This is a genomic window from Paenirhodobacter hankyongi, assembly GCF_003664585.1.
In the GTDB taxonomy this organism is placed as follows: domain Bacteria; phylum Pseudomonadota; class Alphaproteobacteria; order Rhodobacterales; family Rhodobacteraceae; genus Rhodobacter; species Rhodobacter hankyongi.
Map to the genome: position 1 here is coordinate 1 of NZ_RCHI01000002.1, position 53,937 is coordinate 53,937.

The 53,937-nt window shown below is 68.0% G+C and carries 55 protein-coding genes and 1 tRNA gene (1 of these 56 only partly in view); 26 read left to right on the forward strand and 30 right to left on the reverse strand.

The features are described from left to right. Positions 1–421: 421 nt before the first annotated feature. The 3 genes from DYS74_RS01920 to DYS74_RS01930 form a co-directional block, all read right to left on the reverse strand. Positions 422–1,024, reverse strand: coding sequence for a protein-methionine-sulfoxide reductase heme-binding subunit MsrQ (locus DYS74_RS01920; RefSeq protein WP_121530479.1), 603 nt, complete (start codon positions 1,022–1,024; stop codon positions 422–424). Next, entirely contained in the window at positions 1,024–1,944 is a 921-nt protein-coding gene (msrP, locus tag DYS74_RS01925; protein ID WP_121530480.1) for a protein-methionine-sulfoxide reductase catalytic subunit MsrP, read from the reverse strand. Before msrP ends, DYS74_RS01920 begins: the two co-directional genes overlap by 1 nt. An 87-nt stretch (positions 1,945–2,031) precedes the next feature. Next, positions 2,032–2,478, reverse strand: coding sequence for an ion channel (locus DYS74_RS01930; RefSeq protein WP_121530481.1), 447 nt, complete (start codon positions 2,476–2,478; stop codon positions 2,032–2,034). A gap of 105 nt (positions 2,479–2,583) precedes the next feature. Here DYS74_RS01930 and smpB point away from each other — a divergent pair, with 105 nt between their 5' ends. From smpB to DYS74_RS01960, 6 genes are all read left to right on the forward strand, one after another. Further along, positions 2,584–3,057 carry an SsrA-binding protein SmpB gene (gene smpB, locus DYS74_RS01935; protein ID WP_121530482.1) on the forward strand — a complete coding sequence of 158 codons (474 nt, stop codon included), beginning with the start codon at positions 2,584–2,586 and terminating at the stop codon, positions 3,055–3,057. Positions 3,058–3,157: 100 nt separating this feature from the next. Next, positions 3,158–4,015, forward strand: coding sequence for a 3-mercaptopyruvate sulfurtransferase (gene sseA / locus DYS74_RS01940; RefSeq protein WP_121530483.1), 858 nt, complete (start codon positions 3,158–3,160; stop codon positions 4,013–4,015). After that, entirely contained in the window at positions 4,015–5,196 is a 1,182-nt protein-coding gene (locus DYS74_RS01945; RefSeq protein ID WP_121530484.1) for an amino acid aminotransferase, read from the forward strand. The genes sseA and DYS74_RS01945 overlap by 1 nt, the downstream gene beginning before the upstream one ends. Positions 5,197–5,322: 126 nt before the next feature. Further along, positions 5,323–5,781 (forward strand): MarR family winged helix-turn-helix transcriptional regulator, encoded by a 459-nt coding sequence (locus DYS74_RS01950; protein ID WP_121530485.1) that lies wholly within the window; start codon positions 5,323–5,325, stop codon positions 5,779–5,781. Beyond that, a complete protein-coding gene (locus DYS74_RS01955) occupies positions 5,771–6,835 on the forward strand; it encodes an HlyD family secretion protein (protein ID WP_121530486.1) in 1,065 nt (354 codons plus the stop codon). Before DYS74_RS01950 ends, DYS74_RS01955 begins: the two co-directional genes overlap by 11 nt. Before the next feature lie 3 nt (positions 6,836–6,838). Continuing rightward, positions 6,839–8,407, forward strand: a complete 1,569-nt coding sequence (locus DYS74_RS01960; protein WP_121530487.1) for a DHA2 family efflux MFS transporter permease subunit — start codon at positions 6,839–6,841, stop codon at positions 8,405–8,407. 93 nt (positions 8,408–8,500) lie between these two features. On the opposite strand, the gene DYS74_RS01965 is transcribed toward DYS74_RS01960, so the two are convergent. Both DYS74_RS01965 and DYS74_RS01970 read right to left on the reverse strand, forming a co-directional pair. Then, positions 8,501–9,832: an ammonium transporter gene (locus DYS74_RS01965; protein ID WP_121530488.1), complete on the reverse strand. Its 1,332-nt coding sequence runs from the start codon at positions 9,830–9,832 to the stop codon at positions 8,501–8,503. A 24-nt stretch (positions 9,833–9,856) separates the two neighbouring features. Then, positions 9,857–10,195 carry a P-II family nitrogen regulator gene (locus tag DYS74_RS01970; RefSeq protein ID WP_113898648.1) on the reverse strand — a complete coding sequence of 113 codons (339 nt, stop codon included), beginning with the start codon at positions 10,193–10,195 and terminating at the stop codon, positions 9,857–9,859. Positions 10,196–10,457: 262 nt separating this feature from the next. Here DYS74_RS01970 and DYS74_RS01975 point away from each other — a divergent pair, with 262 nt between their 5' ends. After that, positions 10,458–12,686, forward strand: coding sequence for a transglycosylase domain-containing protein (locus DYS74_RS01975; RefSeq protein WP_121530489.1), 2,229 nt, complete (start codon positions 10,458–10,460; stop codon positions 12,684–12,686). Positions 12,687–12,765: 79 nt separating this feature from the next. Here DYS74_RS01975 and DYS74_RS01980 read toward each other — a convergent pair whose 3' ends face one another. Both DYS74_RS01980 and DYS74_RS01985 read right to left on the reverse strand, forming a co-directional pair. Next, the gene (locus DYS74_RS01980; protein WP_121530490.1) at positions 12,766–13,410 is read right to left on the reverse strand and encodes an MlaC/ttg2D family ABC transporter substrate-binding protein; all 645 of its coding nucleotides are present in this window, start codon (positions 13,408–13,410) and stop codon (positions 12,766–12,768) included. Continuing rightward, on the reverse strand, positions 13,382–14,128 hold the full coding sequence (locus DYS74_RS01985) for an MlaA family lipoprotein (protein WP_121530491.1): 747 nt from the start codon (positions 14,126–14,128) through the stop codon (positions 13,382–13,384). The genes DYS74_RS01980 and DYS74_RS01985 overlap by 29 nt, the downstream gene beginning before the upstream one ends. A gap of 230 nt (positions 14,129–14,358) precedes the next feature. On the opposite strand from DYS74_RS01985, the gene DYS74_RS01990 reads away from it, so the two are divergent. Beyond that, positions 14,359–16,095 (forward strand): type I secretion system permease/ATPase, encoded by a 1,737-nt coding sequence (locus tag DYS74_RS01990; protein ID WP_121530492.1) that lies wholly within the window; start codon positions 14,359–14,361, stop codon positions 16,093–16,095. After that, positions 16,092–17,528 carry an HlyD family type I secretion periplasmic adaptor subunit gene (locus DYS74_RS01995; protein ID WP_245965166.1) on the forward strand — a complete coding sequence of 479 codons (1,437 nt, stop codon included), beginning with the start codon at positions 16,092–16,094 and terminating at the stop codon, positions 17,526–17,528. Before DYS74_RS01990 ends, DYS74_RS01995 begins: the two co-directional genes overlap by 4 nt. Here the strand turns inward: DYS74_RS01995 and DYS74_RS02000 are convergent. Further along, entirely contained in the window at positions 17,525–18,694 is a 1,170-nt protein-coding gene (locus DYS74_RS02000; RefSeq protein WP_121530493.1) for a lytic murein transglycosylase, read from the reverse strand. The two genes, DYS74_RS01995 and DYS74_RS02000, sit on opposite strands and share 4 nt — an antisense overlap. A gap of 172 nt (positions 18,695–18,866) precedes the next feature. On the opposite strand from DYS74_RS02000, the gene DYS74_RS02005 reads away from it, so the two are divergent. Then, entirely contained in the window at positions 18,867–19,211 is a 345-nt protein-coding gene (locus tag DYS74_RS02005) for a hypothetical protein (RefSeq protein ID WP_121530494.1), read from the forward strand. Between the two features lie 5 nt (positions 19,212–19,216). On the opposite strand, the gene DYS74_RS02010 is transcribed toward DYS74_RS02005, so the two are convergent. Together DYS74_RS02010 and DYS74_RS02015 are read right to left on the reverse strand one after the other, a co-directional pair. Then, positions 19,217–19,750, reverse strand: coding sequence for a L,D-transpeptidase family protein (locus tag DYS74_RS02010; protein ID WP_121530495.1), 534 nt, complete (start codon positions 19,748–19,750; stop codon positions 19,217–19,219). A 3-nt stretch (positions 19,751–19,753) separates the two neighbouring features. Next, positions 19,754–20,929 (reverse strand): MalY/PatB family protein, encoded by a 1,176-nt coding sequence (locus tag DYS74_RS02015; RefSeq protein ID WP_121530496.1) that lies wholly within the window; start codon positions 20,927–20,929, stop codon positions 19,754–19,756. Positions 20,930–21,102: 173 nt separating this feature from the next. Here DYS74_RS02015 and def (DYS74_RS02020) point away from each other — a divergent pair, with 173 nt between their 5' ends. From def (DYS74_RS02020) to fmt, 3 genes are read left to right on the forward strand one after another with little or no spacing between them, the layout of a single operon-like run. Next, positions 21,103–21,645, forward strand: coding sequence for a peptide deformylase (gene def, locus DYS74_RS02020; RefSeq protein ID WP_121530497.1), 543 nt, complete (start codon positions 21,103–21,105; stop codon positions 21,643–21,645). Next, entirely contained in the window at positions 21,645–22,145 is a 501-nt protein-coding gene (gene def / locus DYS74_RS02025) for a peptide deformylase (protein WP_121530498.1), read from the forward strand. Before def (DYS74_RS02020) ends, def (DYS74_RS02025) begins: the two co-directional genes overlap by 1 nt. 4 nt (positions 22,146–22,149) lie before the next feature. Next, on the forward strand, positions 22,150–23,046 hold the full coding sequence (fmt, locus tag DYS74_RS02030) for a methionyl-tRNA formyltransferase (RefSeq protein ID WP_121530499.1): 897 nt from the start codon (positions 22,150–22,152) through the stop codon (positions 23,044–23,046). A gap of 87 nt (positions 23,047–23,133) precedes the next feature. Here fmt and DYS74_RS02035 read toward each other — a convergent pair whose 3' ends face one another. From DYS74_RS02035 to DYS74_RS02070, 8 genes are all read right to left on the reverse strand, one after another. Then, entirely contained in the window at positions 23,134–23,928 is a 795-nt protein-coding gene (locus tag DYS74_RS02035) for a creatininase family protein (RefSeq protein WP_121530500.1), read from the reverse strand. Next, a complete protein-coding gene (locus DYS74_RS02040; protein WP_121530501.1) occupies positions 23,925–24,551 on the reverse strand; it encodes an NAD(P)H-dependent oxidoreductase in 627 nt (208 codons plus the stop codon). The genes DYS74_RS02035 and DYS74_RS02040 overlap by 4 nt, the downstream gene beginning before the upstream one ends. After that, on the reverse strand, positions 24,551–25,132 hold the full coding sequence (locus DYS74_RS02045; protein WP_121530502.1) for an NAD(P)H-dependent oxidoreductase: 582 nt from the start codon (positions 25,130–25,132) through the stop codon (positions 24,551–24,553). The genes DYS74_RS02040 and DYS74_RS02045 overlap by 1 nt, the downstream gene beginning before the upstream one ends. 127 nt (positions 25,133–25,259) lie before the next feature. Continuing rightward, positions 25,260–26,654, reverse strand: coding sequence for an FAD-binding oxidoreductase (locus DYS74_RS02050; protein WP_121530503.1), 1,395 nt, complete (start codon positions 26,652–26,654; stop codon positions 25,260–25,262). Next, positions 26,651–27,919, reverse strand: coding sequence for a cytosine deaminase (locus tag DYS74_RS02055; protein WP_121530504.1), 1,269 nt, complete (start codon positions 27,917–27,919; stop codon positions 26,651–26,653). The genes DYS74_RS02050 and DYS74_RS02055 overlap by 4 nt, the downstream gene beginning before the upstream one ends. Further along, the gene (locus DYS74_RS02060; protein ID WP_121530505.1) at positions 27,919–28,782 is read right to left on the reverse strand and encodes an ABC transporter permease; all 864 of its coding nucleotides are present in this window, start codon (positions 28,780–28,782) and stop codon (positions 27,919–27,921) included. The genes DYS74_RS02055 and DYS74_RS02060 overlap by 1 nt, the downstream gene beginning before the upstream one ends. After that, positions 28,779–29,567: an ABC transporter ATP-binding protein gene (locus tag DYS74_RS02065; protein WP_245965167.1), complete on the reverse strand. Its 789-nt coding sequence runs from the start codon at positions 29,565–29,567 to the stop codon at positions 28,779–28,781. The genes DYS74_RS02060 and DYS74_RS02065 overlap by 4 nt, the downstream gene beginning before the upstream one ends. Positions 29,568–29,623: 56 nt before the next feature. Continuing rightward, positions 29,624–30,607, reverse strand: coding sequence for an ABC transporter substrate-binding protein (locus tag DYS74_RS02070; protein WP_121530506.1), 984 nt, complete (start codon positions 30,605–30,607; stop codon positions 29,624–29,626). A 237-nt stretch (positions 30,608–30,844) separates the two neighbouring features. Here DYS74_RS02070 and DYS74_RS02075 point away from each other — a divergent pair, with 237 nt between their 5' ends. From DYS74_RS02075 to DYS74_RS02085, 3 genes are read left to right on the forward strand one after another with little or no spacing between them, the layout of a single operon-like run. Next, a complete protein-coding gene (locus DYS74_RS02075) occupies positions 30,845–31,234 on the forward strand; it encodes a RidA family protein (protein ID WP_121530507.1) in 390 nt (129 codons plus the stop codon). A gap of 38 nt (positions 31,235–31,272) precedes the next feature. After that, a complete protein-coding gene (locus DYS74_RS02080; RefSeq protein WP_220668812.1) occupies positions 31,273–31,899 on the forward strand; it encodes a LysE family translocator in 627 nt (208 codons plus the stop codon). Between the two features lie 37 nt (positions 31,900–31,936). Beyond that, positions 31,937–32,590, forward strand: coding sequence for a pseudouridine synthase (locus DYS74_RS02085; RefSeq protein WP_113898684.1), 654 nt, complete (start codon positions 31,937–31,939; stop codon positions 32,588–32,590). Between the two features lie 170 nt (positions 32,591–32,760). On the opposite strand, the gene DYS74_RS02090 is transcribed toward DYS74_RS02085, so the two are convergent. The 4 genes from DYS74_RS02090 to DYS74_RS02105 all read right to left on the reverse strand — a co-directional run bounded on the left by DYS74_RS02090 (position 32,761) and on the right by DYS74_RS02105 (position 36,829). Beyond that, the gene (locus tag DYS74_RS02090; RefSeq protein WP_121530508.1) at positions 32,761–33,903 is read right to left on the reverse strand and encodes a saccharopine dehydrogenase C-terminal domain-containing protein; all 1,143 of its coding nucleotides are present in this window, start codon (positions 33,901–33,903) and stop codon (positions 32,761–32,763) included. An 11-nt stretch (positions 33,904–33,914) separates the two neighbouring features. Continuing rightward, a complete protein-coding gene (locus tag DYS74_RS02095; RefSeq protein ID WP_121530509.1) occupies positions 33,915–34,154 on the reverse strand; it encodes a WGR domain-containing protein in 240 nt (79 codons plus the stop codon). Positions 34,155–34,220: 66 nt separating this feature from the next. Beyond that, positions 34,221–34,925, reverse strand: coding sequence for a response regulator transcription factor (locus DYS74_RS02100; protein ID WP_121530510.1), 705 nt, complete (start codon positions 34,923–34,925; stop codon positions 34,221–34,223). Beyond that, positions 34,922–36,829 (reverse strand): PAS-domain containing protein, encoded by a 1,908-nt coding sequence (locus DYS74_RS02105; RefSeq protein WP_121530511.1) that lies wholly within the window; start codon positions 36,827–36,829, stop codon positions 34,922–34,924. Before DYS74_RS02105 ends, DYS74_RS02100 begins: the two co-directional genes overlap by 4 nt. Before the next feature lie 195 nt (positions 36,830–37,024). Here DYS74_RS02105 and DYS74_RS02110 point away from each other — a divergent pair, with 195 nt between their 5' ends. The 8 genes from DYS74_RS02110 (at position 37,025) to DYS74_RS02145 (ending at position 45,820) form a co-directional block, all read left to right on the forward strand. After that, on the forward strand, positions 37,025–38,998 hold the full coding sequence (locus tag DYS74_RS02110) for a long-chain fatty acid--CoA ligase (RefSeq protein WP_121530512.1): 1,974 nt from the start codon (positions 37,025–37,027) through the stop codon (positions 38,996–38,998). After that, positions 38,995–39,813 (forward strand): ABC transporter ATP-binding protein, encoded by an 819-nt coding sequence (locus DYS74_RS02115; protein WP_121530513.1) that lies wholly within the window; start codon positions 38,995–38,997, stop codon positions 39,811–39,813. The genes DYS74_RS02110 and DYS74_RS02115 overlap by 4 nt, the downstream gene beginning before the upstream one ends. Before the next feature lie 35 nt (positions 39,814–39,848). Then, positions 39,849–40,835: a branched-chain amino acid ABC transporter permease gene (locus DYS74_RS02120; protein WP_121530514.1), complete on the forward strand. Its 987-nt coding sequence runs from the start codon at positions 39,849–39,851 to the stop codon at positions 40,833–40,835. 162 nt (positions 40,836–40,997) lie between these two features. Then, positions 40,998–41,177 carry a hypothetical protein gene (locus DYS74_RS02125; RefSeq protein WP_113898621.1) on the forward strand — a complete coding sequence of 60 codons (180 nt, stop codon included), beginning with the start codon at positions 40,998–41,000 and terminating at the stop codon, positions 41,175–41,177. A gap of 49 nt (positions 41,178–41,226) precedes the next feature. Next, positions 41,227–42,303 carry a branched-chain amino acid ABC transporter permease gene (locus DYS74_RS02130; protein WP_121530515.1) on the forward strand — a complete coding sequence of 359 codons (1,077 nt, stop codon included), beginning with the start codon at positions 41,227–41,229 and terminating at the stop codon, positions 42,301–42,303. Between the two features lie 55 nt (positions 42,304–42,358). Next, positions 42,359–43,645 (forward strand): ABC transporter substrate-binding protein, encoded by a 1,287-nt coding sequence (locus DYS74_RS02135; RefSeq protein WP_121530516.1) that lies wholly within the window; start codon positions 42,359–42,361, stop codon positions 43,643–43,645. Positions 43,646–43,695: 50 nt separating this feature from the next. Beyond that, entirely contained in the window at positions 43,696–44,517 is an 822-nt protein-coding gene (locus DYS74_RS02140) for an ABC transporter ATP-binding protein (RefSeq protein WP_121530517.1), read from the forward strand. An 82-nt stretch (positions 44,518–44,599) separates the two neighbouring features. Beyond that, a complete protein-coding gene (locus DYS74_RS02145) occupies positions 44,600–45,820 on the forward strand; it encodes a phenylacetate--CoA ligase family protein (RefSeq protein WP_121530518.1) in 1,221 nt (406 codons plus the stop codon). A gap of 244 nt (positions 45,821–46,064) precedes the next feature. Here DYS74_RS02145 and ykgO read toward each other — a convergent pair whose 3' ends face one another. Beyond that, positions 46,065–46,190 (reverse strand): type B 50S ribosomal protein L36, encoded by a 126-nt coding sequence (ykgO, locus tag DYS74_RS02150; RefSeq protein ID WP_013069105.1) that lies wholly within the window; start codon positions 46,188–46,190, stop codon positions 46,065–46,067. A 64-nt stretch (positions 46,191–46,254) separates the two neighbouring features. Further along, positions 46,255–46,329, reverse strand: a tRNA-Val gene (locus DYS74_RS02155). A gap of 215 nt (positions 46,330–46,544) precedes the next feature. Between DYS74_RS02155 and DYS74_RS02160 the strand changes: the two genes are divergently transcribed. Continuing rightward, positions 46,545–47,369 carry an N-formylglutamate amidohydrolase gene (locus tag DYS74_RS02160; RefSeq protein WP_245965168.1) on the forward strand — a complete coding sequence of 275 codons (825 nt, stop codon included), beginning with the start codon at positions 46,545–46,547 and terminating at the stop codon, positions 47,367–47,369. A gap of 3 nt (positions 47,370–47,372) precedes the next feature. Here the strand turns inward: DYS74_RS02160 and DYS74_RS02165 are convergent, their stop codons facing one another. Both DYS74_RS02165 and clpB read right to left on the reverse strand, forming a co-directional pair. Next, positions 47,373–48,653, reverse strand: a complete 1,281-nt coding sequence (locus DYS74_RS02165; RefSeq protein ID WP_121530974.1) for a DNA polymerase IV — start codon at positions 48,651–48,653, stop codon at positions 47,373–47,375. An 81-nt stretch (positions 48,654–48,734) separates the two neighbouring features. Then, a complete protein-coding gene (gene clpB / locus DYS74_RS02170) occupies positions 48,735–51,350 on the reverse strand; it encodes an ATP-dependent chaperone ClpB (protein WP_121530520.1) in 2,616 nt (871 codons plus the stop codon). Between the two features lie 280 nt (positions 51,351–51,630). On the opposite strand from clpB, the gene pyrF reads away from it, so the two are divergent. After that, positions 51,631–52,338 (forward strand): orotidine-5'-phosphate decarboxylase, encoded by a 708-nt coding sequence (pyrF, locus tag DYS74_RS02175; RefSeq protein ID WP_121530521.1) that lies wholly within the window; start codon positions 51,631–51,633, stop codon positions 52,336–52,338. 58 nt (positions 52,339–52,396) lie between these two features. Here pyrF and DYS74_RS18565 read toward each other — a convergent pair whose 3' ends face one another. The 4 genes from DYS74_RS18565 to DYS74_RS18570 form a co-directional block, all read right to left on the reverse strand. Beyond that, entirely contained in the window at positions 52,397–52,555 is a 159-nt protein-coding gene (locus tag DYS74_RS18565; RefSeq protein WP_183077430.1) for a hypothetical protein, read from the reverse strand. Between the two features lie 77 nt (positions 52,556–52,632). Beyond that, complete coding sequence (locus DYS74_RS02180; protein WP_121530522.1) at positions 52,633–52,902, reverse strand: NfeD family protein; 270 nt, start codon at positions 52,900–52,902, stop codon at positions 52,633–52,635. Continuing rightward, positions 52,902–53,783 (reverse strand): SPFH domain-containing protein, encoded by an 882-nt coding sequence (locus DYS74_RS02185; RefSeq protein WP_121530523.1) that lies wholly within the window; start codon positions 53,781–53,783, stop codon positions 52,902–52,904. The genes DYS74_RS02180 and DYS74_RS02185 overlap by 1 nt, the downstream gene beginning before the upstream one ends. Before the next feature lie 44 nt (positions 53,784–53,827). Continuing rightward, positions 53,828–53,937, reverse strand: the 3' portion of a protein-coding gene (locus DYS74_RS18570; protein WP_183077431.1) for a hypothetical protein. 46 nt of this gene lie beyond the right edge of the window; the window shows 110 of its 156 coding nt (coding positions 47–156); its start codon lies beyond the right edge, outside the window; its stop codon occupies positions 53,828–53,830.

Below are 53,937 nucleotides of genomic sequence, written 5' to 3' on the forward strand. Positions count from 1 at the left end.
CCCTAGTGAGCGATATGCTACGGTCCGCGTCGCTTGCGACCAAACCGCCCGCATATCTCTTCAGATATCCGTCAATGTCAAAGAGCACGGAAACAAAATCAACCAGTTGCGCACCATCTCGTTGCGCCGCTAGCCAACCCGTTCCCAAATTTTCGCTTGCTTTCCAGTGCCTTGCGGCGCCTTCCGGCGACCGGCGCGGTGTGTTCCGCTTCGGTGAGGGGCTATTTACGGATCACCTCACGACTCCGCAAGAGACTTTTTCACTTTTCCCGACGATTTCTCGCCCAGGAGCCAAAATCCCCTGCTTTCATTGACCCCAGACAGAACGGCGCCCGGAACCGAAATCCGGGCAAACCGCCCGCAGGAAAGATCGTTGCGCGAACAGGCCGTCAAACGAAAGAAATCCAGCAGCCCCGACCGCTCACCCCCGACTCGACCACCGAAAACCCGGGAATCGAACCGCCAGAAGAACACCAAAAGCACCACACCACGCCCAGCCCTCGAGGGAGATCACCTTCATCTGCCACAGGTAATGCGCCACCCCGAGCAGAACCGCCGGATAGACGAGCCGGTGCAGCCGCCGCCAGGCCCCACGCAACCGCCGCACCGACGCGTCGTTCGAGGTCAGCGCCAGCGGGATCAGCAACGCGAAGGCCGAGATGCCGAGGAAGAGGTAGGGCCGCTTCAGCAGATCCGTCGCCGCCTGCCGCCACAACAGCCCCATGTCGAGCCAGACCCAGGCAACCAGATGCAGCGCGATATAGAAGAAGGCCAGCAGCCCCACCGCGCGCCGATAGCGGATCAGGTTCAGCCGCGTCAGCCGCAGCGCCGGCGTGATCGCCAGCCCGCCCACCAGGAACCACAGCCCGACCTTGCCCAGCCGGTGCTCGATCCCCTTCACCGGGTCGACACCGATGCCGCCCGACAGCGTCAGCCAGACGATCCAGCCAAGCGGCAGAAGGCCGAGCAGATAGACCGCCCCCGGCGGCAGGCGGCGCAGCAGCGCGTTCAGCCGGGCAATCATCAATAGTTCGCCCGCAGGTCCATGCCGGAATAAAGCGAGGCCACCTGATCGCCATAGCCGTTGAAGGGCAGGGTCTGCTGGCGCGCCGCGAACAGCCCCGCGCCGATCCTGCGCTCGGTCGCCTGGCTCCAGCGCGGATGGTCGACCGCCGGGTTCACATTGGCATAGAAGCCGTATTCGCGCGGCTGCAGGTCCCTCCAGGTGGTGCGCGGCTCGCGATCGGTCAGGGTGATCTTGACGATGCTCTTGATCGACTTGAAGCCGTATTTCCACGGCACCACCAGCCGCAGCGGCGCGCCGTTCTGCTTCGGCAGCTCCTCGCCGTAAAGGCCCGAGGCCAGGATCGTCAGCGGGTGCATCGCCTCGTCGAGGCGCAGCCCCTCGACATAGGGCCAGTCGATGCCGGGGCCGCGCTGACCAGGCATCTCGGACGGGCGCAGGAGCGTCTCGAAGGCCACGTATTTCGCCCCGGGCTGCACCCCGGCCCGGTTCAACAGCGCGGCAAGCGGGAAACCGATCCAGGGAATCACCATCGCCCAGGCCTCGACACAGCGGAAGCGATAGATCCGTTCCTCGGGGGGGGCGGTCTTCAGCACGTCGGCGAGATCATAGTTGCCGGGCTTCTCGACCAGACCGCCGATCTCGACCGACCAGGGGTCGGTGGTCAGCGCGCCGGCATGGGCCTTGGGGTCGCCCTTGTCCCAGCCGAATTCGTAGAAATTGTTGTAGGAGGTGATCTCCTCGAGCGTGTTCGGCGCCGCATCCGTCGAATAGGGCGAGGGCGCGGCGGCGATGCGCGCGGCGGCGGGCCCGGCGACGGTGGCGGCGAGCGCCCCCGCGATGATCTCGCGGCGGTTCAGGAACAGGGCCTTCGGCGTGACCTCGGCCCAGCCCGGCTGCGTGTCGCGGTTTCGGCGCATCGTCACCTCCTCTGTTTCTCCCATGCTACGCGCAAATGGCGCGCGGACGGATGACAACCAGCGAGGCTGACGCACATGTGACCGCGATTAGAGATCGCGCGCGCGATGTGCCTGCAGCTGGCTCAGCCGGACATGGCGCAGCGCCTCGACCAGAAGCGCGGTGAGCAGGCCGATGTTCAGCAGCCCGTTCGCCGCCGCCATGCCGCCGAGGATGCGCCACTCGTGGGTCAGCAGGATGTCGCCGTAGCCGAGCGTGGTATAGGAGACGAGGGCGAAATAGACCGCGGCCTCCATCGTCACGAAGATGCCGAGCGCCCGGAAGCACAGCGCCCAGAGCCACACCCCCACGGTGACCATGGCGAGCGCCCAGAAGGCGGCAATCACCACCACCAGCATCAGCTTGGGCCGGTGCGGCTCCCGCAGCAGCCAGAAATGCGACCGGGCAAAGGCCCATTCCATGCCCCAGGCGCTGAAGGCGGCAATCACCACCGTCAGAAGCATCATCATCGAGCCGATGAAAAGCTGTATGAACATCGCCGTCCTCCCCCGGTCTCGCGCTACATCCGCACCCCCGCTTCGGTCAAGCGGCACGCCGCCGCACTGGACAGATGCCCTCCCCTCGCCTATTTCGGTGCGATCATGGCGCAGAAATCCGACCCCAACTCCAAGCTGATCGCCGAGAACCGGCAGGCCCGTTACCATTATGCTGTCGAGGACACGCTCGAGGCCGGCATCATGCTGACCGGCTCCGAGGTGAAGTCGCTGCGCACCGGGCAGTCGAACATCGCCGAAAGCTATGCCTCGGTCGAGGGGGGCGAGCTGTGGCTGATCAACGGCTACATCGCCGCCTACAAGGAGGCGGGCGTCTTCGGCCACGAGGAACGGCGCCGCCGCAAGCTTCTGGTCTCGAAGCGCGAGCTCGCCCGGCTGTGGCAGGCGATCGGGCGCGAGGGCATGACCATCGTGCCGCTGAAGATGTATTTCAACGAGAAGGGCCGGGTGAAGCTGCTGCTCGGCATCGCCAAGGGCAAGAAGGTCGCCGACAAGCGCGAGACCGAAGCCAAGCGCGACTGGAACCGGCAAAAGCAGCGCCTGCTGAAACAGAACAGCTGAGCCCGCTTTCCGGGCGCCGGAGGACGCCGATCGCCCCTTGAGCCTTGCGTCCTTGCCCCCCTTGAGTCTAAGCACAAGACCGAGAAAACGGAGGGGCGCGATGGCCATGGACGATCCGAAGACGCTTGTTTCCACCGAGTGGCTGGCAGCCCACCTGCAGGACCCCGACCTGCGCATCCTCGACGCGAGCTGGTTCATGCCCGACGACGGCCGCGACGCCCGCAAGGGCTATGACGCCGCCCATATCCCCGGCGCGCGGTTCTTCGACATCGACGAGATCTCGGACACCCGCTCGCCGCTGCCGCACATGGCACCGCCGGTCGAGAAGTTCATCTCGCGGATGCGCGCCATGGGCGTGGGCGACGGCCATCAGGTGGTGGTCTATGACCAGGCCGGCGTGTTCTCGGCGCCGCGGGTGTGGTGGCTGTTCCGCCTGATGGGCAAGAGCGACATCGCGGTGCTGGATGGCGGGCTGCCGAAATGGATCGCCGAGGGCCGCGAGATCGAGGATCTGCCGCCGCTGATGCGTGACCGCCACATCACGGTGCAGCGTCAGGCGAGCCTGGTGAAGGACGTCACCCAGGTCGCCCATGCCGCCAAGCTCGGCGATCAGGAGATCGTCGACGCCCGCGCCCATGACCGCTTCACCGGCGCCACGCCCGAACCGCGGCCGGGTCTGCGCTCGGGCCATATCCCGGGCTCGAAGAACCTGCCCTGGCAGACGGTGGTCACCGCCGACGGCCGGCTGAAATCCCCCGACGAGCTGCGCGCGCTCTTCGCCGAGGCGAAGGTCGACACCACGAAGCCGGTGATCTGCACCTGCGGCTCGGGCGTCTCGGCCTCGATCCTGGCGCTTGCGCTCGAACGCATCGGCCACCGCGACTGGTCCGTCTATGACGGCTCGTGGTCGGAATGGGGCATGTACAACGACCTCAAGGTCGCAACCGGAGAAGCATGATGTTCAACGCATTGAAGCCGCAGGCGCAGGACAAGATCCTGGCCCTCATGGGCATGTTCCGCGCCGACCCCCGGCCCACCAAGGTCGACCTCGGCGTGGGCGTCTACAAGGACGCGGACGGCCGCACCCCGGTGATGCGCGCGATCAAGGCCGCCGAAAAGCAGCTCTGGGACGCCGAGACCACCAAGACCTATACCGCGCTCGCGGGCGAGCCCGCCTTCCACGCCGCGATGGCGGGGCTGGTGCTGGGCGCCGACTATCCCAAGGACCGGCTCTCGGCGCTGCAGACCGTGGGCGGCACCGGCGCCGTGCGCATGGCCTTCGAGCTCGCGCGGATGGCCAACCCAGACTGCACCGTCTGGGCCTCGGACCCGACCTGGCCGAACCACCTGTCGATCCTCGACTTCATGCACATGCCGCGCAAGAGCTATCGCTATTTCGACGCCGAGACCCGCGCCGTCGACTTCGACGCGATGATGGCCGACCTTGCCGCGCTGAAGGCGGGCGACGTGGTGCTTCTGCACGGCTGCTGCCACAACCCGACCGGCGCCAACCTGACGATCGAGCAATGGGCGGCGGTCGCCGACCTGCTCGAGCAGACCGGCGCGATCCCGATGGTCGACATCGCCTATCAGGGCTTCGGCGACGGGCTCGAGGCCGATGCCGCCGGCACCCGGCTGATCGCGTCGCGCCTGCCCGAGGTGATGATCGCCGCCTCCTGCTCGAAGAACTTCGGCATCTACCGCGAGCGCACCGGCTGCCTGATGGTGCTGTCGGACGCCGCGGCGAAGGAAACGACGCAGGGCACGCTCGCCTATCTGAACCGGCAGACCTATTCCTTCGCGCCCGACCACGGCGCGCGTCTGGTGACGATGGTACTGACCGATCCGGCGCTGCGCGCCGAATGGGAAGCCGAGCTGGAAGAGGTGCGCAACGGCATGCTGGGCCTGCGCGAGCAGCTTGCGGCCGAACTGCGCCAGCTGTCGAACTCGGACCGCTTCGACTTCCTCGCCCGGCACCGCGGCATGTTCTCGCGCCTTGGCGCGACGGCCGAACAGGTCGAGACCATGCGCGCCGAGAACGGCATCTACATGGTCAGCGACTCGCGCTTCAACGTCGCCGGGCTGAACGAGAAATCGGTGCCGGTTCTGGCCCGCGCGATCATCGCCGCCGGCGTCTGAGCCGCGCATTTCCGCACATCCCCTGCGCGGTGGCAGCCCTGCCACCGCGCTTTTCTTTTGCGCATTTCGCTTGATTTAGTAAGCAGGCTTATAATATCTCTGCTCACCTTCCAGAAGGCGAGTCGCATGTCCTGTTCCCCCGTCCCCGATGAAAGCCTCGGCTTCCTGCTGACCGATGCCACCCGCGCAATCCGCCGCCGGTTCGAGCAGCGCGCCGCCGAGCTTGGCCTCAGCTCCGCGCAATGGCGCGTCCTCGTGCATTTGCTGCGGCGCGGGCCGCTGTCGCAGGCGCGGCTGGCCGAGTTCCTCGAAATCGAGCCGATCTCGGTCTCGCGCCTCGTCGACCGGATGCAGGAAGCGGGCTGGGTCGAACGCGAACCCGACCCGAACGACCGCCGGGTGAAACGCGTTGTCGCGAAGCGCAAGGCCTATGCCGCCTTCGAGAATGCCAAGCAGATCGCCGATGACCTTTACGAACAGGCGCTGGCCGGCTTGCCGCCCGGCGCACTTGAAACCCTGACCGACGCGCTGCGCCGGATCATCCTCAACCTTTCCGACAGCCCCGAGGCGCAAGATGACCGCTGAGAACGTTCAGAAGAAACCGAAGAAATGGCTGATGGCCGCGCTGCCGCTGGCGCTGGTCATCGGCGGCACCTGGATCTGGCTCGATGCCGGGCGCTACGAGACCACCGAGAACGCCGCGGTCCGGCAGGCGCGGATCTCGGTTGCCTCGGACCTGTCGGGCCGCGTGACCGAGGTCTTCGTGAGCGACAGCACCCAGGTGAAGGCCGGGCAGGACCTGTTCCGCGTCGATCCCGAGCCCTACAAGCTCGCCCTCGCGCAAGCCGAGGCCGCGCTGTCGCAGGCCCGGCTTGGCATCGAACAGCTGCGCGCCGCCTATCGCGTCTCTCTCGCTCAGGCCAAGGTCGCCCAGGACAACCTCGACTATCTCGAATCCGAACTGAAGCGGCAGCAGGCGATCACCGGTCGCGGGGCGGGCACGGAATCGGCGCTCGACGCGGCGCGGCACAATGCGAAATCCGCCCGCGAGACGCTCGCCGCCGCGCAACAGGGCGTCGAAGCGGCTCTCGCCGCGCTCGGCAGCGACCCGGAAATCGCCACCGACGATCATCCGGCCGTGCAGGCGGCGATCGTGGCGCGCGACAAGGCCGCCTACAACCTGTCGCTGACCACGGTGAAGGCGCCCGCCGATGGGGTGATCTACAAGGCCGACAGCTTCAAGCCCGGCCAGTTCGTCACCGCGGGCGCCACGCTCTTCTCGCTGGTCGAGACCGGCGACACCTGGATCGAGGCGAACTTCAAGGAAACCCAGATCGGCGGCATGCGCCCGGGCCAGACCGCCGACATCGAGTTCGACACCTTCCCGGGGCGCGACTACACCGCCACGGTCGAATCCGTGGGGGCGGGCACCGGCGCCGAATTCTCGATCCTGCCGGCGCAGAACGCCACCGGCAACTGGGTGAAGGTCACGCAGCGCGTGCCGGTGCGGCTGCGTCTGGCGGAGGGCTCGGACCTGAGCGGGCTGCGCTCGGGCCTCTCCGCCTCGGTCACCGTCGACACCAAGGCCGAGACCCGTCTCGGCGCGATCTTCGCGCATGGCGCGACGGTGGAGAAGTAAGTCATGTCGGCCGCCGCCGTCTCCGCCCCGGGCGAGGTCAAGCACCACGGGCTGATCACCCTCTCGCTGATGCTCGCGACGATCATGCAGGTGCTCGACACCACCATCGCGAACGTCGCCCTGCCCTCGATGCGCGCCGACCTCGGCGCGTCCTCGGACACGATCAACTGGGTGCTGACCTCCTACATCGTCGCCGCGGCGATCGTCACGCCGCTGTCGGGCTGGATGTCGGAGCGCTTCGGCCGCAAGGAGATCTTCGTCGCCTCGGTCGCGGGCTTCATCCTGACCTCGATGCTGTGCGGCATCGCCTGGAGCCTCGAGACGATGGTGCTGTTCCGCATGGCGCAGGGCGTCTTCGGCGCCGCGATCGTGCCGCTCAGCCAGACCTTCCTGCTCGACATCAACCCGAAGGAAAAGCACGGCTCGGCGATGGCGATGTGGGGCGCGGGGATCATGGTCGGCCCGATCATCGGCCCCACCCTCGGCGGCTATCTGACCGACACCTTCAACTGGCGGTGGGTGTTCTACATCAACGTTCCGCTTGGCGCCGTGGCGCTGGCGGGCTGCATGGCCTACCTGCCCGAGATGGGCCGCCGGCTGCGGCAGTTCGACTTCTTCGGCTTTGCCGCGCTTGGCATCGGGGTGGGCGCATTGCAGCTGATGCTCGACCGCGGCGGCGAGGTCGACTGGTTCAACGCGGCCGAGATCTGGATCGAGTTCGCCATCGCGATCTCGGGGTTCTGGGTCTTCGTGGTCTGGATCATCGGCGCCGAGCACCCGTTCCTCGACCCGCGGATGTTCCTTGACCGCAACTTCGCCACCGGGCTCGTGTTCATCTTCATCGTCGGCATCATCCTGCTCGCCTCGCTGGCGCTGCTGCCGCCGATGCTGTCGGGGATCTTCGGCTATCCGGTCATCACCGTCGGCATGGTGATGGCGCCGCGCGGCGTCGGCACGATGATCATGATGATGGCGGCGGGCAAGCTGCTGCGCTTCATCGACGCGCGCCTCCTGGTGGTGACGGGGCTTTTGCTGACCGCGCTCTCGCTCGACATCATGACCGGCTTCGGCCCGCAGATGGACGCGCGGCTGGTGGTGATCTCGGGCCTCGTGCAGGGCTTCGGGCTCGGCCTTGTCTTCGTGCCGCTCTCGACCGTCTCCTTCGCCACGATCGAGGCGCGCTTCCGCGGCGACGCGACGGCGCTTTACAGTCTGGTGCGCAACATCGGCTCGTCGATCGGGATCTCGGTGGTGACGCTGCTGCTGACCCGCAACACGCAGATCAACCACACCGAACTGGTGCAGAAGGTCTCGGCGCTCGACCCCGATTTCACCCAGCTGACGAACGGGCCGCTGGCCGGCGCGCTGAAGATGCTGACGCTGAAATACGGTGACGGCGCGGTCTGGACGATCGTCAACCAGCTCGTCACCCAGCAGGCGGCGATGGTGGGCTATGTCGACGACTTCAAGGCGATGATGTGGGTGACCCTTGCCGCGGTGCCGCTGGTGCTGGTGCTGCGCCGCCCGGGGCTGAGCGAGGCGGGCGAGGCGGCGACGATCCACGCCGACTGAGCGCCCGCATCCGCGCAAGGGAAAAGGCCCGGGGGAACCCCCCCGGGCCTTTCCAGTTTCCGTCGTCCCTCCCGCTCGCGCGGGACATCGCTCTTACGAGTGATAGGCGCTTTCGCCGTGGGTGGTGAGGTCGAGGCCCTGACGCTCATCGTCGACCGAGACACGCAGACCGGTGATCGCCTTGACGATGTAGAGCAGGATCAGCGAGCCGATACCCGACCACAGCAGGGTGATGATGACGGCCTTGATCTGGGTGAGCACCTGGGCGCCCATCGCGAAGTCGTCGCCGCCCGTGCCGCCAAGGCCCGGAGCCATCAGGATGCCGGTGGCGATGGCACCGATGATGCCGCCGACGCCGTGCACGCCGAAGACGTCGAGGCTGTCGTCATAGCCGAACTTCGACTTCACCGTGGTGACGAAGAAGTAGCAGATCGGCGAGACGGCGAGGCCGAGGACGATCGCGCCGACCGGGCCGGTGGTGCCGCAGGCCGGGGTGATGGCGACGAGGCCGGCAACCATGCCCGACGCGGCGCCGAGGCCCGAGGCCTTGCCGCGGGTCAGGGTCTCGACGAGGCCCCAGCTGACGATCGCAGCGGCGGTGCACACGAAGGTGTTCAGCATCGCAAGCGTCGCGCCGGCGGTCGCTTCGAGGTTCGAACCGGCGTTGAAGCCGAACCAGCCAACCCACAGCATCGCGGCGCCGGTCATGGTCAGCGTCATCGAGTGCGGCGCCATCATGTCCTTGCCCAGGCCGATGCGCGGGCCGATGACGAGCGCGGCGACGAGCGCGGTGATCCCGGCGTTGATGTGGACCACGGTGCCGCCGGCGAAGTCAACGGCGCCCATGTTGAAGATCAGGCCCGAGGCGTCCCACACCATGTGGGCGATCGGGAAGTAGATGAAGGTGACCCAGAGGATCGAGAACAGGATCACCGCCGAGAACTTGATGCGCTCGGCGAAGGCGCCGATGAACAGCGCCGGGGTGATCGCGGCAAAGGTCATCTGGAACGCGATGAAGACGTATTCCGGCAGCACGACGCCGTCGGTGAAGGTCGCGGCGGTCGACTCCATCGTCACGCCCGACAGGAAGAGCTTGCCGAGGCCGCCCCAGAACGGCGAGGTGCCGCCGCCGAAGGCGAAGGAGTAGCCGTAGAGAATCCAGATGATCATCACGACGGCGGTGATCATGGTGCACTGCATCAGCACCGAGAGCATGTTCTTGGTGCGCACGAGGCCGCCGTAGAACAGCGCGAGGCCCGGGATCGTCATGAACAGAACGAGCGCCGAGGAGATCATCATCCAGGCGACGTCGCCCTTGTCGATGACCGGCGCCGCTTCCGCCGCCGCGTCCTGCGCGAAGGCCGGCAGGGCGGCTGCGGCAGCGAGCGCCGCGGCGAGACCCGCAATCTTGGTAAGGTTTTTCATTGTTTCACTTCCCCTGAGCGTTTCTTACAGCGCGTCGTCGCCAGCTTCGCCGGTGCGCACGCGAACCGCCTGGTTCACGTCGAGGACGAAGATCTTGCCGTCACCGATCTTGTCGGTCTTCGCCGACTTGAGGATCGTATCCACGACCTCGTCGGCGAGGCTGTCGGGGACCACGATCTCGAGCTTCACCTTGGGCACGAAGTTCACCGCATATTCCGCACCGCGATAGATCTCGGTGTGGCCGGACTGAGCGCCGAAACCCTTGATTTCCGTAACCATCATGCCGCGCACGCCGATGGCGGTGAGCGCCTCACGCACCTCCTCGAGCTTGAACGGCTTGACTGCTGCAATGATCAGTTTCACTGGATTTCCCTTCCTATGGTCCGCAGCCCCGATGCCAGCACGGGCACCGCACGCCAGCAGAAGGCCTTTTCCCCCTCTTTCACACAAGCGGAGCGCGTATGGGCCGCCGCGTCTCTCCCGCCCTTTATGCAGGAAAGTCACAGAAAACAGGCAGACTGCTCAAAATTTCACCTTCACAAAAACCGAATCGTGAAAGCTTGTTGCTCCACAAGCCGAAAGCATCCATGTAACCTGCTCAAAAAGGCAGGCAGCGGAAGAAACGATGGCAGAAACAGGCGGGCGGCAAGGGCCGCTGGTGGCAGACAGGCGTTATCCGACCGGGGCAAAGGCCCCCCGGAAGGCGGCGCAGACCCCTGCCCCCTCGCAGAAATCTCCGGGGTCTTCCTCGCCCCGGCCGCCGCGCCGGCGCGGGCCGATCCGCACTGCGCTCTACGGTTTTGCGCATTTCATCTGGCGTGTGGTCTGGGGCACCGCCTGGCGGGTCGGCGCGGTGATCGCGCTGATCGTCGGGCTTGCGACCTTCTATTTCTACTCGCAGCTGCCCGAGTACACGGCGCTGCTCGACGGCCGCAATCGCGGCTCGGTCACGCTGCTCGACCGCGGCGGCGAGGTCTTCGCCTGGCGCGGCGAGACCTTCGGCGGTCAGATCACCGCCGAGAATGTCTCGCCCAATCTGCGCAACGCCATCATCGCCACCGAGGACCGGCGCTTCTACAAGCATTTCGGCGTCTCGCCGCGCGGCATCGCCTCGGCGGTCGCGATCAACCTGCGCGAGGGGCGCGGCCCGCTCGAGGGCAACGGCGGCTCGACGATCACCCAGCAGGTGGCGAAGCTGCTCTGCCTCGGCGTCGCCTATGACCCGCAGCGCTGGAAGAGCGAGGCCGCCTATGAGGACGACTGCCGTTCGGGCGGGGTCAAGCGCAAGATCAAGGAGATCCCCTTCGCCCTGGCGATGGAGTTCAAGTACACCAAGAACCAGATCCTGACGATCTACCTCAACCGCGCCTATCTCGGCGCCGGCGCACGCGGCTTCGAGGCCGCAGCGCAGCGCTACTTCGGCACCTCGGCCGCGAACGTGACCCCGCAGCAGGCGGCGATGCTGGCCGGGCTGCTGAAAGCACCCTCCTACTATGCGCCCACCTCGAACCTGAAACGCTCGCAGGAGCGGGCGGGGATGGTGCTGGCGCTGATGCACGAGCAGGGCTTCCTGAATGATCAGGACTGGGCACAGGCGCGCGACAACCCCGCCACGCTCTCCGAGGCGGCGCAGGCGCGCGCCGGCGGCTATTTCGCCGACTGGGTGATGGACACGATCCCCGACTTCCTGTCGAAGGACACCACCGAGGACGTGGTGATCCGCACCACGCTCGACCAGAGCCTGCAGCGCAAGGCCGAGGAGGCCCTCGCCGCGGTCTTCGACACCAAGGTCAAGGACGGCTCCTCGGCCGAGGCAGCGATCGTCGTGATGTCCTCGGACGGCGCGGTGCGGGCGATGGTGGGCGGGCGCCAGACCAAGGTCTCGGGCGCCTTCAACCGCGCCACCCAGGCGAAGCGGCAGACCGGCTCCACCTTCAAGCCCTTCGTCTATGCCGCGGCGCTCGACATGGGCTGGACGCCCGACACGCCCATTCTCGACGGCCCGCTGACGATCAACGTCAAGGGCTCGGGCCCGTGGTCGCCGAAGAATTACACCAACAAGTATCTGGGCGAGATCCCGCTGTGGAAGGCGCTCGCCGAATCGATCAACACCGCAACCGTGCGCGTGGGTCAGGCGGTGGGCTTCGATGCGGTGCGCAAGGTTGCGACCGACTTCGGCTTTGCCTCGGACCTCGCGGCGGGGCCGGCGGTGGTGCTCGGCGTGTCGGAATCGACGCTGCTCGAGATGACCGGCTCCTATGCCGGGATCCTGAACGGCGGCTCCTCGGTGAAACCCTATGGCCTGACCGAGCTGCGACTGAAGGGCGACGCCGACCCGCTTTTCGGCGCCGACGGCGGCATGGGCGAGCGGGTGATCTCGGAGCGCGCCGCGCGCGAACTGATGTGGATGATGTTCCAGGGCGTCGAACAGGGCACCAGCCGGCGCGCGCGCCTTGACGGGCACGAGGTCGCGGGCAAGACCGGCACCACGCAATCGGCACGCGACGCCTGGTTCATCGGCTTCACCGCCGATTACGTCACCGGCGTCTGGATGGGCTACGATGACAACCGCCCGCTCTCGGGCGTCACCGGCGGCGGCCTTCCGGCCGAGATCTGGCACGAGGTGATGGCCCGGATCGAGGCCGACGTGCCCTCGACACCGCTGCCCAAGGCCGACCCGTCCGAATGGCGCAACCAGCCCATGGCGCAGGGAACCCCCGCGCCCTGGACCGAGGGGGGCCCGATCCCGGAGGGCGGCGTGCCGGTGGTGGATGGCGAGCTTGTCCGCCCCGAGTCGCAAAAGAAGGAAACCCTCGGCGACAAGATCGAATCGCTGCTGCACTCGCTTTACTGAGTGCGGCAGCCCCGAAAGGGAAAGGCGCGGCCCCCGACGGGACCGCGCCTTTTTCAATGCCGTGCCGGCCGGTCCCGGATCAGCCGGCGGTCTTCAGATCGGCAATCAGCGCGTCGAGGTCGCCGCGCCGCGCATCGAGCATCGCACCGATCTCGGTGCGTTCGGCCGCGAGCATGTTCACACCCTCGATGATGATGTTGAAGAACAGATCCTTGCCGGACTTGTCCGAGACCTGCCACAGCACCTCGAAGGGCGACTGGCCGCGCAGATAGGCAACCGTCCGCACTTCGTAGAAGGTCTTGACCTGACGCGCCTCGGCCACCTCGAAACGGGCGCCGATGAACTCGCGGAAGCGCTTGCCGTACTTGCGCGAGATGTAGCCGCGGAAAGCGGTGGTGAAGGCCGCCATCTGCGCCGGGCTCGCCGAACGCGAGGCAACGCCAAGCGCCGAACGCGCGATCGTCGGCACGTCCGCGTATTTCACGAACAGGTTCTCGAACAGCGCATAGAGCTCCGGCCCGGTCTTGCCCGAGTCGATCGCCGAGTTCACGTCGTCGACGGCCTTGCCGATCAGCGCGCGGGCCTGGGTGTCGTTCAGCGCGGAGGCCGCGCCGGGAAGGGCGACGACCGTGGCCGCCAGCGCAACGCCGCCGCGCAGGAAGGCGCGGCGCCCGACGCCCCGGCGCAGGCCGCGCTCATTGCTGTTGCTGGTAAGGGTCAGCATAGGGGTCCCATGCCTGAGCATCGTTATACTCCTGTCCGGACAACTGGTAACGCCGGTTCTGCAGATAAAGGAGGCGGGCCTGCGCATAGCTGTCCGCACTGTCATAAAGGATGGATTCGACGACATCGCCGTGGATCTTGCGGTCGGCCACCTTGCCGGCGACGCGCGCCGAGCTGGCCGCCGTGGCATCGGCGCCCTGCAGCACCTGCCCCACCGGGTTCATCGCCATGTCGACCACGGTGCCGACGGCATCGCGTTCGGTCGAGGGGCCGAAGACCGGCAGCTCGACATAGGCGCCCTCGCCCACCCCCCACACGGCCAGCGTCTCGCCGAAGTCGGTGTCGGTCTCGGGAAGGGCGAAGGACGAGCCTGCCGGGTCGAAGATGCCCGCCACGCCGATCGTCGAGTTGATCAGGAAGCGGAAGGTGTTCTTCACCGCCGGTTCGGGGCGCCCCTGCAGCAGCGAGTTCACCACCTTGCTCGGCAGCCCGAGGTTCGAGCCCACGTTCGAGACCGAGCGCACGAAGCCGTTGTCGACCGTGCGCGGCTGGCCCGGGCGTGCCTTGAACAGTGCCTCGTCGACGCCCTTGTTGAAGGCGTGAACCTGGCGGTTGGTCTTTTCGTAGGGATCGTTGATCCCGGTCGGCGACTCGCTCTGCGCTGCGCAGCCGACAAGTGCGAGCACCACCACAGCGGCGCCGCCAAGTGCCCTGGCCATCCCGTTCTCCCGTTCCGTTTCCCTCGCCCCTGACGGCAGCGAAGCGGGGTGACTCCCCGCTGCGTTTGAGGGTAAACCTCTGTCCAAGGATTAAGGTTGCGGCACCGCAGAGACAAGGCGCAGCGGCGGCATTTTCTGTTCACGGGTGGGAAACCCGCATCGATTTGGATGAACTGTGGCGAGGAAACGCCGATTCGGGGGGCACCCCGTCTGTCCGGAGGGGGATCCAGATGAAACGCGACGAACTCGCCAAGGGCCGGGCCGAGCTGCGCGGCGCGCGGGCGGAAAGCAATGCGCTGATCTGGTCGGTCGGGCTGTTCTCGGCCTTCGTCAACCTGCTGATGCTGACCGGGCCGCTGTTCATGCTGCAGGTCTATGACCGCGTCCTTGGCGCCCGTTCGGTCGAGACGCTGACCGCGCTCTTCCTCCTCGTCGTCTTCCTCTTCGCGATGATGGGCGTGCTCGATTACGTCCGCGCGCGCGTGATGGCGCGGGTCGGGGCGCAGTTCCAGGCCCGGCTCGAGGCCCGGGTCTTCGACGCGGCGTTGCGCCGTCATGCGGTCGCGCCGAACGACCCGGTGGCGGTCTCGTCGCTGCGCGACCTCGATGCGGTGCACAAGCTGCTGGCGGCGCCGGTCTTCCTTGCACTCTTCGACCTGCCCTGGTCGCCGATCTTCTTCGCCGCGATCTTCTTCTTCCATCCCTGGCTCGGGTTTCTGGCGCTTGCCGGCGGCGCGCTGCTGGTCGCGGTGACGCTGCTCAATCAGGCGATGACGATGCAGCCGCTGATGCAGGCGAACGGCGCCCATATCGCCTCGGACCGGCTCTCCGATCACCTGCGCGACGAATCGGAGCTGTTGCAGGCGCTCGGCATGCGCCGCGCCTCGTTCCTGCGCTGGAAGGCCGCGCGCGCGCGCGCCGAAGAGGCCGCGCTGCGCGCCACCGACATCGGCGGCGGCTTTGCCACCTTCACCCGCACCTTCCGCGTCTTCCTGCAATCGGCAATGCTGGCGCTTGGCGCCTTCGTAGTGCTGCGCGGCGAGATGACCGCGGGGGCGATGATCGCGGGCTCGATCCTGATGGGCCGCGCCCTCGCCCCGGTCGAACAGGCGGTGACCGGCTGGTCCGTCGTCGCGCGCGCCCGCGAGGGCTGGGGCCGGCTGCTGGTCCTGCTCAGCTCGGTCCCGGCCGAGACCGCGCGCACCGCGCTGCCGCGCCCGCGCGCCGTGCTCGAGGCGAACAACCTCACCGTGGTGCCGCCCGGCCATTCCGCCGCGACGCTGCGCATGGTCTCGTTCCGGCTCGAGCCCGGGCAGGCCATGGGCGTGATCGGCCCCTCGGGCGCCGGCAAGTCGACCCTCGCCCGCGCGCTGTGCGGGGTGTGGCGCCCGGCGGGCGGCTGGATCCGGCTCGATGGCGCCACGCTCGAGCAATACGACCCCGACGTGCTCGGCGGGCTGATCGGCTATCTGCCGCAGCGGGTGACACTGTTCGACGGCACCATCGCCGAGAACATCGCACGCCTGTCGCCAAGCCCCGACCCCGCGCAGGTGGTCGAGGCGGCCAAACGCGCCGCGGCGCATCAGATGATCCTCGATCTGCCCGAGGGCTATGACACCCGCGTCGACCAGGCCGGAGGGCGGCTTTCGGGCGGGCAGATCCAGCGCATCGGCCTTGCCCGCGCGCTTTACGGCCATCCGGTGCTGCTGGTCCTCGACGAGCCGAACTCGAACCTCGACAACGAGGGCAGCCTCGCGCTGAACACCGCGGTGCGCAGCATGAAGGCCGCCGGCGGCGCGGTGCTGATCATGGCCCACCGCCCCGCCGCCATCGCCGAATGCGACACGCTTCTGGTGCTCGAGGGCGGGCTGCGCCGCGCCTTCGGCCCGCGCGAGGAGGTGCTGCGCGCCATGGTGCAGAACGCGAACGAAATCACCCGCAAGTCCGGCCCCGGAGGTGTGGCATGAGCCACGGCGCGAACCCCGACCCGAAACCCCCGGTGCCGACCGGCGGCACCCCCGATTCGATGGCGCTGGTGCGCAAGGCGATCCCGACGCATCCGGTGAAGGCCGAGCCCGCCGCCCCGCCGCCGCCCGAGCCGCCGAAGGGCCACCACCTCTCGGCCCGCCGCTCGCTGATCGCGGGCTTCGTGGCGCTGTTCGTGCTGGTCGGCGGCTTTGGTATCTGGGGCACCGTCAGCTCGATTGCCGGCGCGGTCGTCGCGAGCGGCCAGATCGAGGTCGACCAGCGCCGGCAGGTGGTGCAGCACCCCGACGGCGGCGTCGTCGACGCGATCCTCGTCCACGACGGCGACCACGTGCAGGCCGGCGACACGCTGATCCGCCTTGATGGCGAGATGCTGCGCTCGGAACATGCGATCGTCGAGGGCCAGTTCTACGAGCTTCTGGCCCGCCGCGGCCGGCTCGAGGCCGAACGCGCCGACGCCTCCGCGATCAGCTTCGCGCCCGAGCTTCTGGCCGCCGCGCAGGCGAACCCCGACGTGGCCGAGCTCGTCGACGGGCAGCAGCGGCTGTTCGATGCGCGGCTTGCCACGCTGACGAAGTCGCTCGAGCAGGTGGGAAAGCGGCGCGAGCAGACGCAATCGCAGATCGCCGGCATCGATGCGCAGCTTGCCGCGCTTGCCACCCAGCAGGACCTGATCGGGCAGGAGCTGACCGATCAGCGCGGGTTGCTGGCGAAGGGGCTCGCGCAATCAAGCCGGGTGCTGGCCCTCGAACGCGAGGCGGCGAACCTTGCGGGCCAGGTCGGCGAGCTGACCGCGCAGCGCGCCCAGGCCGAAGGCCGGATCACCGAGCTTGAGCTCGAGACCCTGCGGCTCAGCTCGCAGCGGCGCGAGGATGCCGAGACCGAGCTGCGCAACATCGGCTATCGCGAACTGGAACTGGCCGAGCGGCGCCGCTCGCTGAGCGGTCAGATCGAGCGGCTCGACCTGCGTGCGCCGGTCTCGGGCGTGGTCTATGGCATGACCGTCACCACGCCGCGCGCGGTGATCCGCGCGGCCGAGCCGGTGCTCTATATCGTGCCGCAGGACCGGCCGCTGGTCATCGCCGCGCGGATCTCGCCGATCCATATCGACGAGATCTCGATCGGCCAGCCGGTGCAGCTGCGCTTTTCCGCTTTCGCCAGCCGCACCACGCCGCAGCTTTTGGGTCAGGTCACCAGGATCTCGGCCGACGCGATCACCGACGAGGCGACGCATGTCTCCTATTACCGCGCCGAGGTGATGCTGCACCCGGGCGAACAGGCCAAGCTCGGCGCGCTGACGCTGCTGCCCGGCATGCCGGTCGAGGTCTACATCCGCACCGGCGAGCGCTCGCCGCTGGACTATCTGGTCAAGCCCTTCGCCGATTACTTCAACCGCGCCTTCCGCGAGGACTAAAGCCGGCCCAGCAGCGCCACGGTCGGCCAGGCATCGGCGGGCAGACCCAGACGGGCCTGCTCGGCCTGCACCGCCTCGCGCGTCTTCTCGCCAAGGATGCCGTCGATCTTGCCGACGTCATGGCCGCGTGCGGCAAGCTTCGCCTGCAGCGCCTTCATCTGATCGGCGCTCAGCCCCGGTTCGGGCGCGCGCGGGTCAAGCCGCGGCGCGCCCTCGAGGCGCGTGGCAAAATAGGCGGCCGAGGTGACATAGACGAAGCTCTTGTTCCACTCGAAGAGCACACGGAAATTCGGATAGACCATGAAGGCCGGCCCCTTGCGCCCCATCGGCAAGAGCACCGAGCCCTGCCCCGGGGCGAGCGCCCCGGTCCGCGCCCGCACCCCCATCCGCGCCCAGTCGGCGGTCGAAAGCGCATGGTTCAGCCCGGTCTGGCGCCAGTCGAGATCGGCGGGCACGGTGATCTCCTGCATCCAGGGCTCGCCCGCACGCCAGCCCATGCCGGCGATCATCTTCGCCCCAGACATCAGCGCATCGGGCGCCGAGCCCTTCAGGTCGATATGGCCGTCACCGTCACCGTCGACACCGTTCACCAGGATGTCGGCGGGCAGCATCTGCACCTGGCCGATCTCGCCCGCCCAGGCCCCGCGCGTCCGCGCCGGGTCGAAATCGCCCCGCGCCGCAAGCCGCGCCGCGGCCAGAACCTGCGGCCGGAACAGGTCGGGCCGACGGCAATCATGCGCCAGCGTCACCAGCGCGTCGCGGGTGCTGAAATCGCCCTGCACCGCGCCGAAATCGGTCTCGAGCCCCCAGAAGGCCAGCAGCACACCGCGCGGCACGCCAAAGCTGCGCTCGGCCCGGTCGAAGACCGCAGCATGTTTCGTCCCCATCCGGGCCCCGATCGTCAGCCGGTTCTGGCTGATGACGGAGGCCGAGAAGTCCAGGAAATCCTTTCGGAAAACGCCCTGTCCGCGGTCGGCGCGCAGCACCCGCGCGTCCTGGCTCACGCCGCGGAAGAAGGCGTCGGCCTGCGCCGCGCTCAGCCCCTCGGCCCGCATCTCGGCCTTCAGCCCGGCGACGAAGGCGCCGAAATCGCCGCCGCACTCGGCCGCCCGGGCAAGTGCCGGAACGGCGAGGGCAAGGCAGGTGGCAAGGAACAGGCGGCGCATCGAAAAACTCCCGGAAAGAACAGCCCGACGGTAGCCGCGGCCGCGCCGTGGAGCAACCGCGCGCGGCGGAGTCACATTTCGGGCACATGCTGCACTGCGGCCGGCATCGTCGCTTGATCTTTACAGGCGCGTGCACAGACTTGTGAGACGGGAAGGACCATCGGAGGGGGAGATGGAGATTCTGCCAAAAGAGCTTCTCGCCGGGCTGCGCGCGGCGACTCAGGGCGGCCGGCGCCGCTCGCGGCTGCGGATTCAGGCGGGTGCGGAAAGCTGGCCGGTGCTGCGGCGCTGGCGTGGCGGTTTCGCGCTCGATGCCGCGCAGATCCACACCCTGCGCGGCCTTGTCGATCTTTATGAGGGCAGCCGCCATCTGGCCACCTGCCTGATCGTCGCCTCGGAGATCGAGGGGGACGAGCTGATCTGCACCGTCAAGCGCGAGACTGCGGTGACCGATCGCCCGCCCCTCGATTTCGTCCGCGACGAGGGTGCACCGGCGGGGCGGCTGCCGCCGGCCTGAGCAGATCAGGGCCGGATCTCGACCTCGGCCCCAAGCGGCGTGGCCGCGAACAGCTCCTCGATCTCGGCATCGGAGAGTGCGATGCAGCCTGCGGTCCAGTCATGGCCAAGGGTCAGCCCCGCGGGCAGAACCCGCGGCTGGCCGTGCAGGAAGATGTCTCCGCCCGGATCGACGCCCGCCGCGGCCGCGCGGGCCCGGTCCTGTGGGCGCGGATAATCAAGGCCGAGCGACAGGTGATAGGCGCTTTGCGCGTTGCGCCGGTCGATGCGAAACACCCCTTCGGGCGTGCGCCCGTCGCCCTGCGCCAGCTTGTCGCCCTGAGGTGCGAAGCCAAGCCGCACCCGGTAGACCCGCACCACCTGCCCGCCGACATAGACGGTCATGCGCCGCGCCGCCTTCTCGACGAGGATGCGGCTCACCGGCCCCTCGAGCGGCCCGACGGGCGGCACGGGCCGCGGCGGCACCGCGATCAGCGCCCAGACCGCGACGACGAGCCCCGCAAGGCTAAGCGCCGAGAACAGCCACCCCGCGCGCCGCATCGGTCACTGCAGGTCGGAAAACGCCGCCCGCAACCGCGCGACGGCGTGCTCCACGCGCACCCGCGGCGTCGCCAGGTTGAACCGCATCCAGCTCTCGCCGCCGGTGCCGAAGCTCGGCCCGTGGTTCGCCGCGATCTTCGCGCCCTTCTCGACCCGCGCCGTGAACTCCTCGGCACTCATCCCGGTGCCCGCGAAATCGACCCAGGCGAGATAGGTCGCCTCGAGCGGCATCGAGCGCAGCCCCGGGATCGCGTTCACCCCCTCGTCGAAGATCTTCCGGTTGCCGTCGAGATAGGCGATCAGCGCGTCGAGCCAGGTGGCCCCCTCGGGGCTGTAGGCGGCTGTGGCCATCGCCAGACCGAAGCTGTTCGGCGAGATGCCAAGCGCCGCCATCCGGCCCGCGAACCGCGCCCGAAGATCCGGATCGGCGATGATGACATTGCCCGAATGGGTGCCTGCGATGTTGAAGGTCTTGGTCGTCGCCGACATCATCACCACCGGGTAATCGGTCGCCGTCGCCATCGGGATGTGGCGGTGCCCCGGCATCACCAGATCGTGGTGGATCTCGTCCGAGACCAGCACCAGGTCATGCCGGCGTGCGAACTCGGCGGTGGCCCGCAGCTCCTCGGCGGTCCAGACCCGCCCGCCCGGATTGTGCGGCGAGCACAGGATCAGCATCTTGGCCGAGCTGTCGACGATGCCCTCCCAGGCGTCGAAATCCATCTGATAGCGGCCATCGACCAGCTTCAGTGGGCATTCGACGACGGTGCGCCCCGCCGCCCGGATCACCCGCGCGAAGGCGTGATAGACCGGCGTCATCAGCACCACGCCATCGCCCGGTTGCGTGAAGGCGTCGACGCAGATCGCCGTGCCGTTCACCAGCCCATGGGTGGTGAAGATCCACTCGGGCTCGACCTGCCAGCCATGCCGGTTCGCCATCCACCAGCCGATCGCGGCGTGATAGGCGCGGTTGTCGCCCCAATAGCCATAGACGCCCTGCGCCGCCATCGTCTCGAGCGCGCCCTGCACGCAGGCCGGCGGGCGGAAGTCCATGTCGGCCACCCACATCGCGATTCCCTCTTCGGGGCCCACGCCGTAAAGCTCCTGCATGCAGTCCCACTTGACCGAATGGGTGCCGACGCGGTCGATCACCTCGTCGAAGTCGGGGGCAAGGGTCATCTCTTCACGCTCCTGTCGAAATTTTAGTCCTTCCTGAATGAATATCTCAGCACAAAGTCCCGATGAAGATCCATTCATCGGGATATATTCCCTGAATTTTCGATCAACATGGAACGCTTTTCCGATTTCACCAGGCCATTGCACGGCGTCGCGCCATCCCCTACATCAACGCCATGACACTGCGCCCGATCCTGATCCATCCCGACCCCCGGCTCAAGAAGCATTGCGACCCCGTCGTCACCGTCGACGACGAGATCCGCAAACTTGCCGATGACATGCTTGCAACGATGTATGACGCCCCGGGTGTCGGACTTGCGGCACCGCAGGTCGGCGTGCTCAAGCGCCTCTTCGTGATGGATTGCGTCAAGGACAAGGCGACCGCCCCCGCACCGATGGTGATGCTCAACCCCGAGGTCACCTGGACCTCGGAAGAGACCAACGTCTACGAGGAAGGCTGCCTCTCGATCCCCGACCAATATGCCGAGGTGACCCGCCCGCGCGAGGTGCGGATGCGCTGGCTCGGCCTTGACGGGCAGATCCACGAGGAGCAGTTCGACGGGCTCTGGGCGACCTGTGCCCAGCACGAGAACGACCACCTCGATGGCAAGCTCTTCATCGACTACCTCGGCCCCCTGAAGCGGCAGATGATCACCCGCAAGATGGAAAAGCTGAAACGCGAGCGCGCCCGCGCCGCAAAGGACCAAAGCATCCTCTGATGGCCGCGCGTCCCTTCATTCCCTACGATGACCGCCGCCTGCACACGGCCGCCGAGCCGGTGACGGCGGTGACCGAGACGGTGCGGATGATCTGGGACGACATGGTCGAGACGATGGAGGCGATGCCGGGCGTCGGCCTCGCCGCGCCGCAGATCGGCATCATGCTGCGTCTCGCCGTCGTCGATGCCTCGGACAAGCGCGGTCAGGCGGTGAAGATGGCGAACCCCGAGGTGCTGCATGCCTCGGTGCAGCTGCGCCGCCATGACGAGGCCTCGCCCAACCTGCCCGGCGTCTTCGCCACGATCGAACGGCCCCGCGCCGTCACCGTGCGCTTCCTCAACGAGGCGGGCGAGATCGAGGAGCGCGACTTCGTCGGGCTCTGGGCGACCTCGGTGCAGCATCAGATCGACCATCTGAACGGCAAGACCTATCTCGACCATCTCTCGCCGCTGCGCCGCAAGATGCTGGTGCAGAAGGCGGCGAAACTCGCCCGGAGGTAAGCCGATGCGCGTCGTCTTCATGGGCACGCCCGAGTTCTCGGTGCCGGTGCTCGCGGCGCTGGCGGCGCATCACGAGGTGGTCGCGGTCTATTCGCAGCCGCCCCGCCCCGCCGGCCGCGGCAAGAAGGACCGCCCGACGCCGGTGCACATGAAGGCGCTCGAGCTTGGCCTGCCGGTGCGCACGCCGCTGAACTTCCGCGCCGAGGAAGACCGCGCCGCCTTCGCGGCCCTCGGGGCCGATGTCGCGGTGGTGGTCGCCTACGGGCTGATCCTGCCGCAGGCGCTGCTCGACGCGCCGCGGCACGGCTGCCTGAACATCCACGCCTCGCTCCTGCCGCGCTGGCGCGGTGCCGCGCCGATCCACCGCGCGATCATGGCCGGCGATGCCGAGACCGGGCTGTGCATCATGCAGATGGAGGCCGGGCTCGATACCGGCCCGGTTCTGCTGCGCGCCACGACCCCGATCGGCGCGACCGAGACCACCGGCGCGCTGCATGACCGGCTGAGCGAGATGGGCGCGCGGCTGATCCTCGAGGCGCTCGACCGGCTCGACACGCTCCCCCCCGAACCGCAGCCCGAAGCGGGCGTCACCTATGCGGCGAAGATCGACAAGGCCGAGGCGCGGATCGACTGGACCCGCCCGGCGGCCGAGCTCGTGCGCCAGGTGAACGGCCTCTCCCCTTTCCCGGGCGCGTGGTGCCTGGCGGGCGAAGAACGGCTGAAACTGCTGCGCGCGGCCCCGGCCGCGGGCAGCGGCACCCCCGGCCAGGTGCTCGACGGCTTCACCGTCGCCTGCGGCAGCGGCGCGCTCGAGGTGCTCGAAGCGCAGCGCGAGGGCAAACGCCCGATGCCCGCCACCGAGGTGCTGAAGGGCCTCCCCCTCCCCGATCACCTCGCCTGACCGGCCCTCGCCGCGCCTGACGGCCCCGCATTCATCTTGCCACAAATACCTCGCGGGGGTCCGGGGGCGCGAAGCCCCCGGCGCGCGTCACCCGGCAACCGGCGCGAACCCGTCGAGCGGCTGCGCCGCCACCTTGCGCAACAGCTCGACAAAGCCTGCCACCTGATGCGCGGCCGTCGCCCGGCCCTTCCCGGCCGTCGCCGCCGCGGCATTGCCGATGGCGCCCAGCCGGTTCACATCGGACGCGATCCAGCCATAGGAGATCGGCCCCACCGGCGAGATCAGCCCGGTCTCGGCGCTCGAGGTGAAATCCTGCGCCGCGCCCATGTCCACGGTCTCGGGGTTGAAGGCCAGCATCAGCGAGGTCTCGACATCGCCGCCATGGATGCCATAGGTCAGCTCCTTCGCCGGATACATCCCCTCGGGATGGCCGAAGGCCGTCCACTGGCATTTCACCGCGAACATCCCCGCCCGCACCCGCAGCTCGCGCGACAGGATCGACACAAGGTCGAGGTTGCCGCCATGGCTGTTCACCAGCACGATCTTGCGGATCCCCGCCCGCGCCACCGACAGCCCGATCTCGACCCAGGCGCTCAGCGCCGTCTCGGCGCTCAGCGTGGCGGTGCCCGGCGCCCACAGATGCTCGTTCGACTTGCCCACGGCCTGCACCGGCAGGATCCGCACCGTGGGCGCATCGGGGGCCGCATCGAGCTGCCGGCGCAGCTCGGCCAGCATCCCCTCCATGATCAGCGTGTCGGTGCCCACCGGCAGATGCGGCCCGTGCTGCTCGATCGCGGCGGTGGGCAGGATCGCGATGGTCGTCATCGGATCGAGCCCCTTGAAAGCGGGCGCGCGGTGGAACGCCCAGTCGTGGCGGGTCATGCCCTGACCTCCTGTCGTTGCGGCACCGGCCCGATCAGCCGGTCCATCTGGCGCGCGACCCTTTGCAAATGCTGCGCGCGGGTTTTCGGGGTGGAGCTGTCCATCAGGTAATGCATGGCGAAGGCGGTGCGCCGGCCGGGCTTGCACAAGAGGCCCAGCCCCCGCAGCAACGTCCGCCGCCCCGGCGCGCCGACGAAGAAGGTCAGCAGCCGCGAGGCCCCACCGGTGGTGAAGACGCCAAGCCGGGTGATGTGGCGAAGCCCCGGCCGGATCGTGCCATTCTCGCCCTCGGGCATCAGGAAGGCCACGTCGGGCAGAAGCACCCGGTCGAGCCAGCCCTTCAGCATCGCCGGCAGCCCGTACCACCAGGTCGGATAGACGAAGATCAGCGTGTCGCACCAGCGGATCGCCGCGACATGGGGCTCCATGTGCTCGGTGCCGATCGTCAGGTCGAGATACGCCGCATTCTCGGGCCCCGACATCACCGGGTCGAACCCTTCGGCATACAGGTCGATCAGCCGGGTCTCGGCCCCGGCCGCGGCCAGCTTTTCCAGCACCACGTCACGCACGGCGGCGTTGAAGCTGTCGGCGCGCGGGTGGCAATAGACGACAAGCGCGCGCATCAGAACGCCTCCATCGCGCGGCCGACGCGGGTCAGGAAAGCCTCGCGCCCGGCCTGCGTCGCGCGGTTCATGTCGTGCAGCGCGAGGAAGCGGAACCGCTCGGGCCGGGTGATGTAGCGCAGATGGCGCGTGACCAGCCGGCGCGGTGGATCGCCCGCCAGAAAGGTCCGCCAGCGCGAGCCGCCATAGGTCGTCACCGCGGCCAGCCGGCGGATATACGTCAGGTTCGGCACGGTCTGGCCGTTCTCCATCCGGAACGACACGCCGGGCAGGAACACCCGGTCGAGAAACCCCTTCAGGATCGCCGGATAGCCCATGTTCCAGACCGGAAACACCAGCACCAGCGCCTCGGCCGCGCGCAGTCGCGCGACATGCTCCGCCACCGGATCGAGGTTCGGCCCGATGTCGTGATAGCCGCGCCGCTCGGCCGCGCTCAGCACCGGCGCGAAGCCCTCGGCATACAGGTCGCAGTCATCGACCTCCCAGCCCCGCGCCGAAAGCGTGTCGCACACCCGCCGGTGCAGCGCCGCCGAGAAACTTTCGGCGCAGGGGTGGGCGAAGAGAACCATCGCGCGCGTCATGCCCGCCCTCCGCGCCCGGCCCGGCCCGCGGACGCCTCCGGCGGGAGTATTTTTCCAAGGAAGGGCAGAGCGGCTTTTTCCCGGCCCAACTCCTCACTCTGCCCCCAGCCACAGGTGCCGGCGCCGGTCATTCCGCCGCCCTCATCCCGGCATAGGCATAGATCGTCTCATAGCCCCAGTCCGGCACGTCCCAGGCGATCATCTTGCCGGGGTTCAGAAGCCCCTTCGGATCCGCCTCGCGCTTGAAGGCAAGCTGGCGCGCGTCGGCCGACTGCCGCCCGCCCTCCTCGAGCGTGTAGCGGTGCGGGTTGAAGATCATCGCGCCCATCTCCTCGTGCTCGCGCACGATCTCCTCGAGCCGCTCCTCGGTGGTGAAGCGCACCATGGTCAGCCCCGCATAGATCACCTGCCCATGCTCGCGCATCACCTCGAGGTGCTGCATCAGCTCGGCGCCGAAACGGGCACGGACCGCCTCGATCACCTCGAGGAAATCGGCGCCGTGATAGCGCACCTGCAGATAGGTGATGTCGGGATCGACCTTCAGCGCACGCAGCGTGGTGTGATTCCAGCCGTATTCATAGGCGACGCCCGGGTCGCGGCTCCAGTCGTGCGCGTCCGAGCGGAAGATCATCTTGCCCGCCGGCCAGCGCGCCAGGAAGGTCTCGAGCGCGGGCATCGACTGCGGTGCGACCATCAGATGCAGGGTATTGTCGCCCTCGTCGACATGGCCCTTGAAGCGCTGGAAATACTGCGCGGCGATCGGCGCCTCGCAGACGGTGACGAGCTTGACCAGGATCCCGTCCTCGGCCGCAAGCTCGGCGCCGAAACGCGCCGCCTCGGCGAAACCGGGGAAGGTCAGCACCGTCGAGACCCAGTCATAGGCCGGGGCGAGCGGCATCTCGATCTCGGTGATGATGCCGTTCGTGCCATAGGCGTGGCTGACCCGGTGCAACTCCTCGCCGGTGAATTCGTGGATCTGCGGCTCGGCCTCCATCGAAACGACGCGCAGCCGGATGATGTTGCCCAGATCGCGCAGCGCGCCCCAGCGGACCGAGCCCACGCCGCCCGAGCCGCCGGCGATGAAACCGCCAAGCGTCGCCGTGGCCGCGGTCGAGGGCATCATCCGCAGCTCCTGCCCCGACTGCGCCCTGGTCTGCGCGTCGAGGTCGCGGATCACGATGCCCGGCTCCGCCACTACCCGGCCGGGGGCGATCGCGCGGATCTGGTTCATGTTCTTCAGGTGCATCACGCAGCCGCCCGCCAGCGGCATCGCCTGACCGTAATTGCCGGTGCCGGCGCCGCGCACGGTGACCGGCACGTCATGGGCGTAACAGGTCTTGAGCACCTCGATCACCTCGGCCTCGTCGCGCGGCGAGACGACGAAATCGGCGACGACATGATCGAGCCGCGCCTTCAGCACCGGTGAATACCAGAAGAAATCCCGGCTTTTCGAGCGGATCGAAGCGGGATTGTCGTCAAGCTCGAGATGGGCGAGCGCGGCCTTTGCGGCATTAATGTTCATGTCATCAGTCCGTCGAGTTCGGAATAATCGGGAAGGGTGCGGTCGATCTGCCGCCCGGCGCGCAGCACGATGCGGTCGGCCTGCGGGCGGGCGAAGAGCTCGGTCCAGCTGCGGGCGCGGCAGATCACCAGATCGGCGGGCGCACCGGGGTCCAGCGAGGGCGCGTCAAAGCCGCAGGCGCGGGCGGGGTTCGCGGTGAAGGCGCGCGGCCAGTCGGTGCCGGTGTGGTCGAGATGCGCGATCCGCGTCGCCTCGCGCATCACCTCGATCATGTCGAGATCGCCATAGGCATAGAACGGATCGCGGGTGTTGTCGGAGGCGAAGCTGACGTTGATGCCGCGCGCCGCCATCTCGTGCACCAGCGTCACCCCGCGCCAGCGCGGCGTGCGGCCGGGCGTGCGGTCCTGCAGGTACATGTTGCACATCGGCAGGCTGACGACATTCAGCCCGGCCTTCGCGACCAGATCGAGCGTGCGCGCCGCCTCGGCCTCGGGCTGCACGGCAAGCGAACAGCAATGCCCCACCGTCACCGGCGCGTCGAAGCCCATTTCCAGCGCCACCTCGGCGATCACCTTCAGCGTCGCGACCGAGGCGTCGCCGGTCTCGTCAACGTGGAAATCGGCCTGCAACCCGCGCCGCGCCGCATGGTCGAAGAACACCCGCAGCCGCCGGCGCAGGTCGGGGACCGGATAGGTGACGGCGCCAAGCACGCCGCCCGCGCGTTCGACGATCGCCGCGGTGCGGCCGAAGGGGCCGCCCTCCTCGACCATGTCGATCGGCACGAGGCACGAGCCCTGCAGCGCGATCCGCCCCGCCCACTCCTCGCGCAGCTCGGCGAAGACCGGGAAGGAGATCGCATCCTGCGGCGCGAGGCTGTCGAGATGGGTGCGGACCCCGCGCGTGCCATGCGCCCAGGCACAGCGCAGCGCGAACTCCATCCGCGCGCGCACATCCTCGGCCGACCAGTTCGCCTCCCGGTCGGCGCCGACGGTGGCCAGCGCGCCCTCGAACGTGCCGTCGGGGTTCGCCGCGCGCGGCCAGATATGGCCCTTGTCGAGATGCGTGTGCATGTCGACGAAGGCCGGAAAGACCATCTTGCCGGCCATGTCCACCACGGGCGCGTCGGGCGGCACCGCCGCGACGATCCGGCCATCCGAGATGGCCAGGTCGATCTGGGCGAGGTCGCCCTCTTGTCCGAGGAGGCAGGCCGGGGTTTTCAGATTGATCAGACGATACGTGCCGCTGGGCAGAACGCAAAAATCCATCAATTCTCCCGTTTGATGGCACTCTCGTGCCATTTGTGAAGCATCAGATGCGTGACCAGGCTCAGCACCGCGAAGATGACGACGCCGGTGAGCGCAATGAGGACAAGCGCCGCGAACATCCGCGGGATGTTCAGCCGATAGCCCGCCTCGAGGATGCGGAAGGCCAGGCCCGAGCCGATGCCGCCGGTGCCCGCGACATATTCCGCCACCACCGCCCCGATCAGGCTCAGCCCGCCGGCGATGCGCAGACCGCCGAGGAAATAGGGCAGCGCCGTCGGGATCTGCAGATAGCGCAGCCGCTGCCAGCGGGTGGCGCCATAGATCCGGTAGAGGTCGCGCAGGTTGTGGTCGGTCGAGTTCAGCCCGAGCGTGGTGTTCGACAGGATCGGGAAGAAGGCGACGATCCAGGCACAGAGCAAGAGCCCCGCCAGCCGGTTGTCGACATAGATGAAGATCAGCGGCGCGATCGAGACGACCGGGGTGACCTGCAAGATCACCGCGAAGGGGTAAAAACACATCTCGGCCCAGCGGCTGAGACTGAAGAGCACCGCAAGGCCGACGCCGCCCACCACCGCGACGGCGAGCGCCATCAGCGTGATCTGCAGCGTGACGCCCAGGGCCGGCAGCAGGATCGGCGCGTCCTTGACCAGCGTCTGCGCGACAAGGCCGGGCCCGGGCAGGATGTAATGCGGGATCTCGTTCCAGGCGACGACGCGGTCCCACAGCACGATCATCAGCGCGACGGTGACACTCGGCAGCAGCCAGCGCAGCACCCGCTCGCGCCGCCGGGCGCGGGCACGTGCCAGCTCGTCGGCATCGACCGGGGTGTCGCCTGCGGCAAGGGCGGGATCGGCAAGGCTCATGCGGTCTCTCCCATCGCGGCATGGAGCGCGTCCGAGGCGGTGCGGCACAGCGCGGCATACTCGGCCGAGGTGCGGAAATCCTCGCCGCGCGGATAGGGCGCATCGACGGTCAGCTCGGTCGAGACCCGGCCGGGCCGCGCCGCCATCACCACGATCCGGTCGCTCAGGAACACCGATTCGAACACCGAATGGGTAACGAAGATCACCGTCGAGGCGATCTTTTCCTTCAGCTCGAGCAGATCCTTGTTCAGCTTGTGGCGGGTGATCTCGTCCAGCGCAGCGAAGGGCTCGTCCATCAGAATGAGCCGCGGCCGCGTCACCATCGCCCGCGCGATCGAGACCCGCATCTTCATCCCGCCCGACAGCTCGCGCGGATAGGCCTTGGCGAATTTCTCGAGCCCCACCAGCTTCAGCGCCAGATGGATGTCATCGCGCACCTGCACGAAGCTCTGCCCCTTCAGCCGGAAGGGCAGATAGACGTTCTGCTCGACCGTCGCCCAGGGCATCAGCGTCGGCTCCTGGAAGACGACGCCGATCTCGGCCTCGCCGCCCTCCCAGCGGATCTGCCCGCGCGTCGGGTGCATCAGCCCGGCGATCAGCCGCAGCGCCGTCGACTTGCCACAGCCCGAGGGGCCGAGAAGCGAGATGAAATCGCCCTCGTTCACGGTCAGGTTCATCTCCCTGAGCGCCAGCGTGCCGCCGGCAAAGGCCTTGTCGACCGCGGCCATCTCCAGAAGTTTCGCCCGCTCGCCCAGCGGTTTCGGCTTGCGCCAGGTCACCACCATCGGTGCCTCGTCTCGGAAAGGTTCGGGCGGGCCACCATAGGCCCGCCCCGGGAAGATCACTTCTTCAGATCAAGGCCCACGCCCGCGCCGACGAAATCGGTGGTGTAGGCGGCCTTGTAGTCGAGATCGGCGGGCACGACCCCGGCGGCGACCATCTTGTCGAAGAAGTCCTTCACATGGGCGTCGGTGATCACCCCGATGCCCTTTTCAAGCGCATCCCCCGAATCGACGATGCCCTTCTCCTTCAGTTGGGCGATGCCGAAGGCGATCTGCTCGTCGGTCATGTCGGGGTTGTCCTTCTTGATCATCTCCTTCGCGGCGCTGTTGTCGCCGTAGAGGAAATTGTACCAGCCCTTGATCGAGCCATCGACGAAGCACTTCACCACCTCGGGCTTCTTCGCGACGGTGTCGGCCATGGTCTCGATCAGCGTCGAATAGGTCGAATACCCGGCATCGGCGAGCAGCCAGACGTCCGGCTTGAAGCCGCCCTCCTTCTCGACCATCAGCGGTTCCGACGAGAGGTAGCCCTGCATCCCCGACTTTTCGTCGGCGATGAAGGGCGCGGGGTTGAAGGTGTAGACCTCGCGCTGCTCGGGGGTGAAGCCATAGGCCTTGATCATCCACTGATAATAGGACGCATAGCCCGCATCGCCGATGAACAGCTTGAGGTTTTTGAGGTCCTCGAAGCTTTTCGCCACGCCCGGATGGGTCAGGATGACCTGCGGCTCCTTCTGGAAGGTGGCGGCGACGGCGACGACCGGGATGCCCTCCTGCACCGCCGAGAATTCCTCGAGCAGGTTGCCCCCCATGTTGAAGTCGATCTTGCCCGCCAGCATCAGCGCCCGGTTGTTCACCTGCGGCCCACCCGGCTGGATCGTCACATCAAGCCCGCAGGCCGCATAGGTGCCGTCGGCCACCGACTGGTAGAAGCCGCCATGCTCGGCCTGCGCCAGCCAGTTGGTGCCGAAGGTCACTGCCGTGTTCGCCGAGGCGGCAGTGGCGACGGTCGTCAGAAGCAGGGAAAGGACAATCTTGCGCATGCGCGACTCCGGGGTGTGATTCTCTGCGGCCAGCCTAGGAGGGCGCGGCGCGATGCTCAGGGGGCGGTGCGGCAAAAACCCGCATGCCGGCAGAAGACGGCGCGGCTTTGGGCAGGTTTTCCTTACCTCTGCCCGGGTTTTCGGCAGATGCCGAAAATTTTGCCCGTTTGGTCAGGAAGCATGGCCCTCGCCGGGCGCCGGGGGCAGGATCGCGGCCGAAGAAACCGGAGGTTTTCCATGCGTGCCCTTGCCCCGAACTCGATCCGTCCGCCCTTCGGCGCCTATGCCCATGGCATCGAGGTGCCGAAGGGCGCGCGGCTGGTGATGACCTCGGGCCAGCTCGGCCTCGGCCCCGACGACATCGCCCCGCCCACGGTGCGCGAACAGGCGCGGCTGTGCTTTGCCAATGTCACCGCGATCCTCGCCGAGGCCGGGATGGGCCCGGCCGATGTGATCCGGATCAACGCCTTCGTCACCGACCGCGCGCATTTCCCGGACTACATGGCGGCGCGCGACGAGTGGCTTCAGGGCTCGGGCAACCTGCCCGCCTCGACCCTCGTCATCGTGGGCGGCTTCACCCGCGCCGAATTCCTCGTCGAAGTCGAGGTGACGGCGGCGGCGCTCTAGGCTAGCGTCGCGCGAGACCGCCCGAAGGAGTTCCCCGGATGCTCGACACGTTGATGGCCTTTCCGCCGGCGACGCTGCTTGCCTTTCTGGCCGGCGCGCTGGTGCTGAACCTGACGCCCGGATCGGACGTGCTGTTCGCCATCGCCTCGGGGCTGCAGGGCGGGCCGAAGGCGGGGATGGCCGCGGGCTTCGGAGTCGGCATCGGCGGCATCTTCCACACCTGCGCCACGGCCTTCGGCCTTGCTGCGCTGGTCGCGGCCCATCCCGGCACACTCGATCTCGTCCGCTGGGCGGGGGCGGCCTATCTGCTGTGGATCGCGGTGAAGAGCTGGCGCGCGGTGGTGCCGCCGCCCGAAAGCGTGGGCGGCGCGCTCCTGCCCCGCGACGCCTTCCGCCGCGGCGTCATCACCAATGTGCTGAACCCGAAGGTCGCCCTCTTCATGCTGGCCTACCTGCCGCAGTTCACCGACCCGGCGATCGGCCCGCTGTGGCAGCAGATGCTGATCCTCGGCGGCATCGTCTTTACCGGCGGCACGGTGATCACCATGGGCTACGGCGCCTCGGCGGGCTGGCTCGGCACCCGGCTCGCACGGCGGATGGGGGTGCTGAACAAGGTCGCGGCGCTGCTGTTCGGCGGGCTCGCGGCGAAGCTCGCCCTCGACTGAGCTTGATTTCGCCGCGCCGGCGCGCCATCTGGGCGGCATGACCGATTTCGTCTACACCCCCACGACCGAACAGCCCCGCATCCTGCATGCCGATCACGAGATCCTCGTGGTCGACAAGCCGGCCGGGCTGCTCTCGGTGCCCGGCAAGGGCGAGGACCGCGCCGATTGCCTGATCGCGCGGCTGCGCGCAGCCTATCCCACGGTGCTGCTGGTGCACCGGCTCGACATGGATACCTCGGGGGTGATGGTCTTCGGCCTGACGCCACACGCGCAGCGCCACCTCGGCCTGCAGTTCGAGCACCGGCAGACGAAGAAGCATTACCTCGCCCGGCTCTGGGGCCATCTCGAGCCGAAGGAGGGCCACGTCGACCTGCCGCTCTGCGTCGACTGGCCGAACCGGCCACGCCAGCATGTCGACCATGAAAACGGCCGCCCGGCACAGACCGACTGGCGCGTGCTGCGGCTGGAGGCGGACGGCACCACGCGGGTGCGGCTGACCCCGCTCACCGGCCGCAGCCACCAGCTGCGCGTGCACATGCGGGAGACCGGCCATCCGATCCTCGGCGACCCGCTCTATGCCGAAGGGCCGGCACGGGACTTCCCGCGGCTGATGCTGCACGCCGAAAGCCTGCGCCTGCGCCATCCCGACGGCGGGCGCCACATGACCTTCACCGCACCCTGCCCGTTCTGAGGCAAGGGGGCGCATTCGACGCAATGCGCCTCATCCTCTTTCGCTGACGCGAAATTCACACCCGGGAAAATTGTGATCATTGGAAAATGAGGGCGCCCCCCGCTTTCTCCTTGCCGGAAATACCTCGGGGGTGAGGCCGCAGGCCGAGGGGGCAGCGCCCCCTGCGCCCGTCAGGCCAGATGATCCACCTTCGCCAGATACTGCGCCTGCACCTGCAGCGCAGAAAGCCAGCCCTGCACCAGTTTCGGGTCATGCGGCGCGGCATGGACACCCGCCGGGATGTCATGGGCCAGCACCGCCTCGACCGCGAGCGAGACCGTGCCGGAGACCAGCCGCGCCATCGCGCTGCCACGGATGTCGCCCGTCGCCTCGAGCACCCAGGACCGGTCGAAGACCGCGCGCCCGGCACGTTTCGCGGTGAGCGTGACGACCGCCACCACCCGGTCGGGCTCGTCCGGGCCATAGCCGTTCTCGCGCAACAGCCGCTCGGCCAGCTGCGCGAGGCGGCGGTCCGCCCCGTCAGAGGTATCGCCAAGCGCCGCGAAGACCGGTTGCCAGGCCTCGGCCCAGCCCAGAAGCCGCAGCGTGCCGCGGACGAAATCCTCGATCCGCCAGCTCGGATCGAAGCGGTATTCGCCGATGTAGCCGAGGCTGTCGCGGTTCGGATAGACCTCGAAGGTCTCGGGGTGCGGCAGCGGCGCGTCATAGCGCGTCACCCCTTCCCAGGGATGGGCCAGGCGCAGCTCGGTGAAATGGCGGATCGAGCGCGAAGGTGATTTCAGCGCCCGCAGCACGCCAAGCGGCGACCAGCTGAACTTGTAGCGAAAGGCGTTCGGCCGGGCCGGGATGCCGCCGCAATAGCTGTGGAACGACACCGTATCGCCCGGCGCGATGGTGCCCGAGGCACGGTAATCGGCGACCAGATCATGCGCCATCAGATGGTCGATGCCGGGGGCAAGCCCGACCTCGCCCAGCACGGCGACGCCCGCCTTGCGCGCCGCCACATCGAGCCCGCGCAACTCGGGCGTCAGCTCCGAGGCACAGACGAAATGCGCCTGCCGGTGCAGCGCGATGCGGGCGAGCGCCGGATGCAGATCGGAGGGCAGCATCGAGATGACGACATCGCCCGGCCGCAGCGTCGCCTCGAGCGCGGGCAGGCTGTACTCGGCGATGCGGGCGCGGCGGCCGGCAAGCAGCGCCTCGGCCTGTGGCCGCTCGATCGTCCAGACGGTGAGCGCGCGCCCCGCGTCGACCAGCCGGCGCAGCCCCGGCCCCGAACTCAGCCCCGTTCCGCACCAGTGGATCATCGCCATCGCCGCCCTCCTCAGCCGCGCGCGGCACGCCGCTCGCTCAGCCGGTAGCCGCGCGAGATCGCCCGCCCCCGCCAGCGATCGGCCGCCTGCACCGCATCGCGCAGGTTGGAAAACCAGTTCACCCGCGCGCCCGCGAGCCGCCCCGCCCGGCCCCATTCGCGCAGCACCGTATATTCGCCGAACAGGTTGTCGGAGATTTCCACGCGATAGAAGGCGCGCGCCGGGGCCCGATGGAGCAGGATGGTCAGCATGGCAGTGCCTTGCGCAGGGATCTGGCTCAAGGGAATCAGAAGCGCGCCGGCATTGCCAGCGCAAAATCAGCTCCAGCGCACCTCGCCCAGGAAGATATAGCCCGCCCCATAGATCGTCTTGATCAGGCGCGGGTTCTTCGGGTCTTCGCCCAGCTTCGTGCGCAGCCGCGAGATCCGCACATCCATCGCCCGGTCGAAACTTTCGCCCGCCCCGCTGCCCAGTGCCTCCTGCATCTGGGCGCGGGTGATGAGCCGGTTCGGGCTTTCGAGGAAGAGCCGCAGCACCTCGCCCTCGGCGTGCGAAAACGGCGTCTCGCGGCCCGCGGCATCGGTCAGCACGTAGCGGTCGAACTGCGCGCGCCAGCCGGCGAAATCGGCGGTCTGGGCGGCCGGCGCCGCCTCGGCACGGGGTTTGCGCAACCGGGCGCGGATGCGGGCCACGACCTCGGCCGGGTCGAAGGGCTTGATGATGTAATCGTCGGCGCCGAGTTCCAGCCCGGTGACGCGGTCATGCACCTGCGCGCGCCCCGAGATGATGATGATCGCCGCCCCCTGTTCCAGCGCCAGCCGGTGCACCAGCGCCAGCCCGTCGCGGTCGGGCAGGCCCAGATCGACCAGGCAGACATCGGGCTGGGCACGCTTCAGCCCCGCCTCGAACTCGGTCGCGCGGGCATAGCAGGTGGTGCGGAATCCGGCCTCTTCGAGCGCATCCGACAGCATCCGGCGGATCTCTGGCTCGTCGTCGAGGATGGCGACATGCGGGGCGGTCATCGGCGGGCTCCGTCGATCAGGGCGGCGAGTTCGCGCGCGGAGAAGGGTTTTTGCAGCACCGCGCAGGGGGCGGAGGCGCGCAGCGGATCCCCGGGCGGCAGCGAGGTCATCAGCACCACCGGCAGCCGCGGCGCAAGACGCTGCGCGAGCTCGACCCCGGTCGCCTCGCCCGGCAGCTGGATGTCCGAGAGCACCAGCCCGATATCGGGCAGCGCGGAGAGCGCCTCGGCCTCGGCGACGCTTGCCGCCTCGATCACGGTGTGGCCGAGACCGCGCAGCATCTCGCGCACGTTGGCGCGGATATCGTCATTGTCCTCGACCAGGAGCACCAGCATCGGCGCGGCCGGCGCGCCGGCGGGCCGCAGCGGCAGGCGCAGGGTGACGCACGCGCCCTCCTCGGTGTTCTCGAGCTGCACGGTGCCGCCCGCCAGCTTCGTCTGGTCATAGACCATCGACAGGCCAAGCCCCGAGCCCTCGCCGCCCTTCGTGGTGAAGAACGGATCGAGCCCGCGGGAGAGCGCCTCGGCCGAGAAGCCGGGGCCGGTGTCGGTGACGGAAATCTCTACCCAGGTGTCGCGCACCGGATGCAGCTCGACCCGGATCTTGCCGCCGCGCGGCCCCATCGCGTCGCGCGCGTTCAGAAGCAGGTTGAGCAGGCTGTCCTGCAGCTGCCCCGGATCGACCAGAACCGGCCGGTCGAGCCCGCCGACGAAGGTCTCGAGCCGGATCGCATCGCCAAGCGTCGGACGTGCCATCGCGGCGATATCCTCGACCAGCGGGCGCAGCTCGACCGCCTCGGGGCGCAGCACGCGCCGGCCCGAGATCGCGGCGATCCGGTCCAGCAACGTGCCACCGCGCCGCGCCGCGGCCAGCGTGCCGCGGGCGATCTCTGCCGCGGCGGGGGGCAGGTCGGGCAAACGCGCAAGCCGCCCCTGCAGGCCGAGAATGACGGTGAGCAGATTCGCGAAATCATGCGCAAGCCCCGAGGTCAGGTGCCCGGCGAGCTCGCGCTTGGCCGATTGGGCGAGTGCGGCGCGCGCCTGCGCCTCGTGCGTGACGTCGGTCGACAGGATATAGACGCCCGCCACCTCGCCCGCCGCATCGCGATCGGGGGTCAGCGCCACGCGCACCCGCCGCCCGGAGGGGGTATGGGTGATCTCGCGCACATTCGCCTCGCCCGCCAGCGCCTGCAGGAAGCCGGGCTCAAGCCGTGCGAAGGTGTCGGCGCCCAGCGTCTCGGAGGCATGGCGCCCGACCGGATCGAGCACCGCGCCCGGCATCACCGTGGGCAGCTTGCGGTTCGAGAAGGTGTAGATCAGCCCGCGGTCCACATGCGCGATATGGGCGGGCATCATCTCGGTCACCTGCCTCGTGCGCGCCTCGATCGCGGTCAGCTCGCGCTGCGTCTCGGCAAGGGCGGCATTCGTCGCGCCAAGCTCGCGGTTCGCCGCCGCCAGCCGCTCGGCATGGTCGAGCACCTGCACCGACAGCTCCTGAGAGCGGGCGCGCAACAGCCCCTCCTGGCGCTTGATCTCGGTGATGTCGGTATAGACCGTGACCCAGCCGCCCTGCGCGAGCGGCGCCCCCTCGACCGCGATCGTGCGCCCGTTCGCCCGCGCGCGTTCCATGTAATGCGGCGCGAAGGTGCGCGCCTGCGCGACGCGCAACCGCACCGCCTCCTCGAGATCGGTGACGGGGCCGTATTCGCCGCGCGTCACCAGAAAACGGATCGTGTCCTCGAAGGGCGTGCCCGGCCGGGTCAGCGCCTCGGGCAGGTCGAACATCAGCGCGAATTGCCGGTTGCACACCGCCAGCCGCAACTCGCTGTCATAGATCGACAGCGCCTGGCCGATCATGTTCAGCCCGGCCTCCATCAGCCGCGCATGGGTGTCCTCTGCGGTCATCCGGTCTCCTCCCCCGCCATCGCTAGCATCCCGGCGGGGTCCGGCAAAGGGGCAAGGGGCGCCGGAAAGGATTCGTTAGATTTCGGAAAAAGTCAGGAAAACTTTGACCCGCAGCCTTCGGGCATGACGCGGCAGGCGATGGAGGAATCGCCTCCTGCGGCGAGGACGCCGGGCGACCGGCGTGAGGGAGGACACATGGCGGACAGAACGGCGGCGGAGCACTCCGCGCAGTCGATTCCTGCGCTTCTGGCGCGGAACGTGGCGCGGTATGGCGGCTATCCGGCCTATCGCGAAAAGGAATTCGGGATCTGGCAGACCTGGACCTGGGCCCAGGCGAACGAGGAGATCCGCGCGCTGGCGATGGGGCTGCTGAGCCTTGGCGTCGCCCGCGGCGATCACATCGCGATCATCGGGCGCAACCGCCCGGCGCATTACTGGGCGATGGTGGCGGCGCAGATGTGCGGCGCGGTGCCGGTGCCGCTCTATCAGGACGCGGTGGCCGAGGAGATGGCCTATGTCCTTGGCCATTGCGGCGCGCGCTTCGTCGTCTGCGGCGATCAGGAGCAGGTCGACAAGGTGGTCGAGGTCGAGGACCGCATCCACACGATCGAGCACGTGATGTACACCGACAAGCGCGGCATGCGGAAATACGACCATTCCCGGATGAACGCGCTGGCCGACGTCATCGCCGAGGGCAAGGCGGGGCACTACCGCTACGAGCAGGAGCTCGAGACCCGCATCGCCGAGCTGACCTATGACAGCACCTGCGTGATGCTCTACACCTCGGGCACCACCGGCAAGCCGAAGGGCGTGGTTCTGTCGAACCGCAACATCATCGAGACGGCGAAGAACTCGGTCTCCTTCGACCGGCTGACCCGGGCCGAAGAGGTGCTCGCCTATCTGCCGATGGCCTGGGTGGGCGATTTCATCTTCTCGGTCGGGCAGGCCTATTGGGCGGGCTTCACCGTGAACTGCCCGGAAAACGCCGCGACGATGATGACCGACCTGCGCGAGATCGGGCCGACCTATTTCTTCGCCCCGCCGCGGGTGTTCGAGGGCCAGCTGACGCAGGTGATGATCCGCATGGAAGATGCGGGGCGGGTGAAGAAGTGGCTCTTCGACCATTACATGGCGCTGGCCCGCCGGGTCGGCCCCGCGATCCTCGACGGCGCCCCCGTCGGCATGCTCGACCGGCTGCGCTATGCGCTTGGCGGGTTCTTCATCTACGGGCCGCTGAAGAACACGCTCGGCTTCTCGCGCATCCGCGTGGGCTACACCGCGGGCGAGGCGATCGGGCCCGAGATCTTCGACTTCTACCGCTCGCTCGGCATCAACCTGAAGCAGCTCTACGGCCAGACCGAGGCCTCGGTCTTCATCACCCAGCAGCCCGACGGCCAGGTCCGCTCCGACACCGTCGGCGTGCCCTCGCCGGGCGTCGAGGTGAAGATCGGCGAGAACGGTGAAGTCTACTATCGCTCGCCGGGCACTTTCGTCGAGTATTACAACAACCCCGACAGCACCGCCTCGACCAAGGACGCCGAGGGCTGGGTTGCCACGGGGGATGCGGGGTTCTTCGAGGAAGGCTCGGGGCACCTGCGCATCATCGACCGCGCCAAGGACGTCGGCAAACTGGCCGATGGCCGGCTCTTCGCTCCCAAATACGTGGAAAACAAGCTCAAGTTCTACCCAAGCATTCTTGAGGCTGTCGTCTTTGGCGCGGGTCGCGACCGCTGCACCGCCTTCATCAACATCGACCTGACCGCGGTCGGCAACTGGGCCGAGCGCAACAACATCGCCTATGCCTCCTATCAGGAACTGGCCGGGCACCCGAAGGTCTATGACATGATCCGCGGTCACATCGACGAGGTGAACGCCTCGGTGGCGCGCGACCCGATGCTCTCCGGCTGCCAGATCCACCGCTTCCTGATCCTGCACAAGGAACTCGACGCGGACGATGGCGAGATGACCCGCACCCGCAAGGTGCGCCGCAACATCGTGGCCGAGAAATACGCCGACCTGATCGACGCGCTCTATGACGGGCGCGACAGCGTCTACACCGAGACCGAGGTCACCTACGAGGACGGCCGCAAGGGGGCGATCAAGGCGACGCTGACGCTTGCCGACGCGACCGTCGCTCCCGGGGTGCAGCTGGCGGAGGCCGCAGAATGAAGGACATGAACGAAGGCTGGGTCACCGCCGACGGCCGCAAGATCGGTGGCGTGCTGATGGAGCTTCGCAACATCACGCTGAAGTTCGGCGGGGTGACGGCGATCAAGGACATCAGCTTCGACATCCGCGACGGCGAGATCCGCGCGATCATCGGCCCGAACGGGGCCGGCAAATCCTCGATGCTGAACGTGATCTCGGGCTTTTACGTGCCGACCGAGGGCTCGGTCTGGTTCAAGGGCTATCAGCGCGGGCCGATGAAGCCCTATCAGGTCGCCCAGCTCGGCATCGCGCGCACCTTCCAGAACATCGCGCTCTTCGACGGCATGTCGGTGCTCGACAACATCATGACCGGGCGGCTGACGCTGATGAAATCGGGGCTCTTCAGCCAGGCCTTCTGGTGGGGGGGCGCCAGCCGCGAGGAAGAGGCGCATCGCGAGAAGGTCGAGAAGATCATCGACTTCCTCGAGATCCAGAACATCCGGAAAACGCCGGTGGGCCGCCTGCCCTATGGCCTGAAGAAGCGCGTCGAGCTGGCCCGGGCGCTGGCCGCCGAGCCGAAGATCCTGCTGCTCGACGAGCCGATGGCGGGGATGAACGTCGAGGAGAAGGAGGACATGTGCCGCTTCATCCTCGACGTGAACGACGAGTTCGGCACCACCATCGTGCTGATCGAGCACGACATGGGCGTGGTGATGGACCTGAGCGACCGCGTGGTGGTGATGGATTACGGCAAGAAGATCGGTGACGGCCCGCCCGAGGAGGTGCGCAGCAACCAGGCCGTGATCGACGCCTATCTGGGGGTGGCCCATGACTGACGCCCGTCCGCAACCGAACTCGAAGGGAGGCCGCCATGCCTGACCAGCTGCTTTACGCGATGGAAGTGACCCTGAACGGCCTGATGGCGGGGGTGATGTATGCACTTGTCGCACTCGGCTTCGTGCTGATCTACAAGGCCTCGGGCATCTTCAACTATGCGCAGGGGGTGCTTGCGCTCTTTGCCGCGCTGACACTCGTCGGCATCCAGCAGGGCCAGGTGCCCTTCGCCCATGTCATCAACGCGATCACCGGCGGGCATCTCGAAAGCTTCGGCTGGCAGCTGCCCTCGGTCCTCGCGATCGGGCTCACCGCCGGGGTGATGGTGCTGCTGGCGATCGTCATCGAGAAACTGGTGCTGAAGCATCTGGTGGGCCAGGCCGAGATCATCCTGTTCATGGCGACGATCGGGCTGGCCTATTTCCTCGAGGGCTTCGGCGACGTGATGTGGGGCGCCGACATCAAGACGCTGGACGTCGGCCTGCCGCAGGGCATCAACGAGACGCTCGAGAGCGTGACCGACGGCCTCTTCGGCTATGGCTTCTTCATCGACAACCTCGATGTCGTCGCGGCGCTGGTCGCGGTGGCGCTGGTCACCGCGCTGACCCTCTTCAGCCAGTATTCGAAACAGGGCCGCGCCCTGCGCGCGGTGGCCGACGACCACCAGGCGGCACTGTCGGTCGGGATCTCGCTGCGCTTCATCTGGGTGCTGGTGTGGTCGATCGCGGGCATCGTCGCGCTCGTCGCCGGGATCATGTGGGGCTCGAAATCGGGCGTGCAGTTCTCGCTCAGCCTGATCGCGCTGAAGGCGCTGCCGGTGCTGATGCTGGGCGGCTTCACCTCGATCCCCGGCGCGATCGTCGGCGGTCTCATCATCGGCATGGGCGAGAAGCTGTTCGAGTTCTTCCTCGGCCCGCTGATCGGCGGCGCCACCGAGAACTGGTTCGCCTATGTGCTCGCCCTCGTCTTCCTCGTGTTCCGGCCGCAGGGCCTGTTCGGCGAACGCATCATCGAGCGGGTGTGACGATGGCTGCTAGCGCAAACACGATTTTCGTTGAGTGCCGGGCGGGGATGCGACATCCTGTCGCAGATCCGATCGCGCAGGGGCAGGGAGGCCCCGGTCGGAGGGAAGGGTTGCTGACGCGGCCCATCATGGCCGCGCAAGGGATTGGGAGGTCCTTTGGTCATGAAAACCTGTGCGACTGTCTTCACCATCGGTTCGGGCGCGGCGCTGGCCTTCGGCTGGATCGCGCTCGCCGCCCCGCCGGACGAACCGACGGCACTGCATTCACTCAACATCCTACTGGCCGCGGCCGGTGCCGGGGCGGCCTTGCTGGCCTGGGCACGTCTGAAGCGCGGCTGCTGAGGGGGACGGACCACGCCTTCCCCCGCACGATCAACGGGGGGAAGGCCTGATGTTCTACCGCGAGGCAGGTGATTTCAAGACGAGCTACCGGGAGGACAACCAGACCTTCCCGATCCGCTTCGACCGCATGGGGTTCTATGTCGCGCTGGCCGTGGCCTATGTGGTGATCCCGCTCGTCATCGACGACTACTGGGCGAATGCGGTATTCGTGCCCTTCCTGATCTACGCGATCGCGGCGATCGGGCTGAACATCCTGGTGGGCTATGCCGGGCAGGTCAGCCTGGGCACCGGCGGTTTCATGGCCGTGGGCGCCTATGCGGTCTACAAGCTGATGACCGCCTTCCCGGATGTTCCGATCTTCATCCATGTGCTGCTTGCGGGCGGCATCACCGCCGCCGTGGGCGTGCTCTTCGGTCTGCCCTCGCTGCGGATCAAGGGCTTCTACCTGGCCGTGGCGACGCTTGCCGCGCAGTTCTTCCTGGTCTGGCTCTTCAACAAGGTGCCGTGGTTCTACAACTATTCGGCCTCGGGCCAGATCACCGCGCCCGACCGCAGCATGTTCGGCGTCTTCGTCACCGGCGCGCAGACCTCGGCCACGGCGAAATACATGTTCTGCCTGATCCTGCTGACGCTGGTGGCGCTGGTTGCCCGCAACCTCACCCGCGGCACCATCGGCCGCAAGTGGATGGCGATCCGCGACATGGACATCGCCGCCGAGATCATCGGGGTGAACCCGCTGACCACCAAGATCACCGCCTTCGCCGTCAGCTCGTTCTTCATCGGCATCGCCGGGGCGCTGTTCTTCTCGGTCTATCTCGGCGCGGCCGAAGTGGGCGAGGCCTTCGGCATCAACAAGTCCTTCCTGATCCTCTTCATGGTGATCATCGGCGGACTTGGCTCGATCTTCGGCTCCTTCGCCGGGGCGGCCTTCCTGGTGCTGCTGCCGGTGCTCCTGAAAAACGTGCTCGTCGGCGGTCTCGGCTGGCCCACCGACCTCGCCGCCCATATCGAGCTGATGATCGTGGGCGGGCTCATCATCGTCTTCCTGATCGCCGAGCCGCATGGCCTCGCCCAACTGTGGCGGGTGGCGAAGGAGAAACTGCGCCTGTGGCCGTTCCCGCACTGAGGAGGGCGGGAAAGTCACGGGAAATCAACCGAATACGTTCTGGGAGGAATAGCGTATGAAGAAGACCTTTGCAGCCCTGGTGGCCGCGGCCATCACCGCCACCGCCTTGCCGGCCTCGGCCGATCTGGTGGTGCCGAACCTGAGCTATCGCACCGGGCCCTTCGCGGCCGGCGGCATCCCCTACGCCGACGGGTTCAATGATTACTTCACCCTGCTCAACGAGCGCGACGGCGGCATCGGCGGCGAGAAGGTCGTCGTGCCGGAATGCGAGACCGCCTACAACACCGAGAAGGGCGTCGAGTGCTATGAAAGCACCAAGGGCATGGGGGCGCTCGCCTACAACCCGCTGTCGACCGGCATCACCTATCAGCTGATCCCGAAGATGGCGGCGGACGGCATCACCCTCTACACCCCGGGCTACGGCCGCACCTCGGCCGCGAACGGCAAGGTCTTCGAATGGGTGTTCAACTACCCGGCGAACTACTGGGACGGCGCCTCGGTCGCGGTGAAATACCTGCTCGACCAGTCGGGCGGCAGCCTCGAGGGCAAGAAGATCAGCCTGCTCTACCACAACTCGGCCTATGGCAAGGAACCGATCCGCACCCTTGAAGAACTGGCGAAGAAGCACGGCTTCAAGCTGACCACCCTGCCGATCGACAGCCCCGGCCAGGAGCAGAAGTCGCAATGGCTGCAGGTGCGCCGCGACAAGCCCGATTACGTGCTGTTCTGGGGCTGGGGCGTGATGAACCAGGTCGCGATCCAGGAGGCCGCGAACATCAAGTTCCCGATGGACCATTTCATCGGCATCTGGTGGTCGGGCTCGGAGAATGACGTCAAGCCCGCCGGCGCCGGCGCGAACGGCTACAAGGCACTGACCATGCACGGCGTCGGCACCGATTATCCGATCTATGCCGACCTGAAGAAATACGTCTACGATCCCGGCAAGGCGAGCGGCCCGGCCGAGGCCGAGGGCTCGGTGATCTATTCGCGCGGCATGTATGCCGCCGTGGTCATCGCCGAGGCGATCCGCAAGGCGCAGGAACTGGCCGGCCATGCCAACGTGAACGCCGCCGAGGTCCGCAACGGCTTCGAGGCGCTCGAGATCACCGACGCGCGGATGGCCGAGCTGGGCCTGCCGAACTTCGGCCAGCCCTTCGCCGCCACCTGCGCCGATCACGGCGGCCCGGGCGGCGCGATGATCCAGCAGTGGGACGCAGCCGCGGGCAAGTGGACCCTCGTCACCGACTTCATCGCCCCTGACAAGGACGTTCTCGACCCGCTGATCGCCGCCGATTCCGAGGCCTACGCCAAGGAAGCCGGCCTCACCGAACGCTGCAAATGACCCCCCTCCCCCGGCCCACGGGCCGGGGGACCACCCCCACGGAGGACGCCATGCTCGACGCCGCCAAGACTGAGACCCTGCTCGAGGTGAACAACATCGAGGTGATCTACAACCACGTCATCCTGGTGCTGAAGGGCGTCAGCCTGGCCGTGCCGAAGGGCGGCATCACCGCGCTTCTGGGCGGCAACGGCGCGGGCAAGACGACGACGCTCAAGGCGATCTCGAACCTGCTCAAATCCGAGCGTGGCGAGATCACCAAGGGCTCGGTGATCTACCGCGGCGAACGGCTGCAGGACATGGCGCCCGCCGATCTGGTGAAGAAGGGCGTGATCCAGGTGATGGAGGGCCGCCACTGCTTCGAGCACCTCACCGTCGAGGAAAACCTGCTCACCGGCGCCTATACCCGCACCGACGGCCGCGCCGCGATCGCCCGCGACCTCGAGATGGTCTACACCTATTTCCCGCGCCTGAAGGAGCGCCGCCGCAGCCAGGCGGGCTATACCTCGGGCGGCGAACAGCAGATGGTCGCCATGGGCCGCGCGCTGATGTCGCGCCCCGAGATGATCCTGCTCGACGAACCCTCGATGGGCCTCGCGCCGCAGCTCGTCGAACAGATCTTCGAGATCGTGAAGGCGGTGAACGAGGGCGAGGGCGTGACCTTCCTGCTCGCCGAACAGAACACCAACGTCGCGCTGCGCTATGCCCATTACGGCTATATCCTCGAAAGCGGGCGGGTGGTGATGGACGGCCCGGCGCAGGCGCTGCGCGAGAACCCGGACGTGAAGGAATTCTACCTCGGGATGTCGGACGAGGGCCGGAAATCCTTCCGCGAGGTGCGCAGCTATCGCCGCCGCAAGCGCTGGCTCGCGTGACGCAACAGATTGAAACCACAAGATTGCTGCGCAGCATTCTGCGCCGCAGCATCGACCAGGACAGACCCGGAGACAGACCCCGATGAGCCGCTACTTCGACGCGCTGGAAACCCGCTCGCAGGATGAACGCGAGGCCGCGCTGGCGCGCGACCTGCCCGCGGTGATCGCCCGCGCGCTCACCGCCCCCGGGCTTGCGGCGCATCTCGGCCCGGTCGATCCGGCCGCGATCACCTCGCGCGCGGATCTCGCCCGGCTGCCGCTGCTGCGCAAGTCCGACCTCGGCGCGGCGCAGAAGGCGGCCTTTCCCTTCGGCGGGCTGACGGCGAAGCCCGCCCATGCCTTCGCCCATATCTTCCAGAGCCCCGGCCCGATCTACGAGCCCGGCGACGTCAGCGCCGACTGGTGGCGGATGGGGCGCTTCCTGCATGCCTGCGGCGTCGGCCCCGGCGACATCGTGCAGAACTGCTTCGGCTATCACCTGACGCCCGCGGGGATGATCTTCGAATCGGGGGCGCGCGCGGTCGGTGCCGCGGTGCTGCCCGCCGGCACCGGCCAGACCGAACTGCAGGTGCGCGCCGCGGTCGATGTCGGCACCTCGGTCTATTCCGGCACGCCCGACTACCTGAAGGTGATCCTCGACAAGGCCGAGGAGATGGGCGAGCGCCTCGCCATCACCCGCGCGGCCGTGGGCGGCGGCGCGCTCTTCCCCTCGCTGCGCCAGGAATACGCCGATCGCGGCATCGCCTGCCTGCAATGCTATGCCACCGCCGATCTCGGCAACATCGCCTACGAGAGCCCGGCGATGGAGGGGATGATTCTCGACGAGGGCGTGATCGTCGAGATCGTCCGCCCCGGCACCGGCGACCCGGTGCCCGAGGGCGAGGTGGGCGAGGTCGTGGTGACCACGCTGAACCCCGACTATCCGCTGGTGCGCTTCGCCACCGGCGATCTCAGCGCGCTGATGCCCGGCGTCTCGCCCTGCGGCCGGACCAACGCGCGCATCCGCGGCTGGCTCGGCCGCGCCGACCAGACCACCAAGATCAAGGGCATGTTCGTGCGCCCCGAACAGGTCGCGGCCTTCGTCGCCGCCCATCCCGAGGTGAAACGCGCCCGCGTCATCGCCAGCCGCGACGGCGAGATGGACGTGATGACGGTGCGGATCGAGACCGATTCGACCGATGCGCGGCGCTATGCCGGCGGCGTGGTCGAGGCGCTGAAACTGCGCGGCGCGATCGAGCTGGTGGCGCCCGGCAGCCTGCCGAACGATGGCAAGGTGATCGAGGACCTGCGCACCTACGGCTGAGCCAGGCAGGGGGCGCTGCCCCCTCTTCCGCGCCTGCGCGCGGAAGTCACCCCCGGGATATTTTGGGCAATTGGAAGAGAAGGGCGTCTCCCGCTTCCAATTGCCAAAAATATCCCGGGGGAGTCGCCGGAACGGCGACGGGGGCGGCGCCCCCGCGACCTTCCCGCAAGCGACGCGCACAAAGGAAAAGGCCGCGCGGATCTCTCCGGCGCGGCCCATCCATTTCCGAGGCTCGAAGCCTGCTTCAGCCCTGACGGGCCTTGAAGCGCTTCTGCGTCTTGTTGATCACGTAGACGCGGCCCTTGCGGCGCACGATCTGACAATCGCGATGACGCTGCTTGAGCGAGCGGAGCGAGTTGCGGACCTTCATCGGTCTTCTCCTAGTCGCGGCGCGCGTGCGCCTGAAACTGATGTGCCCCCGAAGGGGCGGTGAATGGTGGGCGGTACTGGGATCGAACCAGTGACCCCTACGATGTCAACGTAGTGCTCTACCGCTGAGCTAACCGCCCGTGAAGCCTCGTGATCCCGCTTTCCATCCTGCCCGTTTCGGGGCGCTCCGGGGCGGAACCGCTTTGGTCTGGCGGTCTATAAAAGGAGTCGGCGCGGCTTTCAAGAGGGTTTTGGAAGGAAAACAATCCGGTGTAGTCTGTTTCCTGAACCGGGGAGAAAAATGGCCGTTCAGCTGCGCGAGACTGGGGTGTACCGGCTGTGGACGCCGGAGAGGATGACCACCGCCGTCATCTTCGCCTCGCCCCATTCCGGGCGCGACTATCCGCCTGAAATGCTGGCACGCTCGGTGCTTGACCTGCAACGGCTGCGCTCCTCCGAAGATGCCTTCGTCGACCGTTTCCTCGAGGGCGCCCCGCGCGAGGGGGCGGCGGCGCTGACGGCGCGGCTGCCGCGCGCCTGGGTCGACCTGAACCGGGACGAGACCGAGCTTGATCCCGCCCTGATCGAGGGGGTGGCGCGCAGCGCGGCCGGGCCGCGGGTGCTGGCCGGGCTCGGGGTGATTCCCCGCGTCGTCTCGGCGAACCGGGCGATCTATTCCGGCAAGCTGACGCGCGAAGAGGCGGACATGCGGATCGCCACCGTCTGGCGCCCCTATCATGCCACCCTTGCCGCGCTCTTGCGCGAGGTGCGGGGGCGCTTTGGCCGGGCGATCCTGATCGACCTGCATTCGATGCCCTCCGAGGCGGTCAGCGGTGCCGGCCTGCGGCAGGCGGATGTGGTTCTGGGCGATCGCTATGGCGCCGCGGCCCGGCCCGAGACGGTCGCCGCGATCGAGGCGGTGTTCGCGCGACTCGGGCTGCGGGTGGCGCGCAACACCCCCTTTGCCGGCGCCTATGTCACCCAGCATTACGGCCGCCCGGCGAGCGGGATCGAGGTTGTGCAGGTCGAGGTGAACCGCGGCCTCTACATGGACGAGGCGGCGATTCGGCCCTTGCCACAGTTCGAGGCTTTTCGCGCCCGCATGATGCGCGCCGTGGCCGGCATCGCGGCGATCGGGCGCGAAAGCGCCACGAGCCACGGCTCGCTGGCCGCCGAATAGCACTCAGCCGCGAGGGGGCTTGTCGCCGGTGCCAAGGCTGCGTCCGCTGCGGATCGCCCCGGCGCCGAATTTCGCGCGAATCGCGTCGACGGCCCGTTCCGCCTCTGCCCGGCGGCCGGCGCCCGGGTCGAGCAGGTCGCCCACCGGGTCGCGCCCGTCGGCGGGCCCAAGATCGGCATAGCCCGCGCCGATCAGCCGGAACGGCCCCTCCTCGGGCAGCGCCTCGAGCAGCGCGAGCGTCGCGCGAAACAGCGTGTCGGCAAGCTGGCTCGGCTCGTCGAGCCGCTGCTGCCGGCTGAGCGCCGAGAAATCCGCCCGCCGCAGCTTCAGCACCGCGGCGCGCCCGCTCAGCCCCTTCGCCTTCATCCGCGCCGCGGTCTTTTCGCACATCACCCAGAGCCAGGCCTCGAGCCGGGCACGATCGGCGATGTCGGTGTCGAAGGTGGTCTCGTTCGACACCGATTTCACCGGCGCATCGGGGGTGACGCGGCGCGGGTCCTCGCCCATCGCCAGCGCATGAAGCCGCGCGCCCGAGGCGCCGAATCGCGCCACCATCGCGGCGTGTCCCGCCCGGCGGATGTCGGCGAGCGTGCGCAGCCCGGCGCGCCCGAGCGCCGCGCGCGTCGCCGCCCCCACGCCCCAGAGCATCGACACCGGCTGATCGCGCAGGAACTCCGCCGTCTCGGCCCGGCCGATCACCGAGAAGCCGCGCGGCTTGTCGAGATCGGAGGCGACCTTGGCCAGGAACTTGGTGTGCGACAGCCCGACCGAGGCAGTGACGCCGATCTCGGTCTCGATCTCGCGCGCGAGCCGCGCCATCAGCAGCGCCGGCGGCGCATGGTGCAGCCGCGCCGTGCCGCCGAGATCGAGGAAGGCCTCGTCGAGCGAGAGCGGTTCGATCAGCGGGGTCAGCGCCGCCATCTTCGCGCGGATCTGCGCCGAGACCGCGGCGTAATGTTCCATCCGCGGCCGAATCACCACCGCGTCGGGGCAGAGCTTCAGCGCCTGGAACATCGGCATCGCCGAGCGCACGCCCGAAACCCGCGCGACATAGCAGCAGGTGGAGACGACGCCCCGGGTGCCGCCGCCGACGATCACCGGGCGCGAAGCGAGCGTCGGGTCGTCGCGCTTCTCGACCGAGGCATAGAAGCTGTCGCAATCGAGATGCGCGATGGTCAGATCGAAAAGCTCGGGGTGGGAGAGCACGCGCGGGCGCCCGCAGCGCGGGCAGCGTGCGGGGGCGTCGTCGAAGGTGGCAAGGCAGTCGCGGCACAGGGCGGGCATGATCGCCATCCTAGCGCGCCCGGGCGGGCATGAAAAAGGGGGCGGGTTGCCCCGCCCCCTGCTGTCTTCTGGTCACAGACCTTACTGCAGCGGCGCATCGGCCGGGCGCGTGCGCGCCGAAGCCGAGATCCGGCCCCCGACCACCAGCCCGTCGGGGCCCGCGGTCACCTGCACCGTGCTGCCGTCCTTCACCTCGCCGCCCAGCAGCAGCTCGGCCAGCGGGTCCTGCAGGCTGCGCTGGATCACCCGCTTCAGCGGGCGCGCACCATAGACCGGGTCATAGCCCTCGTCGGCCAGCCACTTGCGCGCCTCGGCGTCGAGATCGAGCGTGATCTTGCGCGCGGCGAGCCGCTTCTCGAGCCGCTTGAGCTGGATCGAGACAATGCCGTCCATGTTCGCCCGGGTGAGCCGGTCGAAGATGACGATCTCGTCCAGACGGTTCAGGAACTCGGGGCGGAAATGCGCCCGCACCGCGCCCATCACCTCGTCCCGCGCCTCGGACGAATCGCTGCCCTCGGGCAGCATGCTCAGCGCCTGGCTGCCGAGGTTCGAGGTCAGCACGATCAGCGTCTGCTTGAAGTCGACCGTGCGGCCCTGACCATCGGTCAGCTGGCCATCGTCAAGCACCTGCAAGAGCACGTTGAACACGTCCGGATGCGCCTTCTCGACCTCGTCGAACAGCACGACCTGATAGGGCCGGCGCCGCACCGCCTCGGTCAGAACGCCGCCCTCGTCATAGCCGACATAGCCGGGCGGGGCGCCGATCAGCCGCGCCACGGAGTGTTTCTCCATGAACTCGGACATGTCGATGCGCACCATCGCGGTGTCGTCGTCGAAGAGGTATTCGGCAACGGCCTTCGTCAGCTCGGTCTTGCCGACGCCGGTCGGGCCGAGGAAGAGGAACGAGCCCAGCGGCCGGTTCTCGTCGTTCAGCCCGGCACGCGCACGGCGCACCGCATTGGCGACGGCGGTGATCGCCGCATCCTGACCGATGACCCGGCCGTGCAGCTCTTCCTCCATCTTCAACAGCTTCTCGCGCTCGCCTTCCAGCATCTTCGTGGTCGGAATGCCGGTCCAGCGCTCGACCACCTCGGCGATCTGCTCGGGACGGACGGCCTCGGAAACCATCTGGCCGTCTTCCTTCTCCTCGGCCTCGCCCAGCTTGCGCTCGAGTTCCGGGATCTTGCCATATTGCAGCTCGCCCGCCTTGCCGAAGTTGCCTTCGCGCTTGGCCTGGTCAAGTTCGGCACGCGCCCGGTCGAGCTGTTCCTTCAGATCGCGCGAGGCCTCGAGCTTGTCGCGCTCGGCCTGCCATTTCGCGGTCATCGAGGCGGCCCGGTCCATGAGCTCGGCGAGCTCCTTCTCGAGCGTGACGAGACGGTCCTTCGAGGCCGCGTCATCCTCCTTCTTCAGCGCCTCGGCCTCGATCTGCATCTGCAGGATCTGCCGGTCGAGCGCATCGAGCTCCTCGGGCTTGCTGTCGACTTCCATGCGCAGACGCGACGCCGCCTCGTCGACAAGGTCGATCGCCTTGTCGGGCAGGAAGCGGTCGGTGATGTAGCGATGCGAGAGCGTCGCCGCCGCCACCAGCGCCGAGTCGGAGATCTTCACGCCGTGGTGGAGTTCGTATTTCTCCTTGATCCCGCGCAGGATCGAGATCGTGTCCTCGACCGTCGGTTCCTCGACCATCACCGGCTGGAACCGGCGGGCAAGGGCCGCGTCCTTCTCGACATACTTGCGGTATTCATCAAGCGTGGTCGCGCCGACGCAGTGGAGTTCCCCGCGCGCAAGCGCCGGCTTGATCAGGTTCGCCGCATCCATCGCGCCTTCGGACTTGCCCGCGCCCACAAGGGTGTGGATCTCGTCGATGAACAGGATGACCTCGCCCGCCGCGGCCTCGATCTCCTTCAGGATGCTCTTCAGCCGTTCCTCGAACTCGCCGCGGTATTTCGCCCCGGCGATCAGCGCGCCCATGTCGAGCGCAAGCAGCTTCTTGTTGCGCAGGCTCTCCGGCACGTCGCCGTTGACGATGCGCAGCGCGAGGCCTTCCGCGATCGCGGTCTTGCCCACGCCCGGCTCGCCGATCAGGATCGGGTTGTTCTTGGTGCGGCGCGACAGCACCTGCATGGCGCGGCGGATCTCCTCGTCGCGGCCGATGATCGGATCGATCTTGCCCTCTTCGGCGGCCTCGGTCAGGTCGCGGGCGTATTTCTTCAGCGCGTCATAGCCTTCCTCGGCCGAGGCCGAATCGGCGGTGCGGCCCTTGCGCAGGTCATTGATCGCGGAATTCAGCTTTTGCGCGGTCACCGCGCCCTGATCGAGACAGTCCTTGGCGCGGGTGTTGACCACCGCGAGCGCCATCAGGATGCGTTCGACCGGAACGAAGCTGTCACCCGCCTTCTGCGCGATCTTCTCGGCCTCGTCGAGCACGCGCACCAGCGACTGTTCGACATAGACCTGCCCGTCACCGCCCGACACTTTCGGCAGTTTCGACACGGCCAGATCGACCGCTTCCTGCACGCGCTGCGGCTCGCCGCCGGAACGCCGGATCAGGTTCGACGACAGCCCCTGATCGTCATCCATCAATGCCTTCAGCAGATGCTCGGGCACCACCCGCTGATGCCCCTCGCGCATCGCGATGGTCTGGGCGGCCTGGATGAAGCCGCGCGACCGCTCGGTGAACTTTTCCATGTTCATCGGGTATCTCCTTTTCTGAAGCCCCCGGAAAATCGAACGCCCATGACGGCACGCTCTGGTCCGGGTCTTGAGAGGGAGGTGGAGGCGGATCGGGGGCGCTTCAAGGGGGGTGCGACAGGCTGTGCCGAAAAAATCCGCATCCCGCAAAGCGCGGGAACGAAAGGCAAACCGGGCGGGGCCGGCGCGGCCGGCGCCCCGCTTTTCCTTGACCGATGCGGGCTTCGGGCGCAAAAGGCCGGCGTTTGCCTGCCATTCCCCAGCCATGCCCCGGAGCCATGCCATGACCGATCTGCTGCCCGCCGACGACCGCCTGATCGTCGCCCTCGACCTGCCCACCGCGCTCGACGGGCTTTCGCTTGCGAAGACGCTCGGCGACAGCGTCTCGTTCTACAAGATCGGCCTTGGCATGCTGACCGGCGGCGGGCTCGCGCTGGCGAACGAGCTGAAGCAGGAACAGGGCAAGAAGATCTTCCTCGACATGAAGCTCTTCGACATCGGCGCCACCGTCGAGGCCGCGGTGCGCGGCATCGCGCGCTATGACCTCGACTTCCTCACCGTGCACGGCGACCCCTATGTGGTGAAGGCGGCGAAACAGGGCGCGGCGGGCTCGGCCACGAAGATCCTCGCGGTGACGATCCTGACCTCGCTCGACCGCGCCGACCTCGACGGGGCGCTGATCAAGGCGGGCGAGATCGAGGCGCTGGTCACCGAACGCGCCGCGCGCGCCTTCGAGGCCGGGGCGGATGGCGTCATCGCCTCGCCGCGCGAGGCGGCGGCGATCCGCGCGCTGCCGGGGGCGGCCGGCAAGCTGATCGTCACCCCGGGCGTGCGGCCGGCAGGCGCGGCACTTGGCGATCAGAAGCGGGTCGAGACGCCCGCCTCGGCGCTGGCGGCGGGCGCCGATCACCTCGTCGTCGGCCGTCCGATCTGGCAGGCCAAGGACCCGCGCGCCGCGGCGCAGGCGATCCTGGCCGAGATCCGCGGCTGAGGCATGAAAAAACGGCGGCCGATGGCCGCCGTTTCCGTTCCGGGCCGGGTCGGCCGGATCACGGCTGATGCGTGACCGCGAGCGAGGTCGTGGTGCTGGCATCGCCGTTCATCGGATGCGTCACCAGAATCCAGACCACGACGCCCACCAGGGCAATCGTCACCATCTTGAGGAAATACTTGAGGCCTTTCGCCTCTTCGGGAAAATCGTCGTACATCGCGCCACTCCATCTCGGGATGAGAGTCCACTAGGGCCCCGGGGCCCGAAAATCCAGCCCCGGTTGGCGCGCGGCGGTCATTTCTCGTTGATGTCGTGGTGCCAGGTCCTCACCTGACCGCGGCGCACGCCCATCACCCGGCGCAGCAGCCCCCAGGCGATCGCCGCCACCACCGCCATCACCAGAAGCATCGGCGGCAGCGTGACCAGAAGGCCGATCCAGATCAGCACGCCGACGCAGACCGCCCCGATCGCGAAGCCGAGCAGGATGAACCCCGGCAGCAGCATCTCGAGCAGCGCCAGCACCACACCGCCGGCGATCCAGACCCAGGCAAGTTCCCACAGCATCACGACCGCCCCTTCAAGAGCCCGAAAGCATTCGCGAAGGCATCGAGCGCCGCAGCCGGCAGCAGCACGACCTGCTTGCCCTCGCCCTTGCCGACGATGCTCAGCGCCTCGACCTGTTTCAGTGCCACCTGGAACTGCGCCGCCTCGAGCCCGTTCTTCGCGATCGCCTCGGCGATCACCGAGGTCGCGAAGGCCTCGGCCTCGGCGGTGAGGCGGCGCGCCTTCGCCTGCTGCTCGGCGGCGTAAAGCTCGGCATCGGCCGCCAGTTCCACCGCACGCTTGCGCCCCTCGGCCTCGGTCACCTGGGCGCGCCGCGCCCGCTCGGCATTCAGCTGCTGCAGCATCGCCGCCCGCGTCGCCTCGTCGAGGTTCACATCGAGAATCTCGGCCCGGGTGACCTCGATCCCCCAGTCGTCGACGACATTCGCCAGATTCTCCTGAATCGTGTGGATCAGCCCGGCGCGATTCGACTGCACGGTGTCGAGTTCCATCTTGCCGATCTCGGCGCGCACGATGCCCGCGACGGTGGTCGAGATCGCGGCGTCGATGTCGCGGATGCGGTAGACGGTCTTTTCCGGCTCGGTCACCCGGTAGAAGACCGAGGTCTCGACCTGCACCAGCACGTTGTCGGCAGTGATCGCATCCTGCCGGGTGGTGGGCAGCTGACGCTCCAGCACCGAGACCTTGTGCGCCACGCGGTCAAGGAAGGGCACGATGAAGTTGATGCCCGGCCCCAGAACCGCGCGCAGCCGGCCGAAGCGCTCGACCACGTATTTCTCGGACTGCGGCACGATCCGCACGCCCTGATAGACCGCGACGATGACGAAGGCGGCGAGGGCCAGGAACACGGCGTTGCCGCCGAGGAAATCTTGCAAGGTCATGGGGCCTCCCGGGGGTCAGGCGCTGCGGCGCGGCGCGGTGGGTCTCATTTCTGCGGCAGAAGCTTCACGCCGACCAGCGCCGCGACGGCCAGCACCGCCCAGCCACCGGGCCGGCGCAACAGCCAGATCGCGACAGCGAGCGACCACAGCGTCA

Bases quoted from the DNA above. Each gene is read 5' to 3' on its own strand.
- DYS74_RS01920 (WP_121530479.1), bottom strand. From the start codon at position 1,024: ATGATTGCCCGGCTGAACGCGCTGCTGCGCCGCCTGCCGCCGGGGGCG.
- msrP (WP_121530480.1), bottom strand. From the start codon at position 1,944: ATGCGCCGAAACCGCGACACGCAGCCGGGCTGGGCCGAGGTCACGCCG.
- DYS74_RS01930 (WP_121530481.1), bottom strand. From the start codon at position 2,478: ATGTTCATACAGCTTTTCATCGGCTCGATGATGATGCTTCTGACGGTG.
- smpB (WP_121530482.1), top strand. From the start codon at position 2,584: ATGGCGCAGAAATCCGACCCCAACTCCAAGCTGATCGCCGAGAACCGG.
- sseA (WP_121530483.1), top strand. From the start codon at position 3,158: ATGGCCATGGACGATCCGAAGACGCTTGTTTCCACCGAGTGGCTGGCA.
- DYS74_RS01945 (WP_121530484.1), top strand. From the start codon at position 4,015: ATGTTCAACGCATTGAAGCCGCAGGCGCAGGACAAGATCCTGGCCCTC.
- DYS74_RS01950 (WP_121530485.1), top strand. From the start codon at position 5,323: ATGTCCTGTTCCCCCGTCCCCGATGAAAGCCTCGGCTTCCTGCTGACC.
- DYS74_RS01955 (WP_121530486.1), top strand. From the start codon at position 5,771: ATGACCGCTGAGAACGTTCAGAAGAAACCGAAGAAATGGCTGATGGCC.
- DYS74_RS01960 (WP_121530487.1), top strand. From the start codon at position 6,839: ATGTCGGCCGCCGCCGTCTCCGCCCCGGGCGAGGTCAAGCACCACGGG.
- DYS74_RS01965 (WP_121530488.1), bottom strand. From the start codon at position 9,832: ATGAAAAACCTTACCAAGATTGCGGGTCTCGCCGCGGCGCTCGCTGCC.
- DYS74_RS01975 (WP_121530489.1), top strand. From the start codon at position 10,458: ATGGCAGAAACAGGCGGGCGGCAAGGGCCGCTGGTGGCAGACAGGCGT.
- DYS74_RS01980 (WP_121530490.1), bottom strand. From the start codon at position 13,410: ATGCTGACCCTTACCAGCAACAGCAATGAGCGCGGCCTGCGCCGGGGC.
- DYS74_RS01985 (WP_121530491.1), bottom strand. From the start codon at position 14,128: ATGGCCAGGGCACTTGGCGGCGCCGCTGTGGTGGTGCTCGCACTTGTC.
- DYS74_RS01990 (WP_121530492.1), top strand. From the start codon at position 14,359: ATGAAACGCGACGAACTCGCCAAGGGCCGGGCCGAGCTGCGCGGCGCG.
- DYS74_RS01995 (WP_245965166.1), top strand. From the start codon at position 16,092: ATGAGCCACGGCGCGAACCCCGACCCGAAACCCCCGGTGCCGACCGGC.
- DYS74_RS02000 (WP_121530493.1), bottom strand. From the start codon at position 18,694: ATGCGCCGCCTGTTCCTTGCCACCTGCCTTGCCCTCGCCGTTCCGGCA.
- DYS74_RS02005 (WP_121530494.1), top strand. From the start codon at position 18,867: ATGGAGATTCTGCCAAAAGAGCTTCTCGCCGGGCTGCGCGCGGCGACT.
- DYS74_RS02010 (WP_121530495.1), bottom strand. From the start codon at position 19,750: ATGCGGCGCGCGGGGTGGCTGTTCTCGGCGCTTAGCCTTGCGGGGCTC.
- DYS74_RS02015 (WP_121530496.1), bottom strand. From the start codon at position 20,929: ATGACCCTTGCCCCCGACTTCGACGAGGTGATCGACCGCGTCGGCACC.
- def (WP_121530497.1), top strand. From the start codon at position 21,103: ATGACACTGCGCCCGATCCTGATCCATCCCGACCCCCGGCTCAAGAAG.
- def (WP_121530498.1), top strand. From the start codon at position 21,645: ATGGCCGCGCGTCCCTTCATTCCCTACGATGACCGCCGCCTGCACACG.
- fmt (WP_121530499.1), top strand. From the start codon at position 22,150: ATGCGCGTCGTCTTCATGGGCACGCCCGAGTTCTCGGTGCCGGTGCTC.
- DYS74_RS02035 (WP_121530500.1), bottom strand. From the start codon at position 23,928: ATGACCCGCCACGACTGGGCGTTCCACCGCGCGCCCGCTTTCAAGGGG.
- DYS74_RS02040 (WP_121530501.1), bottom strand. From the start codon at position 24,551: ATGCGCGCGCTTGTCGTCTATTGCCACCCGCGCGCCGACAGCTTCAAC.
- DYS74_RS02045 (WP_121530502.1), bottom strand. From the start codon at position 25,132: ATGACGCGCGCGATGGTTCTCTTCGCCCACCCCTGCGCCGAAAGTTTC.
- DYS74_RS02050 (WP_121530503.1), bottom strand. From the start codon at position 26,654: ATGAACATTAATGCCGCAAAGGCCGCGCTCGCCCATCTCGAGCTTGAC.
- DYS74_RS02055 (WP_121530504.1), bottom strand. From the start codon at position 27,919: ATGGATTTTTGCGTTCTGCCCAGCGGCACGTATCGTCTGATCAATCTG.
- DYS74_RS02060 (WP_121530505.1), bottom strand. From the start codon at position 28,782: ATGAGCCTTGCCGATCCCGCCCTTGCCGCAGGCGACACCCCGGTCGAT.
- DYS74_RS02065 (WP_245965167.1), bottom strand. From the start codon at position 29,567: ATGGTGGTGACCTGGCGCAAGCCGAAACCGCTGGGCGAGCGGGCGAAA.
- DYS74_RS02070 (WP_121530506.1), bottom strand. From the start codon at position 30,607: ATGCGCAAGATTGTCCTTTCCCTGCTTCTGACGACCGTCGCCACTGCC.
- DYS74_RS02075 (WP_121530507.1), top strand. From the start codon at position 30,845: ATGCGTGCCCTTGCCCCGAACTCGATCCGTCCGCCCTTCGGCGCCTAT.
- DYS74_RS02080 (WP_220668812.1), top strand. From the start codon at position 31,273: ATGCTCGACACGTTGATGGCCTTTCCGCCGGCGACGCTGCTTGCCTTT.
- DYS74_RS02085 (WP_113898684.1), top strand. From the start codon at position 31,937: ATGACCGATTTCGTCTACACCCCCACGACCGAACAGCCCCGCATCCTG.
- DYS74_RS02090 (WP_121530508.1), bottom strand. From the start codon at position 33,903: ATGGCGATGATCCACTGGTGCGGAACGGGGCTGAGTTCGGGGCCGGGG.
- DYS74_RS02095 (WP_121530509.1), bottom strand. From the start codon at position 34,154: ATGCTGACCATCCTGCTCCATCGGGCCCCGGCGCGCGCCTTCTATCGC.
- DYS74_RS02100 (WP_121530510.1), bottom strand. From the start codon at position 34,925: ATGACCGCCCCGCATGTCGCCATCCTCGACGACGAGCCAGAGATCCGC.
- DYS74_RS02105 (WP_121530511.1), bottom strand. From the start codon at position 36,829: ATGACCGCAGAGGACACCCATGCGCGGCTGATGGAGGCCGGGCTGAAC.
- DYS74_RS02110 (WP_121530512.1), top strand. From the start codon at position 37,025: ATGGCGGACAGAACGGCGGCGGAGCACTCCGCGCAGTCGATTCCTGCG.
- DYS74_RS02115 (WP_121530513.1), top strand. From the start codon at position 38,995: ATGAAGGACATGAACGAAGGCTGGGTCACCGCCGACGGCCGCAAGATC.
- DYS74_RS02120 (WP_121530514.1), top strand. From the start codon at position 39,849: ATGCCTGACCAGCTGCTTTACGCGATGGAAGTGACCCTGAACGGCCTG.
- DYS74_RS02125 (WP_113898621.1), top strand. From the start codon at position 40,998: ATGAAAACCTGTGCGACTGTCTTCACCATCGGTTCGGGCGCGGCGCTG.
- DYS74_RS02130 (WP_121530515.1), top strand. From the start codon at position 41,227: ATGTTCTACCGCGAGGCAGGTGATTTCAAGACGAGCTACCGGGAGGAC.
- DYS74_RS02135 (WP_121530516.1), top strand. From the start codon at position 42,359: ATGAAGAAGACCTTTGCAGCCCTGGTGGCCGCGGCCATCACCGCCACC.
- DYS74_RS02140 (WP_121530517.1), top strand. From the start codon at position 43,696: ATGCTCGACGCCGCCAAGACTGAGACCCTGCTCGAGGTGAACAACATC.
- DYS74_RS02145 (WP_121530518.1), top strand. From the start codon at position 44,600: ATGAGCCGCTACTTCGACGCGCTGGAAACCCGCTCGCAGGATGAACGC.
- ykgO (WP_013069105.1), bottom strand. From the start codon at position 46,190: ATGAAGGTCCGCAACTCGCTCCGCTCGCTCAAGCAGCGTCATCGCGAT.
- DYS74_RS02160 (WP_245965168.1), top strand. From the start codon at position 46,545: ATGACCACCGCCGTCATCTTCGCCTCGCCCCATTCCGGGCGCGACTAT.
- DYS74_RS02165 (WP_121530974.1), bottom strand. From the start codon at position 48,653: ATGCCCGCCCTGTGCCGCGACTGCCTTGCCACCTTCGACGACGCCCCC.
- clpB (WP_121530520.1), bottom strand. From the start codon at position 51,350: ATGAACATGGAAAAGTTCACCGAGCGGTCGCGCGGCTTCATCCAGGCC.
- pyrF (WP_121530521.1), top strand. From the start codon at position 51,631: ATGACCGATCTGCTGCCCGCCGACGACCGCCTGATCGTCGCCCTCGAC.
- DYS74_RS18565 (WP_183077430.1), bottom strand. From the start codon at position 52,555: ATGTACGACGATTTTCCCGAAGAGGCGAAAGGCCTCAAGTATTTCCTC.
- DYS74_RS02180 (WP_121530522.1), bottom strand. From the start codon at position 52,902: ATGCTGTGGGAACTTGCCTGGGTCTGGATCGCCGGCGGTGTGGTGCTG.
- DYS74_RS02185 (WP_121530523.1), bottom strand. From the start codon at position 53,783: ATGACCTTGCAAGATTTCCTCGGCGGCAACGCCGTGTTCCTGGCCCTC.